The organism is Shimia sp., assembly GCF_022448905.1.
Taxonomy (GTDB): domain Bacteria; phylum Pseudomonadota; class Alphaproteobacteria; order Rhodobacterales; family Rhodobacteraceae; genus Shimia.
On record NZ_JAKVCW010000006.1, the window covers coordinates 113,046 to 169,317 of the forward strand.

The following is a 56,272-nucleotide window of genomic DNA, read 5'->3' on the forward strand; positions in this document are numbered from 1 at the left end:
GTCACGCCCTCAACTGCCATGGCGGCGGCTTCGGCGGCCATCGCATCCGCTTGCAGACTGGCTGCGGCAGGCTCATCCGTCGGATCGTTGAGTTCCAGCGCGGCGATGTCCAAATCCTGCGCCAGCTGGTCTGTATCGGCCAAACCCACATAGGGGTCTTCCGGCGCTTCCTTGGCCATCGCCACCGCACGTTCCGCCATGACGGCGATGCTTTCCGCACGAGTGTCGGAGATCGAGACATTGGCCTGTCGCTGACCAATCAGCACGCGCAACCCAAGGTCCACACCTTCGGAGCGTTCCGCCTGTTCCAACTTGCCTTCGCGCACATCAATCGACACAGACGTGCCGCGCATCACCATTGCATCTGCCGCTTCGGCCCCAGCCGCCTTGGCCGCGTCCAACATGATCTCTGCAAGCTGCTCGGGAGTCTGCGCCATAAAATGCCTCGTGTTTGGTTTCGTGACAGGTAGTCGGCCTACGCCAAAGGCGCAAGCCTGCTGACAAGTTAGCGCCGCTGCAACACCTGGAAGGCCGCCGAGGCCATCCAACCCGCCGCAATGGCAATAGCCAATGACATCAAACCGTAAAGCAGCGGTTGATTGCGGGACATGTCAAACAGCCAACGTTCCAACCCCACCTTGTTCACATTGATCACGGTCTCGTAGTTCGAAATCACTTTGCCGCCGCGCGTCAGGAAAATCCGCGTGGGATAGTCCCCTTCGGTCAGGTTTGCCGGCATTTTGATCGAGGTACGGAACAGGGTTTGCTCATCCACCGACACCGAGTTTTCGAGCACCTGATAAGCGCCTTCGTCAGTACGGATACGGATCACTGCCTCGCTGAAGCTCTGCGCATCCTCAATGCCCATTGGCGCGCCAACCGAGCGGATCGCACGCGGGATCGACACGCTGTGGCGTTGGTCCTCCACGTTTGACATCGCTTCGTTGAAGGGGGCAGACGTGGCAACGGCATAAAAACTTGGCGCGTGGTCAATCTCCACCGCGTCGGTGTTCACCCAAATACCAAACTTGCGTTCCTTGCGGCGCACGGTCAGCGGACCACTGGGGCCGGACACCGCAATCACCACCTCAAGCGGCGGGTCCTGCAAGATCGGGCTTTCGCGTTTCACCGCGCCAAACAACAGGATTTCGGAGCCATCAAAGTCGGCCGTGATGGCCACCTGATCTTGGCTCAAGCCCAGCACAACCTCTTCGGCCACAACCGGCGTTGCAACCAAGAGCAACAGGGACAATAGCAAGCGTTTCATGCTCAATGCCCTCCCGCCGCGCCGATGGAGAACAATTCGCTGGGCTCCAGCAACAGATCCAGCGCCAGTTTGGCGCACACCAAGATGACCAAAAGCGCCAGCAAAATCCGCAGTTGCTCCGCTTTCAGGTATGTCCCCAGTCGCGTGCCAATCTGCGCGCCAATCACGCCGCCAACCAGCAGCAGGACCGCAAGCGCGATGTCCACCGTGTAGTTGGTGGTTGCGTGCAGCAATGTGGTGAAGCCGGTCACAAAGATAATTTGGAACAGTGACGTGCCCACAACCACTTTGGTTGGCATGCCCAGCAGGTAGATCATTGCAGGCACCATGATGAAGCCGCCGCCGACACCCATGATGGCCGAGAGGATACCCACCAGAACTCCCACCATCAGCGGCGGGATCACCGAAATATACAGCCCGGACACACGGAACCGCATCTTGAGCGGCAGGCCATGCACCCAGTTGTGCTTTTTGCGTTTGGGAGGCCCGGCGTTTTTACGCGACTTGCGGATGGCGTTCAGGCTTTCAATGAACATCAAGGAGCCAATCACGCCCAAGAAAACAACGTAGCAAAGCCGCACCAACAGGTCGACCTGACCTTGAGATTTCAAATAGTTGAAGATCACCACACCCAGCGCCGCGCCTATGAGGCCGCCGGAAAGCAGCACCGTGCCCATCTTCAAATCTACGGTCTTGCGCCTGAGATGCGCCAACACGCCACTGAAGGACGAGGCCACAATCTGGTTGGCCTCGGTGGCGACGGCCACGGCGGGCGGGATGCCGATGAAAAACAGCAGGGGCGTCATCAAAAAACCGCCGCCAACCCCGAACATACCGGACAAAATCCCAACCATGCCGCCCAACCCGAGCAGCAAAAAGGCATTTACGGAGACTTCGGCGATGGGGAGGTAGATCTGCATATTTTTTGATAGCGCCAGTGGGGCCGCAAAAGCAACCTGTCTGGATCGCTAAATCACTGACAGGCCAGATCAATGCCCGCAAACTGGACTCAATCAGGTTTGATTTTTGGAAAGTGGTGCCGCTTTGGGACGCGTCAAAAAGAAAACCCCGCCAACATCGCTGCGGCGGGGCTTTGCGTGTGTATGCACTGTGTTTTAGCGCTCTTTGATGTACGGCTCCGCGCTAGCTTTTGGCGGGATCGCTTTGCCCACAAAACCTGCGAGGATCACCACTGTCAGGATGTAGGGCAGGGCGCCCAACAGCTGGACCTGTACCTTGATGCCAGAGACGTTCTCGATGATGTCGGGACGCAGTTCCAGTGCTTGGAACAGACCAAACAGCAAGCAGGCCCAGAGCGCATAAACCGGACGCCATTTTGCGAAGATCAGCGCGGCCAGCGCGATGAACCCACGGCCGGCAGTCATGTCTTTCACAAAGCCAGCTTGCAACGCGGACGACAGGTAAGCGCCGGCAACACCGCAGAGCACGCCACAAATCAGAACCGCCGCATAGCGCAGCCAGACCACGGATACGCCCGCTGTGTCCACCGCAGCCGGGTTTTCCCCAACGGCACGCAGACGCAGACCAAAGCGGGTGCGGAACAACAACCACCATGTGAGCGGAACGGTAAGCAGCGCCAGATACACCAGCGAGGAATGGCCAGAGATCAGTTCCGAATAGAACTGCTGCAATGGGCCTGCCTCAGAAATCATCTGGCTGAGTGGTTTGCCCGCCGCCTCGGCATCCTTTGGGCCAATCGCAAACGGCAGTTCAATTGGGTTGAAACGCGCGTCCCCTTCCAGTGGAGGCGTACGGCCCCCCTGCCGGAACCAGCTTTGCGCCACCAGAACGGTCATGCCCGCCGCGAGGAAGTTGATCGCCACACCGGAGATCAACTGGTTGCCGCGGAAAGTGACCGAGGCCAATCCGTGGATCACCGCCAGAGCCACAGAGGCACCCACACCGGCCAGCAAGCCAACCCAGGCACTGCCTGAGTAGAAGGCCACAGCAGCAGAGAAAAACGCCGCTGCCAGCATTTTGCCCTCAAGGCCAATGTCGACCACGCCGGAACGTTCCGAATACAAGCCTGCCAAACAGGCTAGCAGGAGCGGGGTCGCCAGACGCACAGAGGTGTCCAGCACCTGAAGTAGGGTCAGAAAATCCATCAGGCGTTCCTCCGGCGCATCGCAATGAAGAGTTTTTCAAGCGGCTCGCGCACCATGTTGTCCAGCGCCCCGGTGAACAGGATCACCAGCGCTTGAATAACCACAATCAGCTCGCGAGGAATGCTGGTCCACAGCGCCAGTTCTGCGCCGCCCTGATAGAGGAAACCAAATAGGATCGCGGCCAGCAGCACGCCAAACGGATGGTTGCGCCCCATCAGCGCCACGGCGATGCCGATAAAGCCTGCGCCCTCGGTGCTGTTCAGGATCAGGCGTTCGCTCTCGCCCATGGTGGTGTTGACCGACATCATGCCCGCCAGCGCACCCGAGATCAGCATCGCAATCACGGTGATGCGCACCGGGTTGATGCCTGCATATAGCGCGCCGGACTCGGAGTGCCCAAAGGCGCGGATTTGATACCCCAGCTTGGTGCGCCACATCAGCAGCCAGACAAACACACTCGCGGCCAGCGCCAGGAAGAAGGTCACGTTAGCAGGTGCGCCACGGAACATCTTGTTGCTCTCGGTGGAGAACATGTCTTGGAACGACGGCAGATGCGTCGCATCCGGGAATTTGGCAGACGCAGGATCCATTGCGCCCACAGGGCGCAGCAGTTCAACCAGCACATAGTTCAGGATCGCTGCCGCGATGAAGTTGAACATGATGGTGGTGATCACGATGTGGCTGCCGCGTTTGGCCTGCAGATACGCCGGGATCAAAGCCCAAAGCGCACCAAACAAGGCGGCGCCCACCGAAGCACCGAGGATCGCAAGCGACCAATGGGGCCACGGCACGTAGAGGCAGCACAGCGCCACGCCCAGACCGCCCAGCATTGCCTGACCTTCGCCACCGATGTTGAACAGACGTGCGTGGAAGGCGACCGACACCGCCAGACCGGTGAAGATGAAGTTGGTTGCGTAGTAAAGCGTGTAGCCCCAACCGGACGACCGCATCAGCGCGCCATCAACCATCAATTTCAGCGCTTCAATTGGATTTTCGCCAATGGCCAAAATCACAAGCGCAGAGAAAAACGCCGCCAAGAGCAGCGAAATCAAGGGGATCAGGACGATGTCAGCCCATTTAGGCATCTTATCCATCGGCGGGAACCTCCTGTTGTGTGGTGTCGTTGCCGCCATTGCCATTGGCCACGGCGGATGTGTCGGTGATCCCGGCCATCAACAGGCCCAGTTCTTTTTCGTTGGTCTGTGCCGCGTCGCGCTCACCGGTGATATGGCCGTCAAACATCACAACCACTCGGTCTGCCAAGGACAGGATCTCTTCCAGCTCCACAGACACAAGCAGGATCGCCTTGCCCTGATCGCGCAGGTTCACAACCTGCTGGTGGATGAATTCAATCGCGCCGATGTCCACGCCGCGCGTCGGTTGCCCGATCAACAGCAGGTCGGGGTTGCGCTCAATCTCACGGGCCAGAACGATCTTCTGCTGGTTACCGCCAGAGAAGTTTTTTGCAGCCAGTTTGGGATCGGGCGGACGCACATCAAAGCGCTGCATCTTGGCTTCGGCTTCGGTGTAGATGCCTTTGTTGTCCATCAGCAGGCCGTTCTGAATTTCCGGCGAATGATGATAGCCAAACACCGTGTTTTCCCAGGCGGCGAATTCCATGATCAGACCTTCGCGTTGCCGGTCTTCCGGCACGTGGCTGATACCCGCGGCACGACGGGCCTGCCCATCGGCACCATGGCCGCTGAGCGGGATTTCCGCGCCGTTCATGGTGATGGTGCCGGTGCCATCGGCAAAGCCACCGAGCACTTCGAGCAACTCAGACTGCCCGTTGCCAGCCACGCCTGCGATGCCAACAATCTCGCCCGCGCGCACTGTCAGGTCGATGCCCTTAACACGTTCCACGCCTGCTTCATCCACAACCCGCAGGCCTTTGATGTCCAGCACGGTCGCACCTGGCTCCGCAGGCTTTTTGTCCACGCGCAGCAGAACCTTCCGGCCCACCATCAGCTCTGCCAGATGCTCCGGCGAGGTCTCGGCGGTTTTCACCGTCGCAGTCATCTCACCACGGCGCATCACAGACACAGTGTCAGTATATTCCATGATCTCGCGCAGCTTGTGCGTGATCAGGATGATGGTTTTGCCCTCTTCGCGCAGACGATCCAGAATGCGGAACAGCTGATCCGCCTCCGCGGGCGTCAAAACGCCAGTGGGCTCGTCCAGAATGAGGATTTCCGCCTTGCGATACAGCGCCTTGAGGATTTCCACCCGTTGCTGGTGCCCAACGGAGAGGTTCTCGATCACCTCATCCGGGTCCACGTTCAGCCCGTATTCTTCGGCCAGATGTTTGAGCTCTTTGCGGGCGTTGCCCAGCGAGCTGTTCAGCATCGCGCCATCTTCGGCCCCCAAAATGATGTTCTCCAGCACGGTGAAGTTCTCCACCAGTTTGAAGTGCTGAAACACCATGCCGATGCCCGCGCGGATCGCGGCCTGGCTGTCCGGGATCAAGGTCTTCTGCCCCTTGATGAAAATCTCCCCGGCGTCGGCTTTATAGAAGCCATACAAAATCGACATCAGCGTGGATTTGCCCGCGCCGTTTTCGCCGATGATGCCGTGGATGGTGCCCGGTTGCACCGAAATCGAAATGTCCTTGTTTGCCTGGACAGGGCCAAAGGCTTTGGAAATGCCTTTGAGTTCAATGGCAGGCGCCGTCATTCAGGCTCTCCCAGTCCTGCGAAGCCAACCATCCGCGTTGCGCGGTTTTCGGCATCAAGTTCCACATAGTATTGGCCCAGCTGTTCCTTGCCGTCAGCCATGCGAAAGGCAACCGTCAGGCGGTAGTGGCCCTTAGTCTCGCTGGTGTTCACCACCGCCGCTGTCGCGCCAGGCGCGTATTGCGAATACATCCCGATATATCCGTTCAGCGCATCCAAATCGGAGATAGGCGCTTCGGATCGTGGGTCGATGTATGTGAAATTGTCCGCAAGCGCTCCTTTGAGAGCTTCTGCGCGTTTTGTGGCGTCGGTTTCCCCCCACGCGACAAAGAATGCGTTTAACGCATCTACCATCTACGGGTCCCCCTTTAAGGTTTGAGGGCCGCACCGCGATGGTACGGCCCTCATAAAGAGCTCCGGGTTCAAGCCCGGAATCTGCTTATTCTACTGGGCAGGTGTTGTCGCTCATGTAGTCGTGTACGGCCAGCTCACCGGACGCGATGGCGTCTTTTGCCATGTCCACTTTCGCTTTCATGTCCGCGGACACGAGGGAAGCGTTGTGCTCGTCCATGGCGTAGTCGATGCCGCCGTTGGCCACACCCATCACGTTGAAGCCGGTTTCTAGGTCAACGCCTGCCTTCATGGCTTCGTAAACCGCGTTGTCCACGCGCTTCATCATGGAGGTCAGAACTTTGCCGGAGTGCAGGTGGTTCTGGTTGCTGTCCACACCCACAGACAGGATGCCTTCATCCGCTGCGGTCTGCAGAACACCAACACCGGTGCCGCCAGCCGCTGCGTATACAACGTCCGCGCCCTGTGCGATCTGTGCTTTGGTCAGCTCAGAGCCTTTTACCGGGTCGTTCCATGCGGCAGGGGTGGTGCCGGTCATGTTCTGGATCACGGTGGCGTCTGGGTTCACAGCTTTTACGCCCTGAACGTAGCCACAGGCAAACTTACGGATCAGCGGGATGTCCATGCCGCCGATGAAGCCCACGGTGCCGGACTTGGACGCTTGCGCGGCCATCATGCCAACCAGGTAGGAGCCTTCGTGCTCGTTGAACACCACGGAACGCACGTTTGGCGCGTCCACAACCATGTCGATGATGGCGAATTTGGTGTCAGGGTAGTCAGGTGCCACTTCGCTCAGCACGTTGCCGAAAGCAAAGCCGGTCATCACGATTGGGTTTGCACCCGCTTCTGCAAAACGACGCAGAGCCTGCTCACGCTGAGCTTCGGACTGCAGTTCGATTTCGCGGAAGGTGCCGCCGGTTTCATCCGCCCAACGGGTCGCACCACCAAAGGCCGCTTCGTTGAAGGATTTGTCGAATTTGCCGCCGAGGTCAAAGATCAGCGCTGGCTCTGCCAGAGCTGCGCCTGCGGACAGGGCTGCGGCTGCGGCTGCGCCGAGGAATTTGTGCATGAGGCTCATAAATGTCTCCCATATATTGAGCGGGTCGGTCGTTGTTTTGGCGAGCTGCCGTCCCGTCTGTTGTTTAGATCCCGCCGGATCATCGTGTTACTAAGGCGATTGAGACCGTTAGCGTCAACGATTTTTTGACCGTTTGGGCAAAAATGACCGCTCTCGAATCACACCTACGACTACCTTAACGCCTTTTTCATAAGGCTGGCAGTGATTTGCTCTCCGTCCGGTCTGCTGTAGTAGCCAGGCCGCTCACCGCAGATTTCGTAGCCCGCCCGCTGATAGAGCGCAAGCGCCGCTGCGTTGTCCTGCGCGACCTCCAAAATCGCCCAACACGCTCCGCGTGTTTTTGATTCGGCTTCGAATTGATTCAATAAAATAAGGCCCAGGCCCTTGCGCTGGTGGTGCGGGTCCACCGCGATGGTCAGCAACTCCGCCTCATCCGCGATCACCCGACCCAAAGCGAACCCCACGTCACCTTCGATGGCAAAGGTCAGGCGTGAGGCCAACATGTCTGAAATTTCAGCAGCACTCCACACGCGGCTGTGGGGGAAAGCGGCAGCATAGATCGCCGCCATCGCCTCTGGCGTCATGGCAGGATCACCGGTGCCGGATCTTTGGGCGGGGCTGCGTCCGCTGGCTTGATGTAGAGCGGGGCAGGGCGCGCCGGGCTGTCTTGGTATCGTTGCATCGCCAAACGCGCGATCTGTTCCACCAAGCTGGCGGCTTCTGGTGTCACCAGAGGCGTTTCTTGGGCGACCTGCGCCAGCTCCTCTTCGGAGGCCAGATAGGGCGTGCCGCCTTTCAAGAACAAATACCCTTGGCCACGCGGCGCGCTCACCATGGCCACACCGTCGCCACTCAATCCGGCTTCAATTGCGTCAAAGCTGTTCACGCCAACGGCTGGAATGCCCAGCCCAAGCGCCAAGCCGCGCGCCGCAGACACTGAAATCCGAATGCCGGTAAAGTTGCCCGGCCCAACGCCGACGCCAATCGCATCCAAATCGGCAAAAGCCTTGCTGCCTTCAGCCAGAACCTCTTCCAGCAGCGGCACCAGCCGTTCTGCCTGTCCGCGTTTCATCTCTTCGACCTTACGCGCGATGATCTCATCTCCGCACAGCAAAGCGGCCGCGACATGCGCGGCCGATGTATCGAAACTCAAAACCAAAGGGTTGGTCATGCCCGTGGCTTACACCGCAACAGGGCGCACTTCGGTCACTTCAGGAATGTAGTGACGCAGCAGGTTCTCGATGCCCATTTTCAGGGTCAGCGTGGAGGAGGGGCAACCGGCGCAGGCACCTTGCATGTGCAGGTACACGACGCCGCGATCAAACCCGTGGAAAGTGATATCGCCACCGTCCTGTGCCACAGCCGGACGCACACGGGTGTCCAGAAGCTCTTTAATCTGACCCACAATCTCGCCGTCTTCGCCGGTGTGTTCTGCATGGCCGGAAGACGCCGCCGCATCGCCCGCCATCACAGGCTGACCGGACTGGAAGTGCTCCATGATCGCGCCCAGAATGGAGGGTTTGATGTGGTCCCATTCAATGCCGTCTGCCTTGGTTACGGTGACAAAGTCATTGCCAAAGAACACGCCAGACACGCCGTTCACTGCAAAAATCCGCGTGGCCAGCGGGGACGCTGCTGCGCCTTCGGCTGTTGGGAAGTCGGCGGTGCCCACCTCCAGCACAGTTTGGCCGGGCAGGAATTTCAGAGTGGCGGGGTTCGGTGTGGATTCCGTTTGAATAAACATTGGCAGACCTTTCCTATCGCATTTGATATGCGCCTGCCTTGGTCATTAGTCAAGGTTTAGATTCATTCTAAACTGAGGTTTGTAAAAGCGCGACGTCAGGTCACAGCTTCCAGCTGCTCCTTGGTCAAATCACCGGGCACGACCGTGATCGGCACCGGAAGGCTACCGGAGTTGCGCGAAAGCTGAGACACCAGTGGTCCAGGCCCCTTGCGGTCATTACCTGCGCCCAGCACCAAGACGCCGATCTCTTCGTCTTCTTTGATCTCTGCCAAGATCTCGTTCACCGCTTCGCCCTCACGGATTTTCAGCTCCGGATCAACCCCCTGCCGATCCCGCATCCACTTGGCAAAGACCTCGTAGTGCACCTCGATCCGCTCACGCGTTTCTTCGCGCATCAAGTCACTCACGCCAATCCAGTGGTTGAACTCTTCCGGCGGAATGATCGACAGGATTTTGACACCACCACCGGTCCGCGCGGCCCGCATCGCTGCAAACCGCATCGCATTCAGACATTCCCGGCTGTCATCCAGCACCACGAGAAACTTGCGCATAAGGCCCCTCCGTTTCCGCGATCATGACGTTTGCGACAGGAGCACGCAACAAGTCTTTGTCTTTGTGTGTAAAACTCAATCGCCATTTCTACGCATGAAAACACTCGGATCCACCATGCGGAACCCGTATTTCTCATAAAGCCCATGCGCATCGTTTGTCGCTAGCATCCAGCCTTTGACGTCTTTCAATTGCGGATGCTGCAACAACCCGTCGACCAACTGGTGGCTCAATCCTTGTCCCCGATGCGAGTGCAGTACAAAGAGGTCCATGATATAGCCGAAGTATACCTGATCCGACACCGCACGTGCAAAACCTACTTGCCGAGGTCCGTCGTGCACCGATACGCAATAACTGTGGGCAAGCGCTTTTCGTATGTCTTCCGGTCTTCGGTCCTTGCCCCAATAACTGCCCGAAATGAACCCGCACACCATTGGCAGGTCCAGATCATCTTGCGAACGGCTGAGCCGTATTTTGGTCATCAAATGTCCTTATGCGGTGGTCGCGGCCCAGTCCCAATACATCTCGCGCACGCGGCGTGTCATCGGGCCAATCTGATACTGGCGCTTCTCAAAAGCTTTCACCGGCGTGACCTTGTTCATATTGCCTGACAGGAACACCTCGTCCGCCTCTTCAAAGTCGCCATAGCCCAGAATGGTTTCATGTACCGTCACACCATCTGCGCGCAGGTTTTCGATGTGCCGCGCGCGGGTGATGCCCGCTAGGAAAGTTCCATTTGGAATTGGCGTAAACACTTCGCCATCGCGCACCATGAACACGTTGGCGGTGGCGGTTTCCGCCACATTGCCCATCGCGTCACAGGTCAGCGTGTTGTTGAACCCTTTGGCGCGGGCTTCGCGCAACATGCGTGCATTGTTGGGATAGAGGCAGCCTGCCTTGGCATTCACCACGGCGCTTTCCAGAACCGGGCGGCGGAACTGGGTTTTGCAAAGTGATACTGCCGCATCCGGAGACGCCATCGGAATTTCTTCAAGACAGACGGCAAAACCGGTGGTGTCCGCACTGGGAACAATAGCCGTCGCGTCGCCGTCCAGTCCCCAGTACATCGGGCGGATATAAACCGCCGCGCCCGGCGCGTAGGCTTTCAAACCCTCTTTTACAATCTCAACCATATCGTCGGTGGAAACTGTTGGTGTGAGCATCAGGGCCTCGGCAGAGCGATTGGTCCGCGCGCAATGCTTGTCCAAGTCTGGCGTCAGACCATTCACCAGCCGCGCCCCGTCAAACACATTGGAGCCCAGCCACGCGCCATGATCGGCGGCGCGGATGATCGACAGATCTCCGTCATGCCAAGAGCCGTTGTAATAGGTGCGGATGTTCGTGCCGGTCGCCATGGCGCAGGTCCTTTTGCTGATTTGAGCGCGAGACTAGGCCGCGCTTGCCGCAACGTCCAGTGGGTCGCGACAGGAAGGAACGCGACGTTTCGGCCCAAGCAAAAAGGCCGCAGGAAAATCCTGCGGCCTTGAATGCTTTGTGATGGTGAAGCGCTTACTTAAGGCGCTGCCCATTGGCCAGAACCTGACCTTTGTCGTTGACTTCAATCTTGGAGACCAGCGTGTCGTCACCGTCACCCGGCTGGGTGAACATGCCCATCATCATGCGCGCGCCCATCGCCTGATCTTCTGGCAGTAGGCCCATGGAGATCAGCTTGTCCATCAGGCCATTGATACCTGCAATCTTGATATCAACGCTGCCTTGAGGACGGGGCAGGCCGTCAAAGCTCTCCAGATCAGTGTTGTCGAAGGTGAAGCTGCCCGCGCCTTCCACAGCCGCACCGGCCAGGTTCAGCTGGATGTCGTTGATGCTCAGGGAGTTCAGCTCACCCGGGATTTCCGGGCTGTCTTCGTCCAGTGTCAGGATGTCCATCGCCACGGTGGCCAGACCGCTCACATCAACAATCAGGTTGGCCGGATCACGCGGCAGCACCTGTCCAGGGTCAAACATGCCCCAAAGCATCTCGGACACGCTCAGGTCCAACAGTTTAACGGTCAGGCCAAAGTCCTGCTGTTCTTCCGAGGCGGCCAGTGGCACGGAGAAACCATAGCCCATTTCGCCAAAGCTCACATCAATCGGCAGCGGGAACTCGCTGCTGGAGATGTTCACGGCCACATCGGAGATCGTGCCGTCATAAGACATGATGTCGCTGTTCATCTCGACACCTACGACACCGGCACCGCTGGTGTAGGACATCGCCACAGGGTCATCGCCGTCCATGGCGTTCATGCTGAAGGTCGAAGACTCCAGCGCGTAGCTGCCATCCACATCAAACCCATCCGCAAAGAACGCCGCAACATCCTCACCGTATTCGCCGGTTGGCACGCTGGCGGAACCGTCCAATTTCAGCCCCGCAACGGAGAGGTTCACGTCAAAGGCGTCACCGGAATCCGGGTCCGTACCTTTGGCCACAAGGCTCACGTTGCCAATGGTGCCGGTTTGGACGCTCTTGATCACGTCTCCAAACGTGGTCTGCGAGCGACCAGCCAGATCGGCCATGGTCAGCGCAATATCCATGTCCGGCACGGTCTCGCCGTCCACAACAATGCTGTCCACGGTCAGGTCCAGCTTGCTGGCGGCATAATCATAGACCATGGCGTCAACGGTACCGGACACGATGTTGTTCATGTCGGCAGAGCTCATGGTCAGGGTGATTTCGACGTTTTCATCGTCCTCAACCACATTCACCTTGATCGGCGCGTTTTCTGGTAGAAGCACGCGCACGGTGCCGTCGCCCACGTTCTCAAAGGACATGGTGCCCATGTCGATGGCCACGGTAACGTCCTCTTCAGGAACCGCCACGGTCATCACCAGATCATTCACGCTCAGCACGTCGCCACTGGTGCTTTCGTTTGCGGTGATCTCGTAGCCAAAACCGGTCATCGAGTCGCGCCAGCTGCCCCAGACTTCCTCTGCGGTGACATCTGCCCAGGCGGCCTGAGCGCAAAATACCGTGGCCAAAGCCGTGGTTGTGAAAATGCGGGGTGCTGAAATCTGCATCAACTTATCTACCTTTTCAAAGCCTTCCTCCTAAGACTGGGTCTTCGGTGGGGCAGGGTCAAGGGTCAAACCAGCGGGTTTTTTCGCTGGGGGTGGACGCCTTGCCTTGATCGCCTTACTTCAAGGGAAATCAAACATTCCAAAGGGTTGTTTACTGACACTTGTCGGCAAAAATCAGCCTCCCGCCGCCAAATCCGGGCCTTTGCCCAAAGTGAGACAGACATGATTGACCTGACCAAAGACAAAAACGGCCTCTGGGTGGTGACCATCAATCGGCCGGAAAAAGCCAATTCCCTGACCGAAGCCATGCTCACAGAGCTTGCCGAAATCGCTGAGTCGGCTCAGGACGCCCGCGCGCTGATCTTCACCGGCGCCGGCAAGGTCTTCTCTGCTGGCGCCGATCTGGACGAAGCCCGCGCTGGGCTGGCCACCAGCCCGGTTTGGGAGCGGTTGTCCTGCGCCGTTGCGGCGCTGCCCGGCCTGACCATCGCAGCCCTAAACGGCACTTTGGCAGGCGGTGCCAACGGTATGGCCTTGGCCTGTGACATCCGCATCGCGGCACCTCATGCCAAGTTTTTCTATCCGGTGATGAAACTTGGCTACCTGCCGCAGCCCTCTGATCCGGCCCGTCTCGCAGCATTGGTCGGCCCCGCCCGCGCCAAGCTCATGTTGATGGGTGGTCAGAAACTCTCCGCGGAGGAGGCGCTCACCTATGGTCTGATTGAGCGCATTGTGCCCGCAGAAGACGTGCTCACCGTAGCGCGCGACATTGCGGCGGACACTTTGGCGGCTAAGCCGGAGATCGCATCCGGCATCAAGCAGATGTGTCTCTAAAATACCCAGTTTCCCGCATGTATCATTTTGGTCATGTTTTTGGACCAATTCGCGTGTGTTCTTGACCCTACGGCACAGCTGTCGCAAACCGCACCCGCCGGTGCCATTGGCATGTTTCATCCACACCGGCAGATGTATTTAAGGTGTGAGGGTCTCATGAGCGAAGATCAGTTGATCGCGCAGCTGCGCAAAATTGTTGGCAAACGTCACGTCCTGACCGGCGCACGCCGCACGCAACGCTTCCGCAAAGGCTTCCGTTCCGGCGAAGGTGACGCCCTCGCTGTGGTGCAGCCAGCGAAGCTTCTGGAGCAATGGCAGGTGCTGCAAGCCTGTGTGGCGGCCGACAAAATTGTCATCATGCAGGCCGCCAACACCGGCCTGACCGAAGGCTCCACCCCCAAAGGCACCTATGACCGTGAGGTTGTGCTGATCAACACCCGTCGCATGGACGACATCCAGCTCATCAAAGACGGCAAACAGGTGATTTCCTTCCCCGGCTCAACACTGTTCAAGCTGGAAAAACTGCTCGCGCCCATTGGCCATCAGCCGCATTCGGTGATTGGCTCCTCCTGCATCGGCGCCTCTGTGGTGGGCGGTGTCTGCAACAACTCCGGCGGCTCGCTTGTGGAGCGTGGTCCCAGTTACACCGAGCTCTCCGTCTATGCCCAGATCACCGAGGCGGGCGAACTGCAGCTGGTCAACCATCTCGGCATCGACCTCGGCGCGACGCCAGAGGAAATCCTGACCAATCTGCAATCCGGCAACTTCACCGCCGAAGACATCCACGATGACAACCGTCGGGCTTCCGACACTGACTACGCCCGCCGCGTTCGGGATGTCGACGCCAACAGCCCGGCGCGCTTCAACGCTGACAAATCCCGCCTTTATGAGGCCGCAGGCTGTGCCGGGAAACTCGCCGTCTTTGCCGTGCGCCTGGACACCTATGCCAAGAACGATGCGGAAAAGACCTTCTACGTGGCTGCCTCGGATACGGCGGCACTTGGCACTCTGCGCCGTCGCATTCTGAAGGACTTCAAAACCCTGCCGGTCAGCGCCGAGTACCTGCATGAGGATGTGTTCGACCTCTCTGATTTCTATGGCAAAGACACGATGGTGATGATCGACAAGCTGGGCACCGATCGTTTGCCCACTTTCTTTGCCCTCAAAGGCACCGTGGACGCCCGCCTGCAAAACGTGCCGGGCCTGACGCATTTCACCGACAAGTTCATGCAGTTCGCCGCCAGCCTCTGGCCCAATGTGGTGCCCAAACGCATGCGCGCCTTCCGCAAGGCTTATCCGCACCATCTGATCCTGAAGATGCGGGATGGCGGCATCGACGAAGCCCGCGCGCTCCTGACGGAAATGACCTCCAACGGCGCGCTCGACTTCTTTGAATGTGACGACCGTGAAGCCAAAATGGCCGGTCTTCTCCGTTTTGCCGCCGCTGGTGCCGCCGTGCGTTACATGAATGTGCACAGCGCAGAGGTCGAAGACATCATCGCGCTCGACATTGCCCTGCGCCGCAACGATGAGGATTGGTTCGAAACCCTGCCCAAGGAAATCGACGAACAACTGGTCAGCAAGCTCTACTACGGCCACTTCATGTGCCACGTGCTGCATCAAGATTATATCGTGAAAAAGGGCTGCGATCCCAAAGCGCTCAAGGCGGCGATGCTTGATCTTTTGGACCAACGCGGGGCTGAGTATCCAGCCGAACACAATGTTGGCCATCTTTATCCAGCAAAGCCGGGCCTCGCGAAATTCTACAAATCTCTAGACCCGACCAACAGCCTGAACCCCGGCATCGGGAAGATGTCGCGCAACAAACACTACAGCTGAATTCAGCGCTTTCGTCGCCCGCCCGGCGTTTTGGAGTGAAACCCCGGCGGGCGCTTGCTGACCCAGGTGATAAACTTGGCCAGCCTTGGATGGGTTTGCAGTATCTCAATCGAGTTATAGACCTGCGCCAGCTCGGTTTCCGTCAGGGTCGCGTGGATTTCATTGTGACAGATCTGGTGCAACAAAGCGGTTGGCCCGCCTTTCCCGCCGCGCAATCGCGGGATCAGGTGGTGCTTGGACTGGCGCGCCTCCGGTGGAATAGGACGGCCACAGAGCGGGCAAATCGGGTCGCGCGTCGCGTCTGATGCCGCATCTGCCACGTTTTTCCCCCCGTTTTTGATTGAGTTACCAATGCCCGCAAGGCAAGAGGATACTCAAAGCGCCCATTTCAGCAAGTGGACCTCTCATGGACGGCACAGCCTTACTCAACTCAGCTCTCGAACATATCGACCGTCTGTGGGGCATTGCCCAAGGCTGGCTGCTCAGCCCCGCCGCTTGGTCGCAATTTGGCCTGCTGCTCGTGGCCTACCTTGCCGCGCTCTATGCCAGCCGCAAGCTGCACCCGCTGCTGGATCGCTGGCTCACCCCGCCAGAGGGGCAAGACAGCTACATCGCCCGCGCCCGCCGCTTTGTGTCGATGTTCCTGCCGCTATTGCTGCCGCTTCTGGCCTACGTCTTCATCGGCATAGGTGAAAACGTGACGCGCTCGCTGTTTGGTTCCGGCGCGGTGATCGCCTTTGGGAAACGGGTGTTCCTGTTCTTGGCTGTGCGTATTCTGGTCAAGGAAATCATCGCTGATCCAGTGATGAAAGTGCTGGGACGCTACCTGCTTGTGCCCGTCGCTGGCCTCTACGCGCTGGGCATTCTGGATGAGGTCATGGCCTATCTGGACGCCACGGTTGTGCCGCTGGGCAACCTCTCCTTCTCCGTGCTATTTGCCATCCGCTTTGTTGTTGTGGCGAGCGCGATCTTCTGGCTCGGCCGCTGGTCCAACGAGCAATCCAGCCAGTTCATCAAGAAACAGGACGAGATGCGCCCGGCCATGCGCGAGCTCATCGCCAAAACCTTGGAAATCGGCATCTTTGGGGTCGCCTTCCTGCTGGTGATGAACATCATGGGCATCAACCTCACCTCCCTCGCGGTGCTCACCGGTGTGATTGGTGTGGGCCTTGGTTTTGGCCTGCAAAAAATTGCCTCCAACTTCATCTCCGGCGTGATCCTCCTGCTGGAAGGCCAGGCCACGGTGGGCGACTATGTGGAGTTGGATGGCGGTGAGGCTGGCACCATCATCAAAATGACCGCCCGCGCCACCATTCTGGAAACCTATGATGGGCGCTGGATTGTGGTGCCCAACGAGGATTTCATCACCACCCGCGTGGTGAACTACTCCGACTCTGGCTCTGCCAATCGCTACGAGGCGCCTTTCTCGGTCAGCTACGACACCGATATCAACAAAGTGCCGGACATTATCGAGGCCGCCGTCGCCAAACACCCCGGCGTGTTGAACGACCCGTTCCCGCCAGATTGCGAGCTGCGCGGCTTTGGCGACAACGGTGTGGATTTCGCCGTGGAGTTCTGGGTCGAAGGTATTGATGATGGCCGCAACAAATTCACCTCTGATGTGCTCTTCCTGATCTGGAACGCGCTCAAGGACGAAGGCATCACCATACCGTATCCGCAGCGTGTGGTGGAACTCAAAACACCGCTGCCAACCGCGTGAGTGATGCGCTGATCATAGGCGCTGGCCCCGCGGGTCTCATGGCGGCTGACGTGATCTCCGCGGCGGGCCATACGGTTGTGGTGGCCGAGTCCAAGCCTTCGGTCGCGCGTAAGTTCCTGATGGCGGGCAAGTCCGGTCTCAATCTGACCAAAGACGAGCCGTTTGAGACCTTCCTGAGCCACTATCACGAGGCCGCCCCCACTCTGCGCCCGATGCTGGAGGCCTTTGGCCCCAAGGATGTCACCGTCTGGGCTGAAGCCCTGGGGCAGGAGATGTTCACGGGGTCATCTGGTCGTGTCTTTCCCAAAGTCATGAAAGCCTCGCCGCTCCTGCGGGCCTGGCTCAAACGGTTGTCAGACCAAAATGTCGACATCCGCACACGCTGGCGCTGGACCGGCGGAAGCTATCGTTTTGACACACCGACCGGCTCACAGGAGATCAGCCCCAAGGTCTGCGTTCTTGCCTGCGGCGGTGCCAGCTGGGCGCGTCTTGGCTCTGACGGCGCATGGGCTGACTGGCTCAAAGCGCCTGTCGCGCCCTTCCGGCCCGCCAACATGGGCTTTGAAGTCGACTGGTCCCCACATATGGAACGCCACTTCGGCACGCCGATCAAAAACGTAACCCTCTCTGCGGGCGATATCTCCCTACGCGCAGAGTTTGTCATCTCCGAGCGAGGCCTTGAAGGCGGCGGCATCTACGCCGTCTCCCGCCAAATGCGCGAAGGGGCGTCGCTCACGCTCGACCTTTTGCCGGACATGAGTGTGGACGACATCCAAGCCCGATTGTCCCGCCCCAAAGGCAAAATGAGCCGCGCCAACTTCCTGCGCAAAGCGCTGAAGCTCTCACCGGAGAAACAGGCCTTGCTGATGGAGTTTGGCCAGCCGCTGCCAGAGGACCTAGCCCCACTTATCAAGGCTCTGCCGGTCACCCACACAGGCCCACGTCCCATGGATGAAGCGATCAGCACCGCAGGCGGCCTGCGCTTCGATGCTGTAGATGCATCCCTCATGCTCAAGGATCATCCAGGCACCTTTGCGGCAGGTGAGATGCTGGATTGGGAAGCCCCCACTGGCGGCTACCTGCTGACCGCCTGCCTCGCCACTGGCCGCTGGGCTGGTTTAGGTGCCACAAACTGGCTGACACGCGCCGCCTAGCTTTCTCATTCGACAAATATCCCGGGGTGAATTGGCCGCAGGCCAAGAGGGGCTGGCCTCTCACTTTTTCTTCGGCAGCAGGCGCTGAAACGCCTCACGGCTCCGCGTAACCTTGATGTAGCCCAGCAGCTCCTCATTGTCGGTCGGGAACCCCTCAAACTTCGCCCAAGTGGCGCAGTGGGTCAGGATGATATCCGGCACGGTCATCTCTTCCCCCATCAGATAGGTGCCCTGCCGACGCCGCAGCACGTTCTTCAAGCCGCGACTGTACTCCCACATCAGTGTCTCTTTCACCGCAGGCACCTTGCGCTCGTCTGGCAGGATGAAGTTGTGACGGCTCGCGGTCCAAAGCGCCGCTTCAATTTCATCCAGGATCTGCTGTGTGAAACTGTCCTGATGCGCCCGCGCGATGCTGCCAGCCGGGTAGGTCAGTGCGTTATGTTTATCCGCCAAATAGGTCAGGATCGCGGTGCTGTCGATGATCGCCGCATCACCGTCTTTCAGGATGGGAATTTTGCCCGAAGGATTGAGCGCGCTCACCACCTCGGAATGCGGCTTTTCCGGAGACAGTTTGTAAGGCTGGCCCAGCTCTTCCAACATCCAAACCACCCGGAACGCGCGGCTGGTGGGGCTTCCGATCACTTCATACATGGCATCCTCCCTGCTCATTGAGGGGAGACTGCCCGCCGATTTCTCCTGAAACAAGCGTCCCGTGTTTTCGTGACGCCTCGTCGCGCGTTACCGCCCGCGCTGGCCCAGCATCGCCAGTCGCAGGAATAACCGCTCCACCAGCGCCATCTCCGGCGCCCGCTGTCCGGCGGACCGCAGCTGCAAATCGGTGTCGGTCAGGCCGGTCAACGCCTGCTCCAGCTTGGGTGCGCCCCAGCTCGACGCCTGTCGCACCATACGATCCCGACGCGGCCCAAAAATCGGTGGGCGCATCCGGGCAATGCCCGCCGCTGCCCCACCGGGGTCTGCCGCCGCACCATAGAGCGCCCGGAAATGCCGGGTGGCCGAGATGATCAGCAATACGGGGTTCACGCCTTGCGCTTCCAGCTTGCGCAGCACCGGGCCAATCTCCCGCGCACGGCCTTCCGCGACGATGTTCAAGATGTCATCCAACGCGGCTTCTGTGGACACGGGCGCGCAGGCCGCCACCTCTTCAGAGGTCACCGGCAAGTCGTCCTTGAACTTATAAAGCGCCAGTTTTTCACAGGTCTGCCGAAAATCGCCGGGGTCCAGCTCACGCGCCAGATTGAACAGGTCGGTCATCGCTTCCTGCTCAACATTGCCAAGACCGGCAGCCTTCAAGTCGGCCTCGATCTCCTCGCGGCTGGGCGGATCGTTGTAAATCCCCACCGCATAGGCATTGCGATGGGTCTCAAACGCCTTGCGCATCTTAGAACTGGCCTTGAGCTGCCCAGCGGTCACCACAATCTGTGCATCACCTTCGGCCCAATCCTCGAGCGCGCTCAGAATCGCCGGTGCCCCAGCATCTGTCGCGCCTTCGACAAACACCACGCGTGGTCCGGGAAAGAAGCTCACTTCCTTGATGGCATCCAGCACGGCGGCTTTGTCTTTGCGCAAATCCGCCCCGGGAATGCGCGTCAACCGCATTTCCTCTTCACCCTGCGGGCCAATCAAAGCGGCAATCACCTCTTGGCGCTTCAGCGCCACGCGCATCGCGTCGGGCCCGTAAATCAACAGGCCGGTGCGATCTGCCTCGGGGGTGCCAAAATACCGGTTGGCGTCGCGCGCAGAAAGCTTCATGCCGTCTCAGACGCCGCATAGGCCTGAAGATCGACCACAATCCGATCCGCCAGAATCACCATCAGCCGTTCATAAGCGTCGTCTTTTGCAGCCAGCTCCGAAACCGTGCTGCCGCTGGCCGAATAGCTTGTGAAGCTCGACACCTTGCCGGTGGTCAGCACCTCTTTGTTGTCCATCCCGCGCAAAGCGTAAGTCACGGAACCAATGACATCAAAGCGGTTGGTCACCTGGGCAGAGGTGCGGCCCACGCCACGTTCATCCAGATGCAACGCCAACGATAGCCCATACTCTGGTGCGCCACCCGGTTGCCCCAAACGATTTTCCAGCTCACGCACCAACACGTAACTTTCATTGGCCTTGGGCTCATCCACCAGCACATTGTTGAGCAGCATCGAGGCCGCCCCATCCGTGCCATAGACAGGCTCAAATCCACAGCCGCTCAGGGAGGTGCCCCCCAACGCGGCTGCAGACAACATAAAGAAGCGGCGGTTAAACGACGACATTCACAATCCGACCGGGGACAACAATCATCTTTTTGGGCTGGGCCCCATCCAGCGCTCGGACAACAGCTTCATGCGCCAGCGCCAGCTTTTCAACCTCTTCTTTTGGCAGGTCTTTGGCCACGGTGATCTCACCCCGGCGTTTGCCGTTGATCTGGATCGGAAGCGTCACATTGGCCTCAACCAGCATCGCCTCATCGGCTTTCGGCCATGGTGCGTTTACGATCAGGCCTTCGCCGCCCTGATGCGCCCAGATATCTTCCGCGAGGTGCGGCGTCATTGGCGACATCAGCTGTGCCAGGGTCATGATCGCTTCGCGTTTCGCCGCCTTACCCGCCTTGGATTTGGCAATGGTGTTGGTGAAGGCATAAAGCTTCGCAATCGAGGCGTTGAAACCAAAGCTTTCCACACCCAGCGTCACATCGCGGATTGCTTTATGCGTCTCACGCAGCAACTCGTCGTCACCTTGCCCCTTGGCACCGTCGTCCATCTCGCCAATCTTGTCGCAGAGGTTCCAGACGCGGGTCAGGTGCTTGTAGGCCGCTTCCGCGCCGGAAGCCGTCCACTCCACATCGCGCTCGGGTGGACTGTCAGACAGTACAAACCACCGCGCGGTGTCAGCGCCAAAGGCGGTGATGATGTCGACGGGGTCCACGACATTGTTCTTGGACTTGGACATCTTGGCAGAAGGAATGACCTCTACCTTCTCGCCGGTCTCTTTCACAAAGGTGCCACCGTCACGTTCTTCCACTTCCGCAGGATAGTGATAGATCGCGCGGCCGTTTTCGTCGGTGCGCTCTGCGTTCTTATAGATCGCGTGTGTCACCATGCCTTGGGTGAACAGCGCGTCAAACGGCTCTTTTGCGCTTTCTGGCAGGTGGCCACAGATGTGCATCGCCCGTGCAAAGAAACGCGAATAGAGCAGGTGCAAAATCGCGTGTTCAATGCCGCCGATGTACTGATCGACGTTCATCCAATACGCCGCATCTTCGGCCACGGTTGGCGTGTCTGCCTTAGGTGCAGTGAAGCGAGCAAAGTACCAGGAGCTGTCCACAAAGGTGTCCATAGTGTCGGTTTCACGCTTCGCAGGCGCACCGCAGTTAGGGCACTTACAATCGCGCCAGCTAGGATGACGGTCCAGCGGGTTGCCCGGCACAGAGAAATCAATCGCCTTGCCGTCTTCATCATAGGGCAGCGCAATTGGCAGGTTCTCTTTCTTCTCCGGCACCACGCCGCACTCATCACAATGCATAACCGGAATCGGGCAGCCCCAATAGCGCTGACGGCTCAGACCCCAGTCACGCAGGCGGAAGTTGGTCACACCTTTGCCCCAACCGGCATTCTCGGCAAAATCGATGGTCACATCGATGGCTTCCTGTCCGGTGGCCTCATCCAGACCGGCAAAATGGTTTTGCCATTTCACCTTCTCTTCTTTGCCGGGCACAAACGCGGTGTTCTCCACCGGTGTCTCGTCGCCAATCGCAAAGAAGGTGTCGACCACGGGCAGGTCATATTTGCGGCAGAAATCCAAATCGCGCTGATCATGCGCCGGGCAAGCAAAGATCGCGCCGGTACCGTAGTCCATCAAAATGAAGTTCGCGATCCAAACCGGCAGCTCCCACTCGGGGTTCAGCGGGTGCTTCACGCGAATGCCAGTGTCATAGCCCAGCTTCTCTGCAGTCTCGATGGCCTCTTCCGTGGTGCCGCCCTTGCGGCACTCCGCAACAAAGGCTGCCACGTCTGGGTTCGCCGCTTCCAATTCTTTGGCAATTGGGTGGTCTGGCGAAATCCCCACAAAGGAGGCGCCCATCAGCGTGTCGGGGCGAGTCGTATAAACAGTGATCGGCGCGCCACCATCCACACGCTCAAAGCCAAATTCCAGACCGCGCGACTTGCCGATCCAGTTCTCCTGCATCAGCCGCACTTTCGCAGGCCAATTGTCCAGCCCGTCCAGCGCGGTCAGCAACTCGTCGGAATAGTCGGAAATCTTGAAGAACCACTGCGTCAGCTCACGCCGCTCCACCAACGCACCTGAGCGCCAGCCACGGCCGTTCTCCACCTGCTCGTTGGCTAGCACGGTCATGTCGACCGGGTCCCAGTTCACCACCGCGTTTTTGCGGTAGACGAGACCTTTCTCAAGGAAATCAAGGAACAACGCCTGCTGCTGACCGTAATAATCCTCGTCGCAAGTGGCAAACATGCGCGACCAGTCCAGCGACAGGCCCAGCGGCTTCATCTGCTCAACCATCGTGTCGATGTTGGAGTAGGTCCAATCCTTCGGGTGGCCGCCAGAGGCCATCGCCGCGTTTTCCGCTGGCATACCAAACGCGTCAAACCCCATCGGGTGCAGCACATTGTGACCGGTGGAGATTTTGTAGCGCGCGATCACGTCGCCCATGGTGTAATTGCGCACGTGCCCCATGTGCAGCTTGCCCGACGGGTAGGGGAACATCTCCAGCACGTAATACTTGGGCTTGCTCTCATCCCGAACGGCCTTGAAGGTCTCGGTCTTGGCCCAGGCCTCTTGCCAGCGGGCTTCAATCTCTGCGGGGCTATAGCGCGACATGCGGTGGCACCTTTTCATCTATTCGTGTCAGCCACTTCAAAAGCGTGGCGCGGGTTGCGCAAGGTGATAGGCCGCCCGCGCGCCTTGGTCCAGTCACAAGCGCCGCAATTTGACCTATCACATGGCTTACCGTGGCCTATTTTCGCGCTATACACCTCTAACAAGAATATTTGAGACAGGTTGTTGGCGTGAAAATCCTCTTCATTCACCAGAATTTCCCGGGACAGTTCAAACATCTGGCACCGGAGTTGGTTGCGCGCGGCCATGACGTGCGCTCGATCACTTTGCGCGCGAAACAGCGCGGCACCTGGCAGGGGGTGGAACTCTACCCCTATCAAATCAAACGCAAACCGGCGCAGGGCTTGCACCCGTGGATGGTCGATTTTGAAACCAAAGTTCTGCGCGCCGAGGCTTGTTATGCCGCCGCGCGCAATATCCGCGATCAGGAAGGCTACACGCCGGATGTGATTGTCGCCCATCCGGGCTGGGGTGAGTCGATGTTTTTGCGCGATCTTTGGCCGACCGCGCGCATTGGTCTCTATTGCGAGCTTTATTATGCGCTCCATGACACCGACACGCATTTTGACTCGGAATTCCCCAAGCGCAATGCCGACACTGATTCCATCCGCCTGCGGCTGAAGAACCTCAACAATATGATGCATCATCAGTCTGCGGACCTTGGCATCAGTCCAACCCAGTTTCAGGCAAACACCTTCCCGCCGGAATACAAAGACATCATCAGTGTGATTCACGATGGCATCGATACAGATGTGGTGAAGCCGAATCCGGACGCCTCCCTAACGTTGCAGGATGGCACGGTTCTGACCCGCGAAGACGAGGTCATCACCTTTGTGAACCGCAACCTGGAGCCTTACCGCGGCTATCACGTCTTTATGCGCGCGCTGCCGGAGCTGCTCAAACAGCGCCCAAACGCCCGTGTGCTTATCGTGGGCGGCGATGAGGTGAGCTACGGCGCAGCCCCACCGAAAGGTCAAACCTGGAAGCAAATCTACATCGACGAAGTGCGCGGCAAAATTCCGACCCCCAACTGGGAGCGCGTACATTTCCTCGGCAAAGTGCCTTACGACCAATTCCTCTCCATGCTGCAAATCAGCAAGGCCCATGTCTACCTGACCTATCCCTTTGTGCTCAGTTGGTCTTTGATGGAGGCCATGGCCATCGGCGCGCCGATTGTCGCCAGCGACACTGCACCTGTGACCGAAGTCATCACTCATGGTGAAACCGGCCGCTTGTTCCCATTCTTTGATGGCGAGCGCATGATCGAAGAAATCTGCACCGTGCTGGATGACCCCGACATGTGCGCCGAGATGGCCAAAGCCTCCCGTGCCTATGCGGTAGAGAATTATGATTTGCAGAGCTGCTGTCTGCCCAAGCAACTGGAGTGGATTCAAAAGCTGCACGATATGCCTCCGGGCGCATTGCGTAGCTGAAACAAAAAAACCGCAGCCTCAAGACTGCGGTTTTTTGAGAATCACTGGAAGTCAGATCAAATCTTGCGATCGGCAATCCGAATCTGCCGCGCCCGCGTGAGAATCGCATCTTCCACCGCGCGCGCCGTGCTTTCCGGCACCGCCCGTCCGCCACTGGATTGCAACGCCACATTCAAAGACCGCGCGTCGAGCGAAGAATCACGGATGTAAATCGTGGCGCGGTAAGAGCGTCCACCACCAGGAGGGGTGCCATAGCCAGTAGAGATCACGCCGCTAAACGGGTCCACCGTCTGAATCGGCAAGAAGTCCAGAACTTCCATTGAGGCCGCCCAAAGGTATTTGTTCACCCGAACGGTCTCATCTGAGTTGTCCGGACCAAAGATGTCCCAGATGGTCTCACGTTCCTGACTGTATTCGGTGGTGCGGCCGTCGGCCAAAAGGCCAGTGGGGTTTTTGTCCCGGTTGCCACAGGCGCTGAGAGACAGCGCAGCAACAAGAGCGGCCAGCAGGACGGGGCGACGGGTAAGTTCCATAAAACTGCCTCAAGACGTGGTTTGTACCCGTCCTAGCCAACCCCCGCGCGTTGGGCAAGAGTCTTACGCCTTATATAAGGGCACGCCTCACGCAGCAGCGAAATCGCCCAAGCCTGCGTATTGGTTAATGTATCGGCGGTTTTTTGCTTGGGAAAATGGACTGTGACATGTCTGCACCACGTCTGGTCATCTTCTCTTAAACCTTCGCGCGGTGCTTGCCAAAACACCCTGAAAAGAGCGAGAGACTACGGCATACCCAATCAGGGATTCTCCGGGTTGGGCGCATGAATTGGAAATCCGAGGGAAAAATCATGAAAAAGATTCTCTTCGCTTCTACTGCACTGGTCGCCACCGCGGGCATGGCAGCAGCAGAACTGACCTGGTCCGGCTCCGGCCGCTTGGGTGTTGTATACACTGAAGACGCAGCAAACGACACCGTTCTGGATCACCGCTTCCGTCTGACCGTGAACGGCGTGACCGAAACTGACGGTGGCGTTAAGTTTGAAGGTCGTATTCGTTGGCAAGCTGACGACACCGCAACCAACGGTGGCGGCGCAACCGGCGGCGCAGGCGCAGCTGGCTTCGCGATCTCCACTGGTGGTCTCCGCGTTGACGTTGGTCACGTATCTGACGTGTTCGACTCTGGTGATGTGATCAACTGGGGTGGTTACGGCGTTGGCTACACTGGTTTCCTGGACCAGGCAGCGAACTTCTCTAACTTCGAAAAGCGTGGCTTCGGCAACGGTGCTCGTCAGGTTCAGACCATCAAAGCTCTGTACACTGTATCTGACTTCACAGTGTCCGCTTCCTACACTCTGAACGACACCTCCATCGCAGGTTCCGACGAAGCATGGCAGATCGGTGCTGGCTACAGCTTCGGTGCACACCGCATCGGCGCAATGTACGGTGACAACGCTGACTCCAACCCTCTGGCGGGCAAGCAGTGGGCAATCGGTGCTAACGGTTCCTTCGGTGACTTCGCATACGCGGTTCTGGTTGGTGATAACGACACCACCGATGACACCATGTACGGTCTGTCCGGTTCCTACGCCGTTTCCGCAGCTGGCTCCATCTCCGCATTCGTCTCCGGTGGCGGCGGCTCTGGTGTAGACACTTCCTACGGTATTGGCTACTCCCACTCCCTGGGTGGCGGTGTATCCCTGGCCGCAGGTGTTGGTTCCGGCACCGACGGCAAGACCAAAGCAGACGCAGGCGTGACCTTCAGCTTCTAATAGCTGAGAGACGTCAAGTCTTTGGGGCGGGCTCGCAAGAGCCTGCCCCTTTCTTTTTGTGCAAAACCATGGTTTTTGCAGAGCCGTATCAACAGAAGGCCTGCCCATGTCGCTCTCCGAAATTCAAAGCCGCATCGCCAAAGCTGAAACCGCCGCCGGACGTCCCGCTGGCGACACCAAGCTGATTGCAGTCAGCAAGCGCCAGCCTGATGACGTTGTTGAGGCGGTGCTGAAGCAGGGCCACCGGCTGTTTGGGGAAAACCAGGTGCAGGAAGCTGCGGGCAAATGGCCAACCTTCCGCGAAACCTATCCCGATGCCGAGGTGCACCTGCTGGGGCCGCTGCAAACCAACAAGGCCCGTCAGGCACTGGGTCTGTTCAGCGCCATCCACTCACTTGATCGTCCCAAACTGGCCAAAACCCTGGCTCGCCTCGCGCAGGAAGAAGGCACCTGTCCCGAGCTGTTCGTTCAGGTCAACACCGGCGAAGAAGAGCAGAAATCCGGCGTGCTGCTGGCGGAAGTGGACAGTTTTGTCGCCGACTGCCGTGCGATGGATTTGCCGGTTGTCGGCCTGATGTGCATCCCGCCTGTGGACGAGGAGCCGTCTTTGCATTTTGCGCTGCTCGCCAAACTGGCTGCCCGCAATGGTCTTGCTGGTTTGTCTATGGGCATGAGCGGCGACTATGAGCGCGCCGTGGCGCTTGGCGCCACCCATGTGCGGGTGGGCTCTGCAATCTTTGGCGCACGCGACTACTAGTTAGGTTTCACGATCACTCGCGTGCCCGGCGCTGCTCGGGCCGCGATCCAGTGTAAGTGTTTGCGCTCAAAAGCAATACAGCCTTCGGTTGGAAAACCCGGCCGCCGCCATTGGTGCAGGAAAATGGCCGATCCTTTGCCGGCCTGCGCCTGCGGCCAATTCCAATCGGTCAGCAGGATCACATCATACAGCGGATCTGCCCGCCGCAGTTTCTCATGACTTGGCGCATAAGGCGTACGCACCATCTGGTTGTAGTCCAGATCCTCACTGGCATCCGACCACAGGTCATCTTTGCCTATGGCGGTTGCCCATGGGGCGGGCTGCACAAGTCGGTCGGCGCGATAGAGAAGGCCCGTGATGTGATGCACGCCCACCGGCGTCGCGCCATCGCCCTCGAGTTTGTCCCGCCGAATACCCCCCTTGCCAATGCTGCAGGGGAAATACCGTCCCATAAACCGCACGCCGCGCGGGGTCAGAACCAGATCATGGGGGCTCACAGCATATGTCCCGACTTCTGCGCTTTGGTCGCCAAATATGCTTGGTTGTGCGCGTTCTCTCCCACCTTCAGCGCCACCCGTTCCGCCACAGCCACACCGGCGTTTTCCATCATGGCAATCTTGCGGGGGTTGTTGGTCAGCAAGCGCACAGAGGAGAACCCCATCTCCTGCAGGATCTTTGCGCCAATGCGGAAGTCTCGTTCATCATCCTCAAAGCCCAAACGGTGATTGGCCTCCACCGTGTCAAATCCTTGATCTTGCAGGAAATACGCCCGCATCTTGTTGGCTAGGCCAATGCCGCGGCCTTCCTGGTTGAGGTATAGTAGTACGCCGTTGCCCTCGGCCCCCATATGCCCAAGGGCTGCATGCAATTGCGGACCGCAATCACATTTCAAACTGCCCAGCACATCCCCAGTGAAACAGGCTGAATGCAGCCGCGCCAACACCGGCGCATCTCGGTCCGGGCGACCAATCTCAATCGCGTAGTGCTCCGCTCCGCCGTCTTCTGGCCGAAAAATATGCAACCGCCCGGCCTCGGCTGCCGCCATCGGCAGGCGCGCATGCACCACAGGATGAAGCGGGCTGGTGGCTGCCAAATGTGGGGCCGCCAAAGCGGACGGGATCACCGTCAACCCATGCTCCAATGCAAAATCGCCTGCTGCGCTCAGTTCCACGGTCAACGCCGCGGGCAACAGCTGCGCCGACTTCACCAGCTTCACGGCTGCGCGATGCAACGCCGCATCGCCTGTGCGCGCGGTGGCCAGCGGGCCCTTCATCGGTGTCTTCAGATCATCTTCCGGGCTGACAATGCCCTTGATCCAACGCAGATCTGCCTCCGTAGGCAGCGCCACCCGGGCAATATCGCCGTCATAGGCCCGTGCTTTGAGCGTCTCCGCCCGCCGCGCGGTCAGCGTCAAATCCGGCGCCGCACCCAGCGCCCGCACAGCCGCCAACCGTTCATCTGTGAGCGTTTCTGCCGCGAGCACCAACAAGGGCGTGCCTGCACCGGTCAGCACAATCGGCACACCCATGCGCAAATCTGCCCGCGCGCGGGCCAATCGCTCGATAATGTCAGGGGCAAAACTCATGCGAACCTCTGTCTTCAGCCAATCCCATGTAGCCTCTTCTGCAGCAATATGAAACATTTGGTGGTGCTGAAACACGAGGGCGTGAGCAGATTGCAGCAATTCTTGTTCTGATCGTGAAGCCTCCTCACATGGCTACCAAGCAACGCATTACGGAGAGACGCACATGGCACAGTTGAAAAAGATCCTGCTGGTAGATGACGACGAAGATCTGCGCGAGGCGCTTTCTGAGCAACTTGTGATGACCGAGGATTTTGACGTGTTTGAAGCCGGCAACGGTGCCGAGGCGATGGGCCGCGTCAAAGAAGGTCTTTATGACATCATCATTCTCGATGTGGGTCTGCCGGATACCGATGGCCGTGAGCTCTGCCGTCTGATGCGCAAGCAGGGCGTGAAAAGCCCGATCTTGATGCTGACTGGCCATGACAGCGACGCCGACACGATTCTGGGCCTCGATTCGGGTGCCAACGATTACGTGACCAAGCCCTTTAAGTTTCCCGTCCTGCTTGCGCGGATTCGTGCGCAGCTGCGTCAGCATGAACAGTCCGAGGACGCGGTGTTCCAGCTTGGGCCATACACGTTTAAGCCCTCTATGAAGCTGCTGATCCGCGAGGATGAGAGCAAGGTGCGCCTGACCGAAAAAGAGACAAACATCCTGAAGTTTCTCTATCGCGCCACCGAAGGTGTTGTGGCCCGTGATGTGCTGCTCCACGAGGTCTGGGGGTACAACGCCGGTGTCACCACCCACACGCTGGAGACTCATATTTACCGCCTGCGCCAGAAGATCGAGCCGGATCCCTCAAACGCGCGGCTTCTGATCACAGAGTCCGGTGGCTACCGCCTGGTGGCATAATCTTGCGCATTTCTCCGTGCCGCCCTTTGGAAACGGCGCGGAGATACTAAATATGTTACGTTGATGTGGATCAAAGCAATATCTGAGACACATCATTTACAAGTGACCTAAGAGTTCCCGCCCATGTCCGGGTAATGACATGAACCTCCCTGTTGGACTGGCCCGAGCTCCGGCTCGGGCGCTTTTTTCTCCCCCTTCTCACATTCCCCCAAATGCGCAGGATTTCGCATTGGCACTCTGCCCCCACATGGCTAGGGTCGCGAGGAGAACAAAACGGGAGCGCGCCACATGTCTTTCACCCTTGCCACCTGGAACATCAACTCGGTGCGCCTGCGCGAGCCAATTGTGCTCAAGCTCATGCAAGAGGAGGCGCCGGACGTTCTCTGCCTGCAGGAATGCAAAAGCCCGGTGGACAAAATCCCAACCGAGGCTTTCGCGGAATTGGGCTACACCCACATGGTGGCGCGTGGCCAAAAGGGCTACAACGGCGTAGCCATTTTCTCCAAGATCCCAATGGTCGAAGCGGGCAGCGAAGACTTTGCCGACCTTGGCCACGCGCGCCACATTGCAGGCACGCTGGAAAACGGCGTGACCGTGCACAACTTCTATGTGCCCGCAGGCGGCGACGTGCCGGACCGGGAAAAGAACGAAAAGTTTGGCCAAAAGCTCGACTACCTCGCGGACATGCGCGACTGGTTCCGCAAGGAACAGCTCAAGAAATCGATCATGGTGGGCGATCTGAACATCGCGCCGCGCGAGGATGACGTTTGGGATCACAAGAAACTTCTGAAGGTGGTCAGCCATACGCCCATCGAGGTGGAGAAGCTGGCCGAAACCCAGGACGCTGGCGGCTGGGTCGACATCACTCGTCAAGACATTCCTGAGGGCAACCTCTACAGCTGGTGGTCTTACCGCGCCCGCGATTGGGACGCGGCAGACAAAGGCCGTCGTCTCGATCACATCTGGGCCACTGATGATATCTCCAACGCGGGCCACTCCAGCCGCGTGCTGCGCGATGCCCGTGGATGGGAAAAGCCGTCCGACCACGCGCCGGTCTTTGCGACCTTTGATCTGTAAGACCGCTTATCGCGCCCACGCCGCATAATCGGGGTGGGCGTCCTTCATGTCTTGGTAGAGCCAGACCATACGGTCAACAAACCACAGCTTGCCGCCAATCATCAGGCTGAGCCCAAATAACGTCATGCCAAGATCAAGCTGCCAGAGCCCCCAGATCCACGGCACCATACCAACGCCGGACACCACGCCAAGCGCGATGGCCCATCGCGTATGATGACTGGGGATCGGTACTGTCTTTCGGTTGAGAAATACCCGCTCGCCAAAGGTGCCGTGTGCGGCCCAATTTTCGGTGGAGCTTGGGGGCGCAAAGGCACGAGGGTTCCACCAGGTCCATAAAACCACCAGCGCCACAGGCAGCAACGCACCCCGCCAAGCCAAACGCGGGAATAAATCGCCAACGTCATTAGTGGCAAAATCGACATACGCGAGTACACACTCCACGGATTGGCGTGCCGTGCCCAGGCCGCATCGTCCATCGCCATCATACGTTCAGAGAGTGCAAAGATGTCCCATTTTGAGGGCATATCCGGCCAACTCCTCTCTTGGTTTCTGCTGCGCTCCCCTCCATATAGGGAGCAAGTTCCAGACGGAGAACAAAGATGATGGATATTCTTGGCGGAGGCGCCCCAACCGCGCCCGCAGCAGGCGATTTGATCAAGGACGTGTCTGAGGCCACTTTCATGGCCGAGGTTGTGGATGCCTCCATGACCGTGCCGGTGATTGTGGATTTCTGGGCACCCTGGTGTGGCCCATGCAAAACCCTTGGCCCGGCCCTTGAGGCGGCCGTGACCGCGGCCGGTGGCGCAGTGAAAATGGCCAAGGTCAATGTCGACGAAAACCAGATGATCGCGGGCCAAATGCGCGTGCAATCGATCCCAACCGTCTATGCTTTCTGGCAAGGCCAGCCGGTGGACGGCTTTCAGGGCGCACTGCCCGGCAGCGAGATCGAGGCTTTTGTGGCACGTGTAATTGAAGCCGCAGGCGGCGAGTTGCCGGACGGCGGTCTGGCGGATGCGCTGGCCGCCGCCGAAGAAATGCTGACCGAAGGCGATGCGACTTCTGCGGCAGAGACCTTCGCAGCGATTGCCGAGCAAGACCCGGAAAATGCCGAAGCCTTTGCTGGCTTGGCGCGGTCCTATCTGGCGCTGGAGCAGGTGGATCAGGCTGAGGCTGTGATCAACGGCGTGCCGGAAGCCATCTCCGCCGCTGCCGAAATCGAAGCCGTACGCGCCCAGATCGAACTGGCCCGTCAGGCGGAAAACGCCGGTCCAGTGGCCGAACTGCGCGCCGCCGTGGACGCGGACCCGGACAATCACCAGGCCCGTCTGGATCTGGCACAGGCGCTGCACGGCGCGGATCAGGTCGAGGAAGCGGTGAACGAGCTTCTGGAACTCTTCCGCCGTGATCGCGAATGGAACGACGGCGCCGCCAAAGCGCAGCTTTTCACCATCTTTGAGGCGCTCAAGCCCAATGATCCGGTGGTGCTGAACGGTCGCCGCAAGCTCAGCTCGATGATCTTCGCCTGATCCCGCTTTGCGGATGAAAGAAACCGGAGTAGGCTGGCCGCCATGATCAAAGCCGCTGACCTGCCGGAGACACTGTCTGTGTTTCCCTTGCCCGGGGCGCTGTTGTTGCCCCGGTCGCGCCTGCCGCTACATATTTTTGAGCCGCGTTACCTCGCCATGATGGACGACGCGCTCAAGAATCGCGAGCGTCTGATTGGCATGGTGCAACCCAACGAGGTGCCCGGCCGGGACGACAACGGTCTGCACACCATCGGCTGTGTGGGCCGCATCACCCAGTTTTCTGAAACCGACGACAATCGTTATCTGATCACGCTCACCGGCGTGTCGCGCTTCCGTGTGTTGGAAGAAATCGACGGGTTCACTCCGTACCGTCGCTGCAAGGTGAGCTGGGACGGCTTTGCCCGTGACCTTGGCCCAACGGAGCACGACACCGGTTTTCAGCGCCCGGTCTTTATGGACCTTCTCAAACGCTATTTTGAGCAGCTTGACCTGTCGACTGATTGGGACACACTCAAAGACGCGGATGACGAGCTGCTGATCAACTCCCTGTCGATGCTGCTGGAATTTACCGCGGAGGACAAACAGGCCTTGCTGGAGGCGCCGTCTTTGTCCACACGTCGGGAAACCCTTGTGACCCTATTGGAATTTGCGCTACGTGGCGGCGCTGGAGAGGACTTGATGCAATGAACGCCCAAACACCCCCAGGTCCGGAATTTGACCGTCGTATGTTGGAGGCGCTGATCTGCCCCCAGACTCGCACCCGGCTGGAATATGATGCGGCGCGTCAGGAGTTGGTGTCTAAAGCTGCCAATCTAGCCTTTCCGATCCGTGAAGGCATTCCGGTCATGTTGATTGACGAAGCGCGCGTGCTGGACTGATCCCCAAAAGGGAGGGGGCCAGCCCCCTCTTGGCTGCGCCAAGTCACCCCCGGGATATTTTGAGAATGAGAAAACGCCTTAGCGCATCAGCTTGGGCAATTCGCCGTTTAATCCAGCCGCTTCACGCATAAAGGTCCGGCGCAGACCGGGCATTGCCCCCACCAGTCCCATGCCCACATCGCGCGCGGCGCGCAGCAGGGGATTGTCGTTGGAAAACAGCTTGTTGGTTAGGTCTGTCGCCGCCACCAATGTGGCCGTATCAAACCGCCGCCACTCCTGATACCGCGCCAGCACCAGCTCTGAGGCACAGTCCTCGCCGCGCTGCTGCGCCTCGGTCAGAGTCTGTGCCAGTGCCGCGACATCTCGTAGACCAGCGTTGAGACCCTGCCCGGCGATCGGGTGCATGCCATGGGCCGCGTCGCCCACCAGGGCCACACGTTCCGCGATGAACTCATTGGCCACCGACAGGCTCAAAGGGTAGGTGAAGCGGTTGCCGGTGAGTGTGATCTCGCCCAGAAAATCGCCAAAGCGCGGGCGCAGAACCGCCATGTAGTCTTCATCGGAAAGCGCATGGATCGCGGCGGCGTTTTCATCTGTTTCGGACCAGACAATCGAGCACGTGTTGCCCGGTAGTGGCAGGATCGCCAGCGGACCCGGCGGCATGAAAAACTGATGCGCAACGCCGTTGTGCGGCAATTCATGTTTGATGGCGCAGACCAAAGCCGTTTGGCCATAGCCCCAGCCGGTACGTTTGATCCCCGCGCGCTTGCCCACGCCGGTTTGTCGCCCGTCACAGCCGACAAGCAGCTTGGCGCGATGTGTACGGCCGTCATTGAAGGTCGCGGTGACGCCAGAGGTGTCCACGGCTTGATCCGTGACCGAGGTGCCAGAGATCAATGTGATGCGAGGCTCCGCTTCCATGGCCTCCAGAAAGGCGCGGTAGAGGAACCGATCTTCGAGCATAAAGCCCATTGGGCCTTCTTCGATCTCGGTGTGATCAAAATGCAGGAAAAACGGCGCCGGCCCTTCGCCCGCGCGGCCATCGCTGACTTTGATGTCGCGCATCGGCTCGGAGTGGTCCGCGACTTTGTCCCAGACGCCAATGGCCGTCAACAACCGCTTGGAGGCCAGCGCCAGCGCATAGCCGCGCCCGTCAAAGTTGCTGCCTGCGCGTTCGGGCGCGGGGCGCGCGTCTACCACGGTCACGTCAAAGCCGGCCTGCGCCAGCGCCAGAGCTAGGGCCGGGCCGTTCAGCCCGCCACCGGCAATCAGAATGTCGCTGTCAAATGTCATGGGGCCAATATGGGGCTCTCGCAGGGATTGTCCATGCGCGTTTGCGCCGCTACCGTCGCTCCAACCACAAATTCGGAGAGCAAAATGTTGGATTGGCTGGAGAAAAGCGCAGCGGACCTGGGGCGGGGCATTGAAAGCGGGGCGATTGACCCCGTGGCTCTAACCCAAGCCTTCTTGGGCGCGATTGACGGCCATGACGCGCGGGATCGGATTTATGCCCAAGTGACCGCCGAACGCGCCTTGGCCGAAGCTGAAGCCGCCGCCGAACGCGCCCGCGTGGGGCGGCGCCTGTCGCCCTTGGACGGTGTGCCGATCAGCTGGAAAGATCTGTTTGACACCGCCGGTGTGGCCACGGAGGCCGGGTCTGCTTTGCTCAAAGACCGCGTGCCGACCCGTGACGCTGAAGTCTTGCGCAATGCCACCGCCGCAGGCCTGATCTGTCTGGGCAAAACCCATATGAGCGAGCTGGCGTTTTCCGGCATTGGCCTCAACCCGATCACCGCCACACCGCCCTGCGTGAACGATCCCGGCGCGGTGCCGGGGGGGTCCTCCTCCGGCGCAGCGGCCTCGGTGGCCTTTGGTCTGGCGGCGGCAGGCATTGGCTCTGACACCGGCGGTTCCGTGCGCATACCGGCGGCGTGGAACGATCTGGTGGGCCTCAAAACCACCGCAGGGCGTGTGTCGTGCGACGGCACCGTGCCGCTTTGCCGTAAGTTTGACACCGTGGGTCCGTTGACCCGCACCGTGGAAGATGCGGCGCTGCTCTTGGGCATTCTGGAAGGTAAACCCGTGCCGGACCTGCGCGGCGTGTCGCTCGCAGGCACCCGCATGGCTGTGCTTGAAACCGTGGCGCTGGATCAGGTGCGCGAAGCGCCACTTGCGGGGTTTGAGCGCACTCTTCACCGCCTGCGCGAAGCGGGCGTAGAGCTCGAGTTTCTGAAGGCCGAGGAGATTGCTGAGGCAATGGCGCTCTCCGCGCCGCTGTTTACCGCAGAGGCCTATGGCGAGTGGAGAGAGGTGATCGAGGCTGCGCCGGACAAGATGTTCGCGCAGATTTTGGAACGGTTCCGCTCTGGCGCGGCGTTCAGTGGCCCGGACTATGTGGCCGCCTGGCACAAGCTTGATGCCCATCGCGCCACCTGGAATGCGCGGATTGCGGGCTATGACGCGGTGCTCTTGCCCACAGCACCAATCCTGCCGCCCAACATCGAGCGGTTGATGCATGACCAAGAGTATTATGTGACCGAAAACCTGCTGGCCCTGCGCAACACGCGCATTGGCAACCTGATGGGCTCTGCGGCGATCACCTTGCCAACCGGCGTGCCAAGCTGTGGCCTGATGATGCTGGGGCAGGGCGGCTCGGAAGAGCGTCTCTTGCGGTTGGCGGCGGCGGCAGAACCGCTGTTTGGGCATCCCTGACAGGGGCGAGGGGGCCAGCCCCCTCACTTGCGTCTTGCGCAAGTTCTCCCCCGGGATATTTAGGGACTGTGAAGCCTGAGGCGACAGATCGCTTTGGTATGGAGAGCGATATGCGCAAGTTTGAGATTTTTGTGGTCACCGCGCCGGGGTTGGAAAAGCCTTTGGCGGCAGAGATCGCCGAGGCCGGGTTTAAGAAGCCCAAGATGATGCCCGGCGGCGTACGCTTTCGCGGCAATTGGCAGGATGTCTGGCGCGCCAACCTGGCCCTGCGCGGCGCGGCACGCGTATTGGCGCGGGTCGATAATTTTCAATGTATGCACCTGAAGCAATTGGAGCGGCAGATCAGCGAGATGGCCTGGTCGCAGTATCTGCGCGCCGATGTGCCGGTGAAGGTCGAGGTGGCGACCCAGAAGTCGAAAATCTACCACGCTGGTGCCGCCAAGGAGCGCATTGAAAAAGGTCTGGTCACGGCGCTTGGCGTGCCATTGTCGGCGGAGGCCGAAGTCGTGCTGAAGGTGCGCATCGACAACAATATGGTGACACTGTCGCTGGATACCTCTGGTGAAAGCCTGCACAAACGCGGCCACAAGGCGGCGGTGGCGAAAGCCCCGATGCGGGAAAACATGGCCGAGATGTTCCTGCGTCAGATGGGGTTTGACGGCAGTCAGACGGTCTATGACCCGATGTGTGGCTCTGGCACCTTTGTGATCGAGGCGGCCGAGATCGCCGCTGGGCTTTTGCCGGGACGCTCCCGGCGGTTTGCCTTTGAACAGTTGGCTACTTTTGATGCTGAGGCCTATGAAGCCTTGAAGGCGGTGGCGCCACAGGGGGCGGCAAGCTGTTTCTTTGGCTCCGACAAGGACGCCGGAGCCATCCGCATGGCAACCGAGAACGCAGACCGGGCCGGCGTGGCGGAGCTTTGCAGTTTTGAACAAAAGAGTGCCGGCGACATCACCCCACCGGACGGACCGCCCGGCATTGTGATTGTGAACCCACCCTATGGCGCGCGCATTGGCGACAAAAAGGGGCTGTTTGCCCTGCACGCCAGCTTTGGCAAGGCGCTCTCCGCCCGCTTCTCCGGCTGGCAGGTGGGTATAATCACCACAGACGCCGGGCTGGCGAAAGCCACAGACTTGCCGCTTGAGACCCCATTTGCCACGGTGGCGCATGGTGGATTGAAAGTGCGCCTCTACACTTGTGAGGTGCCTTAACGCAAAAGGTGCGGGATGAGTGACGGGGTGTTTGATGCAAAAGTGGCCGCTACCTATGATGCGGACCATGGTGGCACGGATCCCGCGCACATTGCGCAAACCGTCGATGTTCTCGCAGATCTCGCCGACGGCGGCGGCGCGTTGGAGTTTGCCATCGGCACCGGCCGCATCGCGCTGCCATTGGCGGCCAAAGACGTGCCTGTGAGCGGCAATGAGCTTTCGGCAGCCATGGTCGCCGAGATGCGCAAGAAACCCGGCGGCGCGTATATCCCGGTTGTGATCGGCGACATGTGTGAGGTGCGCTCTGAGGGCACCTTCTCGTTGGTTTTTTGGGTGTTCAACACCATCGACAACCTGACCACGCAAGACGCGCAAGTGGCTTGTTTCCAAAACGCCGCCGCGCATCTCGATCCGGGTGGGCGGTTTGTGATCGAGACACAGTTGCCACCGCTGCAGCGCTTGCCGTTTGGCGAAACCCGCCTGCCGTTTGCCCATGAGCCGGACCACTGGGGCGTCGATGAATTTGACGTCACAACTCAATCCTACAGCTCGCATCACCTCTGGATAAAAGACGGCCAAGCGCAGCACCTCTCGGTGCCCTTCCGCTACGCCTGGCCATCCGAAATGGACCTCATGGCGCGGATAGCTGGCATGACTTTGGAGCATCGGTGGGCGGATTGGGATCGGTCGTTGTTTACCAAGGACAGCACCAAACACGTTTCGGTCTGGCGGAAGTTGTGAGCCAACCGCCCAGAGACCTTTGGAATTGCGCTGCATGCATTGAGCCGCTGGCGGGCGGGCACCGCAATCAAGCTTGGCGCACTCGCGGTTTGGCACAGGAGTTGGTGTTCAAATCCACCACCCGTGGCGAAGTGGCTCTAGAGTGGCTCGGCCCTGTTCAAGACGTGGCGCGGCGCTGTGGGTTTGTGGTGCCGCAGATGCTGCGGAGCGCAAGCGGTCGGTACGTTGACGCGGGCTGGACCTGTGAGACATTTGTTGAGGGGGAGGTCGTCCCACGCGAAGGTCTTGCAGACGTGGCGGTCCTGCTGACTTCCTTTCACGCGCAGACGCAAGGCTGGTTGCAACGGCCTGAGTTCCTTTCCTCAACCGGGTTGCTCTCTCAAGATCGCGGGGGCGATGTCGATCTGGCGCAGATGCCGCCGGAGGTGGTCACGCTATGTCGCGCTGCGTGGCGGGCGGTGGCTGACAGCGTGACCGGCGTTGTGCATGGCGACCTCGCTCCGGGCAATGTGTTGCAGCTACCCGACGGCCGCTTCGCATTGCTGGATTGGGATGAATGCCGGGTGGATCTGCCGCTGTTTGACACTGCGCCACATGCGCCCAAATCGGAGGCCGAGACACGGGCGCATCTCGCGTGGGAGGTGGCCTGTAGCTGGCGACGCGAGCCGGATTATGGCCGCGACTTGGTCCAACACCTGAGCAACACATAGGGCGTTGCGTTAACCCAATTCCGCCGCAAAACGCGCCTCCGCAAAACAGTCGTGATACCGACAAAATACCGACGTGGTTTTGAGGCCAATTTTAGTCCGTTAACGCCTGGTTCGGCTCCCCCGGGGTCAGGATGTGCCGCAAGAGCGCCATCGGGTGTTTGCGCAGGGTCAGACGCATCGCCACATAGTCCTCCACCACCTGCTCGCCCATCGACATCTCCGGCAGGATCGCCGCAGGCTCCAGAATGCCTTCGCCGTCCATATCCCCTGCAAACAAAGGCAATGGCTTGTCCGATTTGATCGCTTTGGCCTCCCACAACGCCTCCCGCCGCTTGAGCCCCAAGGAGGCAAAGGCATCCGCCTCCGCCAGCCGCGTCAGCACGTGCGGATCAATGCCCGCGCGGCGCCAGACATCCTCCACGGTTTGATACCCATTCCCCCGCGCCGCCGTGATCCAGCTGGCGTCCTCCTCCCGCAGCCGCCGCACCTGCCGGAAGCCCAAGCGCAGCGCCAATCCGCCGCGTCCGTCCGGCTCCATGACATTGTCCCAAAAGCTCTCGTTGATATCCACGGGGCGGACCTCAACGCCATGCTCGCGCGCGTCCCTAACGATTTGAGCTGGCGCATAAAATCCCATCGGCTGGCTGTTTAAGAGCGCGCAGGCAAAGATGCCGGGGTGGTGGCATTTGATCCAGGCCGAGGCATAAACCAAAAGCGCGAAAGAGGCCGCGTGGCTCTCGGGAAAACCATAAGAGCCAAAGCCCTCAATCTGCGAAAAACAGCGTGCGGCGAAGTCTTCCTCATAGCCGTTTTTCTTCATCCCGCGCATGAAACGCTCGCGGAATTCGCTGACATTGCCGTGCTTTTTGAAGGTCGCCAAAGAGCGCCGGAGCCGGTCGGCTTCTTCCGGTGTGAACCCGGCGCCAATGATGGCAATCTGCATCGCCTGTTCCTGAAACAACGGCACGCCCAAGGTCTTGCCCAGCACCTCGCCCAACGCGTCAGAAGGGAAGGTCACACTTTCCTCGCCATTGCGGCGCCGGATGTAGGGATGCACCATGTCGCCCTGAATGGGGCCGGGGCGGATGATGGCCACTTCGATCACCAGATCATAGAAATTGCGCGGTTTCATACGCGGCAGAAAATTCATCTGCGCCCGGCTTTCGACCTGAAATACCCCAATGCTGTCCGCCTTACACAGCATGTCATAAACCGCTGAATCCTCTGGTGGAATCGTCGACAGTGCCAAGTCCATGCCATGGTGACGCCTGAGCATGTCAAAGCCTTTGCGGATGCAGGTCAACATGCCAAGGCTCAGCACATCGACCTTCAAAATCCCAAGGCTCTCAATGTCATCCTTGTCCCAGCAAATGACCGTGCGGTCCTCCATGCTGGCGTTCTCAATTGGCACCAATTCATCCAGCCGCCCCTCGGTCATGATGAAGCCGCCCACATGCTGCGAAAGGTGACGCGGGAAGCCGATGATCTCCTGCACCAGCGCCATGGTCTGCGCCAACCTCCGGTCATTTGGGTCGAGGCCAATCTCGCGCATCCGCGCATCCTGCACCGCATCGGTGGAGAAGAACCCCCAAAGCTGCGACGACAGTGCAGAGATGGTGTCTTCCGTCAGCCCCATGGCCCGCCCGACCTCCCGGATCGCGCGTTTGCCGCGGTAATGCACCACGGTGGCACAGAGCCCTGCGCGGTGGCGTCCATAGCGTTCATAGATGTGCTGGATCACCTCTTCGCGGCGCTCATGTTCAAAGTCGACATCAATGTCAGGCGGCTCATCGCGGGCCTCGCTGACAAAGCGCTCAAACACCATGGTGCCAATTTCGGGCGACACAGACGTCACCCCAAGACAGAAACAAACCACTGAATTCGCGGCACTTCCCCGCCCTTGGCAGAGGATGTCTCGCGATCGGGCAAAATGCACCACATCGCGCACGGTCAGGAAATAAGGTTCGTATTTGAGCTTGCCGATCAGGGCGAGCTCATGCTCCAGCATGTCACGCACTTTGTCTGGCGCGCCATGTGGGTAGCGCCAGCGCAGGCCTTCGTAAGCCAGCCGATGCAGCCGGTCTGTGGGCGTTTCGCCTTGGGTCACCTCACTGGGGTATTCATAGCGCAGCTCATCCAGCGAGAAAGTACAGCGCTGCATCAGCCAGTCTGTGCGCTCTAATGCCGCCTCATGTCCCGCAAATAGGCGGCCCATTTCCTCCGCACTGCGCAACCGCCGTTCGCCATTGGTCTGCGCCTCTGCGCCGAGGCTATCGACGCGACAGCCCTGCCGAACGGCGGTCACCACATCGGCCAAGCGCCGCCGTCCCCCGTGATGCATCACCGGCAGCGTGGTGGCCACCAGTGGCAGGCCCAGCTGTGCAGCATGCTGTGCGCGGGTGGCAAAGCGGGTGGCATCCTCGCCGTCATATCCTGGCGCCAACGCCAGTTGCAGCCGCCCGGCAAAGCGGCGCGTCAGCTGTGGCACCAGTTTGGCCCAGTCACACGCGCCGTGCGGTTTGCGGTGCGTGTGCGGATAGGGGTGCAGGATCAGCTGCAATCCGGTGCCAAACTCCAGAAGATCGCCCAGATGTAGGATACAGCTGCCTTTTTCGGCCCGCAGCCGCCCTTTGGACAGCAGGCGACACAGGCTCGCCCAGCCCTGACGGTTTTCCGGTAGCGCCGTGATGGGCGGCGCATCGCTGAACTCCAGCCGGGTGGCAGGCATCAGGCGTGGGGTGGCATAGATCGGCGCGCTGGGCGGGGGGGCAATGTGCTCGGGGCAGGGGGGGCCAATCAGCCCTGTTGCATGATCAAAGTTGCGCCGTTCTCGCACTTTACGGGCAATTTCACGCGCTTCGGTATGACTGCGTACAATGCCCGCCACGCTGTTCACATCGGCAATGGCAATGGCGTCCAACCCAGCCATAGCGGCACGCCGCATATACTCCTCCGGATGGGATGCTCCGGTGAGAAACGTGAAGTTCGACGTGATGCAAAGCTCGGCAACCATGAGAATCACTATTATATTCACGCTTTGTTCTTTTTGGGAGTCTGCGAAAAAATCTGCATGCGTGAAAAAATGTTTTGAAATTTCACGAAACTGGTGCAGCGTGAAATTCGAGGGAAAAATTTCACGACCGGGATTCGCGCCATATGCTGCATAATGTGCCACAAGATGTGCAAACGCTGGGGGCGGATCTGCGCGCCCTGCGCAAGGCACGCGGCCTGACCCTGACCGAGATGGCAGAGGCGTTGGACCGCTCTGTCGGCTGGCTCAGTCAGGTGGAACGCGACAAATCCGAACCCACCATTTCCGACTTGCGCCAAATCGCCAAAGTGCTTGGCGTGCCGATGTCGATGCTGTTTGGTCAGTCTTCTGCCCCGGCACATGAGCAGGGCTACGTTGTGCGCTCTGGTGCCCGCCGTCCCATGGGGGGCAGCGAGGAAGGTCTGATCGAAGAGCTGCTCTCCCCCGATCTGACCGACGATTTTGAAATGGTACACTCCACCTTTGCGCCGCACTCTTCCATGCAAGAGCCGACCATGCGCCCAACGCAAGAGGTTGGCTATGTCATCTCTGGCCGGTTAGAGCTGCGCATAGGGGACCAGAGTTTCTCTGTTGGGCCGGGTGACAGCTTCCGCATTCGTGGGGAGGAATACCACTGGGCCAATCCCCATGACGAAGCTTGCGTGGCGATCTGGGTGATCGCGCCACCCGTGTACTAAGGACAATACGATGCTGAAGGGATCCTGCCTCTGTGGCGACATCACATTCGAAACCAAAGCGGCACCACAAGGCGCTTCCATGTGCCATTGCAGCCAATGCCGCAAACAATCGGGCGGCATCTGGTCGTCGGCCTATGTCGCAGAGACTGATCTCACCATCACCGGCGAGGTGCTCTGGTACGAGGCCAGCGCAAGCACCAAGCGTGGCAGCTGCCCGCGCTGTGGGTCGTTCCTGTTCTGGAAAGCTCATGATGAGGACACAACCAGCTTTGCCCTTGGCGCCGTGGATGGCCCAACCGGTCTGGAACTGACCAAACACATCTTTGTCCGCGACAAAGGCGATTACTACGCAATCGCTGATGACGTGCCACAACGAGACTGACCATGTTGGAAACCTTCGCAAACATGGACAGTGTCACGCTCTGGGCTTTCATGGCGGCGTCACTGGTGATGTATCTCACCCCCGGCGCAGACATGATGTTTACCATCGCCAGCGGCATTTCCGGCGGCCCCAAAGCGGGGCTGGCCGCAACAGTAGGAGTGACGCTGGGGCTTGTGGCCCACATCACCCTAGCGGCAGCGGGGTTGGCAGTGCTGATCGCGGCCTCTCCCACAGCCTTGTTGGCCATCCGCTATGCGGGGGCGGCCTATCTGGTGGTGCTGGCCTATCAGGCTTGGACGGCAAAACCTGTGTCTGACGAGGTCGAAGGCCGCGCCAACATCCTGCGCGCCGTGCGCCGCGGGTTTCTCACCAACATTCTGAATCCCAAGATCATCCTCTTCATTCTGGCGTTCTTGCCACAGTTCACCACGGCAGAAGCGGGTCCGATCTGGCAACAGATTGTGATCCTGGGCGTGATGTTTGCCACCGGCGGCTTTCTGGTGGTCTCGATGATCGGGCTGTCAGCTGGGATCGTTGGCGCAAAGCTCAAACAAGCCACGGGCATTCTAAACAAAATCGCCGCCGTCATCTTTGGCGGATTGGCAGCAAAACTAGTCTTTGACTGAGGGAGATGGTCATGTCTGATTTTCCAAGCAAGGCCCGTGTGGTCATCATTGGTGGCGGTGTTGTGGGCACCTCAAGCCTGTATCATTTGGCCAAGAAAGGCTGGACCGATTGTGTCTTGCTGGAAAAGAACGAACTGACTGCTGGCTCCACCTGGCATGCCGCGGGTAATGTGCCGACCTTCTCCAACAGTTGGGCGATCATGAACATGCAGCGCTACTCCACAGAGCTGTATGCCCGGCTTGGGGAAGAGGTGGACTATCCCATGAACTACCACCAGTCGGGGTCCATCCGGCTGGCACACACCAAAGAGCGCGTGCAGGAATTTGAGCGGGCCATGTCCATGGCCAAATACCAAGGCATTCCGATGGAGATGTGGACTCCGGAAGAGGCCAAGGAACGCTATCCTTTCCTGGAAACTCATGACCTCGAAGGCGTCCTCTATGACCCCACTGACGGTGACATTGACCCGGCGCAGCTGACCCAAGCGTTGGCCAAAGGCGCGCGCGACATGGGCCAGAAAATCCTGCGTTTCTGTCCGGCGACCGGCGTGACGCAGCAAGAAGACAAGAGCTGGATTGTCCATACGGACAAAGGTGACATCGCCTGTGATTATGTGGTCAACGCGGCTGGGTACTATGCGCAGCGTGTGGGTGAATGGTTTAAACCCTATGGCGGGCGCACTGTGCCAATGATGGTAATGAGCCACCAGTACCTGCTGACGGAAGAAATCCCAGAAGTCGAAGACTGGTCCAAAGCCAATGGAGGCAAAAAACTGCCGCTGCTGCGCGACGTGGACGTGTCCTACTACCTGCGGCAGGAAAAGCACGGCTACAACCTCGGCCCTTATGAACCGAACTGTAAGGCGCATTGGGACACAGAGGCCGACCCGATGCCCGATGACTTCTCCTTCCAACTCTGGTCTGACGATCTCGACCGGATTGAAGACATTGTCACCGACGCCATGGAGCGTGTGCCTTTGATGCAAACTTCCGGCGTGAGCCGCGTGATCAACGGCCCGATCCCATATGCGCCTGACGGCCTCCCGCTAATTGGTCCCATGCCGGGTGTGGAAAATGCCTTTGAAAACTGCGTGTTCACCTTCGGCATCGCCCAAGGCGGTGGCGCGGGCAAAGTGCTCGCCGAATGGATCGTGGATGGCCACACCGAGTGGGACATGTGGGCCGTCGATCCGCGCCGCTACACTGACTACACAGATCACGATTACTGCGTGAAGAAAGGCATGGAGGTCTACGGAAACGAATACGCCATGCACTTCCCGCATCACGAATGGCCCGCCGCCCGGGACAAGAAGCTCTCCCCCGTCCATGACCGGGTTGTCGCATCTGGCGGTGTTATGGGGGCCTATAACGGATGGGAGCGAGCGAATTGGTACGCCAAAGATGGCGATGACACGTCGCTCGCTGCCACCCACACCTGGGGCCGCTCCGGTCCTTGGGAACAACGTGTGAAAGAAGAATGTGAAGCCGTGCGCGACCATTGCGGAGTGCTCGACTTGCCGGGGTTCTCCCGCTTCGCGCTGAATGGTGAGGGGGCGGCAGAATGGCTGCGTGGTATGATCACTGGTGCCCTGCCTAAAGTCGGGCGCATCAACCTTGCTTATTTTTCGGACGATCGCGGACGTATCCTTACAGAGATGTCGGTGCTGCGCCACGCCGAAGACGCGTTTATCCTGATCACGGCGGCGACTGCGCAGTGGCATGATTTTGAGCTGCTCAAGCACAATCTGCCCGAGGGGCTGGAACTGATCGATTGCACCCGCGACATGAGTACGCTGATTGTGACCGGTCCGAAGTCGCGCGACATCCTGTCGGGGCTCAGCGACGCGGATCTGTCTCTGGGGTGGTTGACGCATCAAAAAGCAACAGTGGCTGGCGCGAAGGTAATTTTGGTCCGGGTGTCCTTTGCCGGAGAATTGGGCTGGGAAGTGCATGCACCGTTTGCGGATATGCCCGCAATCTACGACGCAATCCGCGATGCAGGGGCAACGCCTTTTGGCATGTATGCCCTGAACTCCCTGCGTTTGGAAAAAGGCTACCGCGCTTGGAAGGGCGACCTGTCCACCGATTACTCTCTGCTTGAAGGTGGACTGGGGCGGTTTGTGAAACTCGACAAGCCACAGGATTTCCCGGGCAAAGCCGCGATCCAGAACGAAAAACAGCAAGGCGTGCAAAAGTCCTTTGTCACCTTGAAGGTCGACGCTGGCGACGCAGACGCGCCTTACATGTCCTGTATCTACCACGGTGACCAAATTGTCGGGGAAACTACATCCGGCGGCTGGGGTTACCGCGTGAACGCGTCCATCGCGCTGGGCATGGTGAAGGCCGAACTCGCAGTGCCGGGCACCGAGCTATTGGTGGAAATCTACGGTGAGAAATGCCGTGCCGTGGTGCAGGAAGACCAACCTATGTGGGACCCAAAAAACGAAAGACTGCGGGCATGAGTGACATCATCCTGAAAGACGGCGGCACAGGGCAGGAGCTTTTGGCGCGCTCGTCCATGCCGCCGCATCCGCTCTGGTCGTGCAAGGTCATGATGGAAGAGCCGGAGATTGTGCAAAGCGTACACGCGGACTACATCCGGGCTGGCGCGCGTGTGATCACGCTGAATACCTATTCGGTCACACCGGAGCGGCTGAGCCGCGAAGGCGAGCCGGACATGTTTGCGCCGTTGCAGCGGAGAGCTTTAAATCTCGCTAATGCGGCGCGTGAAGAGGTCGGCATTGACGGTGTTAAACTGGCCGCCTGCCTGCCGCCGTTACATGGCTCCTATCGTCCCGATATGTCCAAGTCTCATGCGGACCTTTTGCCCTTCTATCAAGAAGTAGCCAACGCGCAAGCAGACGGTTGCGATCTGGTCGTTGCAGAAACTCTTTCGAGCGTTTCTGAAGTCACTGCAGCCGCACAAGCCGGTGTTGAAACCAGTCTGCCCACATGGGTGTTTATGACGCTCAATGACGACGACAGCGGCACTTTGCGCTCTGGCGAGCCTTTGTCGGAGGCGCTGTCGGCGCTGGACGACATCGCCGTTGCGGGTTTGGGGATCAACTGCTGCAAACCCGAAGTTCTAGAGGCCAACCTGCCCACCGTCTTGGCAACAGGCCGCCCGACGGGTGCCTATGCCAACGGTTTTACCGGAATTGACGCTTTGGAGATTGGCGGCACTGTTGATGGGCTCAAGGCCCGCAAAGACCTAACACCAGCGGCGCATGCAGATCTGGCGATGCCGTGGGTCGCACAGGGTCTGCACTTTATCGGCGGTTGCTGCGAAGTTGGCCCCGCCCATATTGCAGAACTGGCACAACGCCTAACGACGGCTGGTCACACAATCGTCGGCGAGTGACCACGCCTTATCGACAGTATCACGGGGGCACAGCCCCCGTCACATCACCAAAGGACTTAGCTTATGGTTGATCTCCCGAACAAAGCCCGCGTGGTCATCATCGGTGGCGGGGTTGTGGGCTGTTCTGTGGCCTATCACCTCGCCAAACTGGGCTGGAAAGACGTCGTTTTGCTGGAGCGCAAACAGCTCACCTCCGGCACAACATGGCACGCGGCTGGCCTCATCGCGCAACTGCGGGCCACAGCCAATATGACCAAGCTCGCGAAATATTCCCAAGAGCTCTACGGCAATCTTGAAGCCGAAACCGGCGTCGCCACAGGTTTCAAGCGCTGTGGCTCGATCACCGTCGCGCTCACCGATGAACGTAAAGAAGAGATCTTCCGCCAGGCCGCCATGGCCCGCGCGTTTGGGGTGGAGGTTGAGGAGATTTCTCCGACCGAAGTCAAAGCCCGTTATGAGCATCTCAACATCGACGATGTCACCGCGGGTGTGTACCTGCCGCTCGACGGTCAAGGCGATCCAGCCAACATCGCGCTGGCACTTGCCAAAGGTGCGCGTCAAATGGGCGCAATGGTCAAAGAACGGGTGAAAGTGACCAATATCGCCAAGTCGGGCCGCAAGGTGACGGGCGTCGATTGGGTGTCGGACAACGGCGAAGAGCAAGGCCATATCGCTTGCGACATGATTGTGAACTGTGCAGGCATGTGGGGACACGAGGTTGGCCGCATGGCAGGCGTGAATGTGCCCCTGCACGCCTGTGAGCATTTCTATATCGTCACTGAAAACATCCCACAGCTCACCCAAATGCCGGTCCTGCGTGTCCCGGATGAATGCGCCTACTATAAGGAAGACGCAGGGAAAATCTTGCTAGGGGCCTTTGAACCAAACGCCAAACCTTGGGCTATGAACGGTATCCCGGACAGTTTCGAGTTTGACCAGCTGCCAGAGGATTTCGACCACTTTGAGCCTATTCTCGAAGTGGCGGTGAACCGTATGCCAATGTTGGCCGAAGCGGGCATTCACACTTTCTTCAACGGCCCCGAAAGCTTCACACCGGATGATGCCTACCATCTCGGTCTTGCGCCAGAGATGGACAACCTTTGGGTGGCCGCTGGTTTCAACTCGATCGGCATCCAATCGGCGGGCGGCGCGGGCATGGCGCTGGCGCAATGGATGACGGACGGCGAGAAACCATTTGATCTGGGCGATGTGGATATCAGCCGCATGCAGCCGTTTCAGGGCAACAAAACCTATCTGTTTGAGCGCTCCAAGGAAACTTTGGGCCTGCTCTATGCGGATCACTTCCCTTATCGCCAGAAGGCCACCGCGCGCGGTGTGCGCCGGACACCGTTCCACCATCATCTGAAAGAACAGGGTGCGGTCTTTGGCGAGCTCGCCGGCTGGGAACGCGCCAACTGGTTTGCCAACGAAGGCCAGGAACGCGCATATCAATACACGTGGAAACGCCAGAACTGGTTTGAGAATTCCGCCGCCGAGCACCGTGCCATCCGTGAGAATGTTGGCATGTACGACATGTCCTCCTTTGGCAAAATCCGCGTCGAAGGCCCAGATGCCGAGGCCTTCATGAACTACGTGGGCGGAGGCGACTACTCGGTGCCCAACGGCAAGATTGTCTACACCCAGTTCCTCAACCGTCGCGGCGGGATTGAGGCTGACGTGACCGTGACCCGCCTGACCGAAATCGCCTATCTGGTGGTGACCCCGGCGGCGACACGACTGGCGGATCAAATCTGGATGGAGCGCCACAAAGGTGACTTCAACGTGGTGATCACCGACGTGACACCGGGCGAAGGTGTGCTGGCGATCATGGGGCCAAATTCCCGCAAGCTGCTGGAAAAAGTTTCCCCTGCCGATTTCTCCAACGCGACCAACCCCTTTGGCACCGCACAGGAAATCGAGCTGGGCATGGGTCTCGCCCGCGCGCACCGCGTGACCTATGTGGGCGAACTTGGTTGGGAGATCTACGTGTCCTCCGACATGGCGGGCCACGCCTTTGAAACGCTCTGGGAAGCAGGGCAAGACATGGGGCTGAAGCTCTGTGGCATGCACATGATGGACAGCTGCCGCATTGAAAAAGGCTTCCGCCATTTCGGCCACGACATCACCTGCGAAGACCACGTGGTGGACGCGGGTCTCGGCTTTGCGGTGAAAACCGACAAGCCGGACTTCATCGGCCGGGAGGCTGTGATTGCCCGCAAGGAAAGCGGCCCGCAAAACCGGATGCTGCAGTTCAAGCTGACCGATCCGGAGCCGCTGCTGTTCCACAACGAGCCAATCCTGCGGGACGGTGAATATGTCGGATACCTGACCTCCGGCAACTACGGCCACACTTTGGGTGGCGCGATGGGGCTAGGGTATGTGCCATGTGCCGGAGAGAAAGCCGTCGAAGTGCTCGCCTCGACCTATGAGATCGACGTCATGGGCACCAAGGTGAGGGCCGAAGCCTCGCTGAAGCCGATGTACGATGCAAAATCGGAACGCGTCAAAGTCTAAGCCACCTCCGCATTGCTGAGTTCTGAAAGGGCCATCACGTTTCGTGATGGCCTTTCGCACGAAAAGTGGCGTTTCCTTCTGCCTTGCTCAGCGCTACCAAAGAGCGTCGCGGCAGGAGGAACCGATCATGGCCACACGTGCAGAACAGCCGGAAAACGTCGATACCCCCCAAGGGTTGGCCTATGCGATGACCGCCTATCTCCTCTGGGGGTTCTTGCCGCTTTATATGAAGCTTGTAGCCCATATGCCCGCGCTTGAAGTGGTGGCGCATCGGGTGATCTGGTCCGTGCCCATCGCAGGGCTGGTTCTCATTGTTCTGCGCCGCACCTCAGATCTTGTCGCCGCCCTGCGCAACCCGCGCACGCTGGCGATGGGCTGCCTCACCGCTGCGCTGATCACGGTGAACTGGGGTGTCTATGTCTGGTCCATCGCCAATGACCGCGCGCTGGATGCGGCACTTGGCTACTACATCAACCCGCTGTTCAGCATCGCTTTGGCCGCCATCCTGCTCGGCGAACGCCTGACCCGTCTGCAGTGGGTCGCTGTCGCCTTGGCCGCCGCCGCCGTCGTCGTGCTCTGGGTCGATGCTGGCAGCCTGCCGTGGGCCGCTTTGGCGCTCACGGTCTCTTGGGGCTTCTACGCTTTCTTCAAAAAATCCCTGCCCATTGGCCCCAACCAAGGCTTTCTGCTCGAGGTGATCATCCTCACCATCCCTGCCACGGGCTACCTGCTTTGGCTCACCGCACAGGGGCAGGGGCACTTTGGTGGCAGCACCCGAGACACATTCTTGCTCTTGGGCTGCGGCGTGGTCACCGCTGTGCCGCTGTTGTTCTATGCCAACGGCGCCAAACTCATGCGGCTTTCCACCATCGGGATCATGCAATACATCGCGCCGACAATGATCTTCCTGATGGCAGTCTTCGTGTTCAACGAACCCTTCGGCCAAGCCCGCATGATTGCCTTCCCACTGATCTGGGCCGCTTTGGTGGTCTATTCCATCCCGATGATCCGCGACCTGCGCAACGCGCGGCGGTGATCAGACTTTGAAATGCTGGCGAATGTGGGCGGCAATCATCTGCCCCCACAACGCATAGGCCTCTTCCGAGGGATGATAGCCATCTGAGGCCTGAAACCGGCTTTCAAAGGGAATTTCTATCGGCAGATGTGTCATCACCTGATGGGTGTCACACAGCTCCGCCAAGGCCTGATCCAGCCGCTGCGCCTGCTGCCCCAGCACCCAGCGCAAAGGTTGCGGCAGCTCCGGATAGGCCCCCATAGGCGGCAATCCCGAGGCCACAATCAGCTTTGCCCCGAAGCGGTTCACCAATCGTTTTGCCAGTTGCTTTTGCCGCGCTTGCCAAAACCCTCGGCTGCTGCCCCGCGTCACGTCATTCACCCCAAGTGCTGAGACCACAACATCAAACGGCGCAGGCTCCACCTGTGCCAGCCGGTCCAAGACAATGCTTGTGGTCGCACTGGTTTCACCAATCAGTTTCCAGCTCACCGCAAAGTCTTTGGCCAAAGCCGCCACAAGCTGCCCGGACAGGGCCGCCTCCTGTGAGCGCGCACCGACACCCGCCGCAGAGCTGTCCCCAATGATCAGCAAGCGCAAAGCCACGCCAGATCCGGCACAGCCGTCCCGCGCCCCCGGCGGTTCCGACAGTGTGTTGGCGCGTCGCCGCACGCCAAGCCCCTGCACCACCAAAAGCGGCGCAAGCGGGAGGCGCAGGATCTGATCCAGAGCGACAGGCATCGAGGCTCAGCTCATGGCATCTTTGAACTTGAGAAACCGCACATCCGTCATCACCCGCTTGTTCATCGCTTCGCGCAGCGCGCCGATTGTTTTGTAGGGTCGCATGACCACCTCAAAATGCTGAATGTCACCGGCTTCGTTCAAGGTGATCAGGTCGACACCGACACAGTCCAAATCGCCAACTTTGCATTGAAACTCCAAGGCCCAGTCATTCCCATCCCCCATCACGCGGCGATAGCGGAACTCACTGAACACCTGTCCCACATGTCCCAACACAGCGGCAACGGCGTCCCGCCCAGTCCAAGTCGCCCAATAGGTCGGCGGTTGAAACGTGGCGTCCTCCGCCAGCAGGCCCTTGATGTCCTCCTCGTTGCCTTTGGCAACAACCTCCTGCATGCGCACGATTGTTGGGTGCATGGGGTCCTCTCCCTCAATTCTCGTTAAAGACAGCCTGCCCATCCCCGCGCGTAACTCAAGGTTGACGTCGGGTTGCCGCGCGCCTGCCAAAGCCCTATGTCGGGCGCCATGACAGAGATCACACCATATGACCCGCCGACGGACCCGCTTGTTGTCTTGCATGAGGACAGCGATATCGTGGTGGTAGACAAACCGTCCGGCCTGTTGTCGGTGCCGGGGCGGGGCGAGCATCTGGCGGATTGCCTTCTGACCCGCGTGCAGGCGGCGTTTCCCACGGCGCTTCTGGTGCATCGTCTGGACCGCGATACGTCTGGCGTGATGGTTTTTGGCCTCACACCCCATGCGCAGCGCAACCTGTCCAAACAGTTTGAAGAGCGCAAAACCAAGAAAACCTATGTGGCCCGCGTCTGGGGGAAGGTGGCTGAGAAAACCGGCACAGTGGATTTGCCGCTGATCGTCGATTGGCCCAACCGTCCACGTCAGATGGTGGACCATGAAAACGGCAAACCTGCGATCACCGATTGGCGGGTGTTGAAGGTCAAAGGCAATGAAACTCGGGTGCGGCTGACCCCCAAAACTGGGCGCAGCCACCAGCTACGTGTGCACATGCTCGCGCTGGGCCATGTGATCCTAGGGGACCCACTTTATGCCGAGGGGGAGGCACGCGATTTCGAGCGCTTGATGCTGCACTCAGAAGAGCTGCGCATCAATCACCCCGAAAGCGGCAAAGGCATGTCTTTCCGCGCCAAAGCGCCGTTTTAGGCCGCGTCTTTGAAAGTCGCGGCCAAGATCTCGGCCATCTGATCCGCGTCTTCCTGCGTAAACGCGTCGGGCTGATCGCTGTCGATGTCAAACACGCCCAGCAACTCACCAGCGCCGTTCCAGACCGGCAGCACCAGCTCAGACCGGGTTGAGGAAGCACAGGCAATGTGCCCCGGAAACGCGTCTACATCTGGCACCAGCTGCACCTCACCCGTCCGCGCCGCCGCGCCGCAAACGCCACGCGCAAAGGGGATCACCAAACAGCCGTGGCCACCTTGGTACGGCCCAATCTTAAGCAGTTCCGGCGCCACCACGCGGTAAAACCCGGTCCAATCAAAGCGATCATCCGCGTGATGCACTTCGCAGGCCACGGTCGCCATGAGCGCCACCGCATCGGTTTCGCCCTCCGTCAGCGAGGCAATGGTTTTGGACAGGGTGGTGTAGTCGATGCGCATGGCAAAACCTCAAAAGAAAAATCGCGCGCAAGGCAGGCCCCGCGCGCGACTGAATAGATGGGGCGCTTAAACGCCTGCGTCCACGATGGCTTTCGCCAGAACCGGCACGGTGTGGGCGTTCAGGCCCGCAATATTCATGCGGCTGTCGCCCACCATGTAGATCGCATTGTCCACGCGAATTTTTTCCACCAGATCCGGCGTGGTACCCAGACGAGAGAACATGCCCCGGTGCTGCGCCAGGAAGCCAAAACGGTCGGAGCCAGACAGGCGCTGCAATTCGCTCGCCAGTTGCTCACGCAGGGCCAGCATGCCCAAACGGGTCTCTTCCAACTCCGCCATCCAGTCCGCTTTCAGCTCAGGGTCGGTTAGGATCGTGGTCACAACCCGCGCGCCGTGATCCGGCGGGAAGGAGAAGTTCTGACGGTTCAGGTGGTTAAGGTTGCCCTGAGTCACCGCGGTGTTCTCCGCCTTCTCGCTCATCGCAATCAACAGACCGGTGCGCTCACGGTAGATGCCAAAGTTCTTGGAGCAAGACGCCGCGATCAGCAGCTCTGGCACAGATTTTGCCACCAACCGGGTTGCCGCCGCGTCCTCTTCAAGACCATCGCCAAAGCCTTGATAGGCAATATCGATCATCGGCGTGCAGCCCTTTTCGTTGATCAGGTCCACAACTTCCTGCCACTGTGTCAGGTTCAAGTTGGCGCCAGTTGGATTGTGGCAGCAGCCGTGCAGCAGCACAACGTCGTCGCTGGTCACATCTGCCAGATCTTCCATCATACCCGCGAAGTTCACGCCACGGGTCTCGTCGTCAAAATAGCGGTACTTCACCATTTCGATGCCCAGATAGCCCAGAATGCTGACGTGGTTTGGCCAGGTTGGATCAGACACAAACACACGCGCCTTCGGGTTGGCCATTTTGATCAACTCAAACGCCTGACGGATCGCGCCGGTGCCACCGGGCGTGGCCACAGCTGCCAAACGGTCGCGCTCTACGGCACCGGCCAGCAACATGTCGATCATCGCATCGGCATAGGCCGGATCCCCGGCCAGGCCTGTGTATGCTTTGGAGGTCTGCTCTTCGATGATCTTGCGCTCAGCGGCCTTCACGGCACGCATCACCGGGGTCACCCCTTCGGCGTTTTTGTACACGCCCACTCCCAGATCCACTTTGGTGGGACGTGGGTCGTCGCGGTACATGGCCATCAGGCCGAGAATTTTGTCTTTGGGCTGCTCTTTGAGGTTGGTGAGCATCACGCTTCTCCGGTTGCTACGGGCAGGGTGGGGAAGGCCCCCCATTCGGCCCATGATCCATCATAAAGGGAATGGTCGGTCTTGCCGAACCGCTCCATCGCAAGGCACAGGATCGCGGCTGTCACACCGGAGCCACAGGTTGTGATGGCGGGTTTGGAAAGGTCAATATCGGCGGCTTCAAACACCGCACGCAGCTCTTCGGGTGACTTCATCACCCCGTTGTCGAGCAGGGTGGCGTAGTGCACGTTTTTGCTGCCCGGGATATGCCCGGCGCGCAGACCCGCGCGCGGCTCCGGCTCCGCGCCAGCAAAGCGCGACGGCCCGCGGGCGTCGATGATCTCGTGATCGGCCAGTTTGGCCGCGTGGGACACCTGCGTCACGTCCCGCACCATGTGGTTTTGGCGGCGCACGGTCATGTGGCGGTCGCGGATCACCGGTGGCATGTCATCCGTTGGGCGCCCTTCGGCAATCCACTTCGGCAGTCCGCCATCGAGCACGGCCACGTCTTTCTGCCCCATCAGCTTGAATAGCCACCAGACACGCGCCGCAGAGAAAATGCCGTTTCCGTCGTAGACCACAATCTGATGTCCGTCACCCACACCCATAGCGCGCAGGCGGGACATGAATTTTTCAACCGGCGGCACCATATGCGGCAGGTCGCTGCGCCCGTCGGAAATATCGTCAATGTCAAAGAAGCGCGCGCCGGGAATATGCACGTCGGCAAACTCTTCGCGGCCATTCCGCCCCATGTCCGGAAGGTACCAAGAGGCATCCAAAATGCGCAAATCTGGGTCTTTGAGATGAGCGGCCAACCACTCGGTCGAAACAAGCGTTTTGGGATCGTCGGACATGTTATCCCTCTTCTGTCACGTCTGTGTCATTGCCTACAACCGGTGTGGTCGAGAGGCAAGAGTGGCCTCGCAACACACGACAAAGTAATGAGGCCCTTTGCGCAATTTCCTTGAACTGACACGCCGCTTGGTTCGTAAATAAGAAGAGCGAACAGGGAAGAATTGATGCAGGACGTGGTGGTGATTTTGGGCAGCGGTCCCAATGCAACGGAGGCGCAAAGCTGGTCTCGCGACATGTTTGACCACTTGGTGGTGCTTAACAACGCGTGGCGGGTGCGCGACGACTGGAGCCATTTTATTCATCCGGAAGACTTCCCTGAACAGCGCCATCCGCCCAGCAAAACCGAAGATCAGGTCGAAGTCACCTATCAAAGCTACGTCCCGCAGAACAACGTTTTTGGTGGGGTTTTGTTTGCCGGTGGGACCATGGCGTTCACCGCCGCCTATTGGGCACTTGGCGCTTTTCGCCCCAAGGTTTTGGCCTTTATCGGTTGCGACATGGTTTACCCCACGGTGGGCCACACGCATTTCTATGGAACCGGGACGGCCGATCCGCTGCGTGAAGACGTCTCGTTACAAAGTTTGGAGGCCAAAGCCGCGCGCTTGGGTCTCATTGCGGCCTATCACGGCTGCCAATGTGTGAACCTGTCCCGCTTGGACAGTGTGCTGCCGTATGAGCGGTTCCATGTGGCTCAACTGCGCGACATCGCGGCGCCAGTGGTGCGCCCCGTGTTTGCGGTTGATAAAATCCAGCGGGCCGAAGCGGCGCTGGACTACGATGCACCAAGCGGTCGGTATTGGAAAATCGCCCACAAGATCGATCCAAGCAAAATCGCTGAGATCGATCAGATGTGGCTGCAAGCTTACGAAGAGATCTATTCGCCGTGACGTAGCAGGCGCTGCTTCTGGCGACCCCAGTCGCGCTTGGCGTCTGCCGCTCGCTTGTCGTGGTTTTTCTTACCCTTGGCGATGCCAATCTTCATTTTCACAAAGCCTTTGTGATTGAAGTACATCACCATCGGCACCAGCGTCATACCTTTGCGTTGGGTGGCATTCCACAGATCAGACAGCTGTTTTTTGCTGACCAAAAGTTTGCGTTTGCGCCGCTCTAAATGCGGGAACATAGCCCGCTCATACGGCGCAATGTAGGAGTTCACCAACCACAGCTCGCCGTCTTCCACAGCCGCATAGCTCTCTGCGATGTTACCGGATTTCTCCCGCAAAGACTTCACCTCAGACCCTGACAAGACAATGCCCACCTCGATGTCGTCATCGATGGCATAGTCAAACCGTGCCCGCCGGTTTTCGGCGATCACTTTGTAATTCGGATCAGAGTTCTTTTGCTTCTTGGCCATAATGCACGTGGCATAGCGCGCCCGCGCAGCAGTGTCCATGGGCGGCAAAGCGGAGGGTGGCGCAGAGGACACAAGCCCAAAATTGGACGGCATTTTAGTAGACGCATCTCAAGCCTTTGGGTAACTTGGGACAAAACGGGGCGCAATGATCCCGATATTGAGGCAGTACGAATATGACTTTCCCCGAGCGGTTCTCGAACCTACCGGCTTATGCGTTTCCGCGCCTGCGGGCGCTCATTGACCATTTGGAGCCTGGCGGCCCGGTGGTGTATATGACCATTGGCGAGCCCAAACATCCGTTCCCTTCTTGGGTGACGGATGAAATTGTTGCGCATGCCGAGGGTTTTAACCGCTATCCCCCCAATGAT

The 56,272-nt window shown here is 59.3% G+C and carries 57 protein-coding genes and 1 pseudogene (2 of these 58 only partly in view); 26 read left to right on the forward strand and 32 right to left on the reverse strand.

Features of this window, described 5'->3' with window-relative positions; translation table 11 throughout:
* The 15 genes from MK208_RS08770 to MK208_RS08840 all read right to left on the reverse strand — a co-directional run.
* Positions 1–437, reverse strand: the start of a protein-coding gene (locus tag MK208_RS08770) for a TldD/PmbA family protein (protein WP_294115985.1). Its footprint begins 910 nt before the window's first position; the window shows 437 of its 1,347 coding nt (coding positions 1–437); it begins with the start codon at positions 435–437; its stop codon lies off the left edge, out of view.
* Between the two features lie 68 nt (positions 438–505).
* Entirely contained in the window at positions 506–1,267 is a 762-nt protein-coding gene (locus MK208_RS08775; protein ID WP_294115986.1) for a TIGR02186 family protein, read from the reverse strand.
* 2 nt (positions 1,268–1,269) lie between these two features.
* A complete protein-coding gene (locus tag MK208_RS08780) occupies positions 1,270–2,187 on the reverse strand; it encodes a sulfite exporter TauE/SafE family protein (protein WP_294115987.1) in 918 nt (305 codons plus the stop codon).
* Positions 2,188–2,382: 195 nt separating this feature from the next.
* Positions 2,383–3,393 (reverse strand): ABC transporter permease, encoded by a 1,011-nt coding sequence (locus tag MK208_RS08785; protein WP_294115988.1) that lies wholly within the window; start codon positions 3,391–3,393, stop codon positions 2,383–2,385.
* Positions 3,393–4,487: an ABC transporter permease gene (locus tag MK208_RS08790; RefSeq protein WP_294115989.1), complete on the reverse strand. Its 1,095-nt coding sequence runs from the start codon at positions 4,485–4,487 to the stop codon at positions 3,393–3,395. The genes MK208_RS08785 and MK208_RS08790 overlap by 1 nt, the downstream gene beginning before the upstream one ends.
* Complete coding sequence (locus tag MK208_RS08795; RefSeq protein WP_294115990.1) at positions 4,480–6,066, reverse strand: ABC transporter ATP-binding protein; 1,587 nt, start codon at positions 6,064–6,066, stop codon at positions 4,480–4,482. Before MK208_RS08795 ends, MK208_RS08790 begins: the two co-directional genes overlap by 8 nt.
* Positions 6,063–6,419, reverse strand: coding sequence for a molecular chaperone GroEL (locus MK208_RS08800; RefSeq protein WP_294115991.1), 357 nt, complete (start codon positions 6,417–6,419; stop codon positions 6,063–6,065). The genes MK208_RS08795 and MK208_RS08800 overlap by 4 nt, the downstream gene beginning before the upstream one ends.
* An 85-nt stretch (positions 6,420–6,504) precedes the next feature.
* Positions 6,505–7,494 carry a BMP family ABC transporter substrate-binding protein gene (locus tag MK208_RS08805; RefSeq protein ID WP_294115992.1) on the reverse strand — a complete coding sequence of 330 codons (990 nt, stop codon included), beginning with the start codon at positions 7,492–7,494 and terminating at the stop codon, positions 6,505–6,507.
* Between the two features lie 170 nt (positions 7,495–7,664).
* The gene (locus MK208_RS08810; protein WP_294115993.1) at positions 7,665–8,078 is read right to left on the reverse strand and encodes a GNAT family N-acetyltransferase; all 414 of its coding nucleotides are present in this window, start codon (positions 8,076–8,078) and stop codon (positions 7,665–7,667) included.
* Entirely contained in the window at positions 8,075–8,665 is a 591-nt protein-coding gene (gene tsaB, locus MK208_RS08815; RefSeq protein ID WP_294115995.1) for a tRNA (adenosine(37)-N6)-threonylcarbamoyltransferase complex dimerization subunit type 1 TsaB, read from the reverse strand. Before tsaB ends, MK208_RS08810 begins: the two co-directional genes overlap by 4 nt.
* Before the next feature lie 9 nt (positions 8,666–8,674).
* Positions 8,675–9,238 carry a NifU family protein gene (locus tag MK208_RS08820; protein ID WP_294115997.1) on the reverse strand — a complete coding sequence of 188 codons (564 nt, stop codon included), beginning with the start codon at positions 9,236–9,238 and terminating at the stop codon, positions 8,675–8,677.
* A gap of 95 nt (positions 9,239–9,333) precedes the next feature.
* Complete coding sequence (locus MK208_RS08825) at positions 9,334–9,789, reverse strand: universal stress protein (protein ID WP_294115998.1); 456 nt, start codon at positions 9,787–9,789, stop codon at positions 9,334–9,336.
* A 75-nt stretch (positions 9,790–9,864) separates the two neighbouring features.
* The gene (locus tag MK208_RS08830) at positions 9,865–10,269 is read right to left on the reverse strand and encodes a GNAT family N-acetyltransferase (RefSeq protein ID WP_294116000.1); all 405 of its coding nucleotides are present in this window, start codon (positions 10,267–10,269) and stop codon (positions 9,865–9,867) included.
* 9 nt (positions 10,270–10,278) lie between these two features.
* Positions 10,279–11,142, reverse strand: coding sequence for a branched-chain amino acid aminotransferase (locus MK208_RS08835; RefSeq protein WP_294116002.1), 864 nt, complete (start codon positions 11,140–11,142; stop codon positions 10,279–10,281).
* A 154-nt stretch (positions 11,143–11,296) separates the two neighbouring features.
* The gene (locus MK208_RS08840; protein ID WP_294116004.1) at positions 11,297–12,802 is read right to left on the reverse strand and encodes a DUF2125 domain-containing protein; all 1,506 of its coding nucleotides are present in this window, start codon (positions 12,800–12,802) and stop codon (positions 11,297–11,299) included.
* 222 nt (positions 12,803–13,024) lie between these two features.
* On the opposite strand from MK208_RS08840, the gene MK208_RS08845 reads away from it, so the two are divergent.
* Positions 13,025–13,636, forward strand: a complete 612-nt coding sequence (locus MK208_RS08845; RefSeq protein ID WP_294116005.1) for an enoyl-CoA hydratase/isomerase family protein — start codon at positions 13,025–13,027, stop codon at positions 13,634–13,636.
* 156 nt (positions 13,637–13,792) lie between these two features.
* A complete protein-coding gene (dld, locus tag MK208_RS08850) occupies positions 13,793–15,475 on the forward strand; it encodes a D-lactate dehydrogenase (protein WP_294116007.1) in 1,683 nt (560 codons plus the stop codon).
* A gap of 2 nt (positions 15,476–15,477) precedes the next feature.
* Here dld and MK208_RS08855 read toward each other — a convergent pair whose 3' ends face one another.
* A complete protein-coding gene (locus MK208_RS08855; protein ID WP_294116009.1) occupies positions 15,478–15,795 on the reverse strand; it encodes an HNH endonuclease in 318 nt (105 codons plus the stop codon).
* 86 nt (positions 15,796–15,881) lie between these two features.
* On the opposite strand from MK208_RS08855, the gene MK208_RS08860 reads away from it, so the two are divergent.
* Both MK208_RS08860 and MK208_RS08865 read left to right on the forward strand, forming a co-directional pair.
* Complete coding sequence (locus MK208_RS08860) at positions 15,882–17,195, forward strand: mechanosensitive ion channel domain-containing protein (RefSeq protein WP_294116010.1); 1,314 nt, start codon at positions 15,882–15,884, stop codon at positions 17,193–17,195.
* Positions 17,192–18,349, forward strand: a complete 1,158-nt coding sequence (locus MK208_RS08865; protein ID WP_294116012.1) for a TIGR03862 family flavoprotein — start codon at positions 17,192–17,194, stop codon at positions 18,347–18,349. The genes MK208_RS08860 and MK208_RS08865 overlap by 4 nt, the downstream gene beginning before the upstream one ends.
* A 60-nt stretch (positions 18,350–18,409) precedes the next feature.
* On the opposite strand, the gene MK208_RS08870 is transcribed toward MK208_RS08865, so the two are convergent.
* From MK208_RS08870 to leuS, 4 genes are all read right to left on the reverse strand, one after another.
* Positions 18,410–19,000, reverse strand: a complete 591-nt coding sequence (locus MK208_RS08870; protein ID WP_294116013.1) for a glutathione S-transferase family protein — start codon at positions 18,998–19,000, stop codon at positions 18,410–18,412.
* An 87-nt stretch (positions 19,001–19,087) separates the two neighbouring features.
* Positions 19,088–20,119 carry a DNA polymerase III subunit delta gene (holA, locus tag MK208_RS08875; protein ID WP_294116014.1) on the reverse strand — a complete coding sequence of 344 codons (1,032 nt, stop codon included), beginning with the start codon at positions 20,117–20,119 and terminating at the stop codon, positions 19,088–19,090.
* Positions 20,116–20,622 carry an LPS assembly lipoprotein LptE gene (lptE, locus tag MK208_RS08880; protein WP_294116015.1) on the reverse strand — a complete coding sequence of 169 codons (507 nt, stop codon included), beginning with the start codon at positions 20,620–20,622 and terminating at the stop codon, positions 20,116–20,118. Before lptE ends, holA begins: the two co-directional genes overlap by 4 nt.
* Complete coding sequence (gene leuS / locus MK208_RS08885; RefSeq protein ID WP_294116016.1) at positions 20,609–23,185, reverse strand: leucine--tRNA ligase; 2,577 nt, start codon at positions 23,183–23,185, stop codon at positions 20,609–20,611. Before leuS ends, lptE begins: the two co-directional genes overlap by 14 nt.
* Positions 23,186–23,373: 188 nt before the next feature.
* Here leuS and MK208_RS08890 point away from each other — a divergent pair, with 188 nt between their 5' ends.
* On the forward strand, positions 23,374–24,636 hold the full coding sequence (locus MK208_RS08890; RefSeq protein ID WP_294116256.1) for a glycosyltransferase family 4 protein: 1,263 nt from the start codon (positions 23,374–23,376) through the stop codon (positions 24,634–24,636).
* A gap of 56 nt (positions 24,637–24,692) precedes the next feature.
* On the opposite strand, the gene MK208_RS08895 is transcribed toward MK208_RS08890, so the two are convergent.
* Positions 24,693–25,169, reverse strand: coding sequence for a DUF3576 domain-containing protein (locus tag MK208_RS08895; protein ID WP_294116017.1), 477 nt, complete (start codon positions 25,167–25,169; stop codon positions 24,693–24,695).
* A 311-nt stretch (positions 25,170–25,480) separates the two neighbouring features.
* On the opposite strand from MK208_RS08895, the gene MK208_RS08900 reads away from it, so the two are divergent.
* Both MK208_RS08900 and MK208_RS08905 read left to right on the forward strand, forming a co-directional pair.
* Positions 25,481–26,401 (forward strand): porin, encoded by a 921-nt coding sequence (locus tag MK208_RS08900; protein WP_294116019.1) that lies wholly within the window; start codon positions 25,481–25,483, stop codon positions 26,399–26,401.
* A gap of 106 nt (positions 26,402–26,507) precedes the next feature.
* Positions 26,508–27,158, forward strand: a complete 651-nt coding sequence (locus MK208_RS08905; protein ID WP_294116021.1) for a YggS family pyridoxal phosphate-dependent enzyme — start codon at positions 26,508–26,510, stop codon at positions 27,156–27,158.
* Here the strand turns inward: MK208_RS08905 and MK208_RS08910 are convergent.
* Positions 27,155–27,655, reverse strand: coding sequence for a L,D-transpeptidase family protein (locus tag MK208_RS08910; RefSeq protein WP_294116023.1), 501 nt, complete (start codon positions 27,653–27,655; stop codon positions 27,155–27,157). The genes MK208_RS08905 and MK208_RS08910 overlap by 4 nt on opposite strands.
* Entirely contained in the window at positions 27,652–28,743 is a 1,092-nt protein-coding gene (gene ribA, locus MK208_RS08915) for a GTP cyclohydrolase II (protein WP_294116026.1), read from the reverse strand. Before ribA ends, MK208_RS08910 begins: the two co-directional genes overlap by 4 nt.
* Positions 28,744–28,906: 163 nt before the next feature.
* Between ribA and MK208_RS08920 the strand changes: the two genes are divergently transcribed.
* The gene (locus MK208_RS08920; RefSeq protein WP_294116027.1) at positions 28,907–29,593 is read left to right on the forward strand and encodes a response regulator transcription factor; all 687 of its coding nucleotides are present in this window, start codon (positions 28,907–28,909) and stop codon (positions 29,591–29,593) included.
* A 288-nt stretch (positions 29,594–29,881) separates the two neighbouring features.
* Positions 29,882–30,670, forward strand: a complete 789-nt coding sequence (gene xth / locus MK208_RS08925) for an exodeoxyribonuclease III (RefSeq protein WP_294116029.1) — start codon at positions 29,882–29,884, stop codon at positions 30,668–30,670.
* 6 nt (positions 30,671–30,676) lie between these two features.
* Here xth and MK208_RS08930 read toward each other — a convergent pair.
* A pseudogene (locus MK208_RS08930) lies at positions 30,677–31,194 on the reverse strand (DUF6653 family protein).
* Between the two features lie 75 nt (positions 31,195–31,269).
* Between MK208_RS08930 and MK208_RS08935 the strand changes: the two are divergent.
* The 3 genes from MK208_RS08935 to MK208_RS08945 are packed head-to-tail and all read left to right on the forward strand — an operon-like array spanning position 31,270 to position 33,074.
* Positions 31,270–32,196, forward strand: coding sequence for a co-chaperone YbbN (locus MK208_RS08935; protein ID WP_294116033.1), 927 nt, complete (start codon positions 31,270–31,272; stop codon positions 32,194–32,196).
* 42 nt (positions 32,197–32,238) lie between these two features.
* Positions 32,239–32,883 (forward strand): LON peptidase substrate-binding domain-containing protein, encoded by a 645-nt coding sequence (locus tag MK208_RS08940; RefSeq protein ID WP_294116035.1) that lies wholly within the window; start codon positions 32,239–32,241, stop codon positions 32,881–32,883.
* Entirely contained in the window at positions 32,880–33,074 is a 195-nt protein-coding gene (locus MK208_RS08945; protein WP_294116037.1) for a Trm112 family protein, read from the forward strand. Before MK208_RS08940 ends, MK208_RS08945 begins: the two co-directional genes overlap by 4 nt.
* 78 nt (positions 33,075–33,152) lie before the next feature.
* Here MK208_RS08945 and MK208_RS08950 read toward each other — a convergent pair whose 3' ends face one another.
* Complete coding sequence (locus MK208_RS08950) at positions 33,153–34,367, reverse strand: FAD-dependent monooxygenase (protein WP_294116039.1); 1,215 nt, start codon at positions 34,365–34,367, stop codon at positions 33,153–33,155.
* Between the two features lie 84 nt (positions 34,368–34,451).
* On the opposite strand from MK208_RS08950, the gene MK208_RS08955 reads away from it, so the two are divergent.
* From MK208_RS08955 to MK208_RS08970, 4 genes are all read left to right on the forward strand, one after another.
* Positions 34,452–35,786, forward strand: a complete 1,335-nt coding sequence (locus MK208_RS08955; RefSeq protein WP_294116041.1) for an amidase family protein — start codon at positions 34,452–34,454, stop codon at positions 35,784–35,786.
* 98 nt (positions 35,787–35,884) lie between these two features.
* A complete protein-coding gene (locus MK208_RS08960) occupies positions 35,885–36,997 on the forward strand; it encodes a class I SAM-dependent RNA methyltransferase (protein WP_294116258.1) in 1,113 nt (370 codons plus the stop codon).
* A 15-nt stretch (positions 36,998–37,012) separates the two neighbouring features.
* Positions 37,013–37,738, forward strand: coding sequence for a class I SAM-dependent methyltransferase (locus MK208_RS08965; protein ID WP_294116043.1), 726 nt, complete (start codon positions 37,013–37,015; stop codon positions 37,736–37,738).
* Positions 37,735–38,448, forward strand: a complete 714-nt coding sequence (locus MK208_RS08970; RefSeq protein ID WP_294116044.1) for a phosphotransferase — start codon at positions 37,735–37,737, stop codon at positions 38,446–38,448. The genes MK208_RS08965 and MK208_RS08970 overlap by 4 nt, the downstream gene beginning before the upstream one ends.
* A 91-nt stretch (positions 38,449–38,539) precedes the next feature.
* Here MK208_RS08970 and MK208_RS08975 read toward each other — a convergent pair whose 3' ends face one another.
* A complete protein-coding gene (locus MK208_RS08975; protein WP_294116260.1) occupies positions 38,540–41,461 on the reverse strand; it encodes an error-prone DNA polymerase in 2,922 nt (973 codons plus the stop codon).
* 143 nt (positions 41,462–41,604) lie between these two features.
* Here MK208_RS08975 and MK208_RS08980 point away from each other — a divergent pair, with 143 nt between their 5' ends.
* From MK208_RS08980 to rarD, 7 genes are all read left to right on the forward strand, one after another.
* Complete coding sequence (locus MK208_RS08980) at positions 41,605–42,177, forward strand: XRE family transcriptional regulator (RefSeq protein WP_294116045.1); 573 nt, start codon at positions 41,605–41,607, stop codon at positions 42,175–42,177.
* Positions 42,178–42,187: 10 nt separating this feature from the next.
* Positions 42,188–42,559: a GFA family protein gene (locus MK208_RS08985; RefSeq protein WP_294116046.1), complete on the forward strand. Its 372-nt coding sequence runs from the start codon at positions 42,188–42,190 to the stop codon at positions 42,557–42,559.
* A gap of 2 nt (positions 42,560–42,561) precedes the next feature.
* Positions 42,562–43,185: a LysE family translocator gene (locus tag MK208_RS08990; protein ID WP_294116047.1), complete on the forward strand. Its 624-nt coding sequence runs from the start codon at positions 42,562–42,564 to the stop codon at positions 43,183–43,185.
* An 11-nt stretch (positions 43,186–43,196) separates the two neighbouring features.
* Positions 43,197–45,647, forward strand: a complete 2,451-nt coding sequence (locus MK208_RS08995; RefSeq protein ID WP_294116048.1) for an FAD-dependent oxidoreductase — start codon at positions 43,197–43,199, stop codon at positions 45,645–45,647.
* A complete protein-coding gene (locus MK208_RS09000; RefSeq protein WP_294116049.1) occupies positions 45,644–46,546 on the forward strand; it encodes a homocysteine S-methyltransferase family protein in 903 nt (300 codons plus the stop codon). The genes MK208_RS08995 and MK208_RS09000 overlap by 4 nt, the downstream gene beginning before the upstream one ends.
* 63 nt (positions 46,547–46,609) lie before the next feature.
* Positions 46,610–49,060, forward strand: a complete 2,451-nt coding sequence (locus MK208_RS09005; protein WP_294116051.1) for an FAD-dependent oxidoreductase — start codon at positions 46,610–46,612, stop codon at positions 49,058–49,060.
* A gap of 127 nt (positions 49,061–49,187) precedes the next feature.
* Positions 49,188–50,096, forward strand: coding sequence for an EamA family transporter RarD (gene rarD / locus MK208_RS09010; RefSeq protein WP_294116053.1), 909 nt, complete (start codon positions 49,188–49,190; stop codon positions 50,094–50,096).
* Here rarD and MK208_RS09015 read toward each other — a convergent pair whose 3' ends face one another.
* Positions 50,097–50,813: an SGNH/GDSL hydrolase family protein gene (locus MK208_RS09015; RefSeq protein ID WP_294116055.1), complete on the reverse strand. Its 717-nt coding sequence runs from the start codon at positions 50,811–50,813 to the stop codon at positions 50,097–50,099.
* Between the two features lie 6 nt (positions 50,814–50,819).
* The gene (locus MK208_RS09020) at positions 50,820–51,230 is read right to left on the reverse strand and encodes a nuclear transport factor 2 family protein (RefSeq protein ID WP_294116056.1); all 411 of its coding nucleotides are present in this window, start codon (positions 51,228–51,230) and stop codon (positions 50,820–50,822) included.
* A 108-nt stretch (positions 51,231–51,338) separates the two neighbouring features.
* Here MK208_RS09020 and MK208_RS09025 point away from each other — a divergent pair, with 108 nt between their 5' ends.
* Entirely contained in the window at positions 51,339–51,992 is a 654-nt protein-coding gene (locus MK208_RS09025) for an RluA family pseudouridine synthase (protein WP_294116057.1), read from the forward strand.
* On the opposite strand, the gene MK208_RS09030 is transcribed toward MK208_RS09025, so the two are convergent.
* The 3 genes from MK208_RS09030 to sseA all read right to left on the reverse strand — a co-directional run bounded on the left by MK208_RS09030 (position 51,989) and on the right by sseA (position 54,549).
* Entirely contained in the window at positions 51,989–52,447 is a 459-nt protein-coding gene (locus MK208_RS09030; RefSeq protein WP_294116058.1) for a GAF domain-containing protein, read from the reverse strand. The genes MK208_RS09025 and MK208_RS09030 overlap by 4 nt on opposite strands.
* A gap of 66 nt (positions 52,448–52,513) precedes the next feature.
* Positions 52,514–53,698, reverse strand: coding sequence for an amino acid aminotransferase (locus tag MK208_RS09035; RefSeq protein ID WP_294116059.1), 1,185 nt, complete (start codon positions 53,696–53,698; stop codon positions 52,514–52,516).
* Positions 53,698–54,549 carry a 3-mercaptopyruvate sulfurtransferase gene (sseA, locus tag MK208_RS09040; protein WP_294116060.1) on the reverse strand — a complete coding sequence of 284 codons (852 nt, stop codon included), beginning with the start codon at positions 54,547–54,549 and terminating at the stop codon, positions 53,698–53,700. The genes MK208_RS09035 and sseA overlap by 1 nt, the downstream gene beginning before the upstream one ends.
* 165 nt (positions 54,550–54,714) lie before the next feature.
* Here sseA and MK208_RS09045 point away from each other — a divergent pair, with 165 nt between their 5' ends.
* Positions 54,715–55,437, forward strand: a complete 723-nt coding sequence (locus tag MK208_RS09045) for a hypothetical protein (protein WP_294116061.1) — start codon at positions 54,715–54,717, stop codon at positions 55,435–55,437.
* Here the strand turns inward: MK208_RS09045 and smpB are convergent.
* The gene (gene smpB, locus MK208_RS09050; protein ID WP_294116263.1) at positions 55,425–55,904 is read right to left on the reverse strand and encodes an SsrA-binding protein SmpB; all 480 of its coding nucleotides are present in this window, start codon (positions 55,902–55,904) and stop codon (positions 55,425–55,427) included. The two genes, MK208_RS09045 and smpB, sit on opposite strands and share 13 nt — an antisense overlap.
* A 173-nt stretch (positions 55,905–56,077) precedes the next feature.
* Here smpB and MK208_RS09055 point away from each other — a divergent pair, with 173 nt between their 5' ends.
* Positions 56,078–56,272 carry the 5' end (the start) of an aminotransferase class I/II-fold pyridoxal phosphate-dependent enzyme gene (locus tag MK208_RS09055; RefSeq protein ID WP_294116063.1) on the forward strand. It continues 987 nt past the right edge of the window, so 195 of the gene's 1,182 nt are visible here — the first part of the coding sequence; it begins with the start codon at positions 56,078–56,080; the stop codon falls past the right edge of the window.

Bases quoted from the DNA above. Each gene is read 5' to 3' on its own strand.
- MK208_RS08775 (WP_294115986.1), bottom strand. From the start codon at position 1,267: ATGAAACGCTTGCTATTGTCCCTGTTGCTCTTGGTTGCAACGCCGGTT.
- MK208_RS08780 (WP_294115987.1), bottom strand. From the start codon at position 2,187: ATGCAGATCTACCTCCCCATCGCCGAAGTCTCCGTAAATGCCTTTTTG.
- MK208_RS08785 (WP_294115988.1), bottom strand. From the start codon at position 3,393: ATGGATTTTCTGACCCTACTTCAGGTGCTGGACACCTCTGTGCGTCTG.
- MK208_RS08790 (WP_294115989.1), bottom strand. From the start codon at position 4,487: ATGGATAAGATGCCTAAATGGGCTGACATCGTCCTGATCCCCTTGATT.
- MK208_RS08795 (WP_294115990.1), bottom strand. From the start codon at position 6,066: ATGACGGCGCCTGCCATTGAACTCAAAGGCATTTCCAAAGCCTTTGGC.
- MK208_RS08800 (WP_294115991.1), bottom strand. From the start codon at position 6,419: ATGGTAGATGCGTTAAACGCATTCTTTGTCGCGTGGGGGGAAACCGAC.
- MK208_RS08805 (WP_294115992.1), bottom strand. From the start codon at position 7,494: ATGAGCCTCATGCACAAATTCCTCGGCGCAGCCGCAGCCGCAGCCCTG.
- MK208_RS08810 (WP_294115993.1), bottom strand. From the start codon at position 8,078: ATGACGCCAGAGGCGATGGCGGCGATCTATGCTGCCGCTTTCCCCCAC.
- tsaB (WP_294115995.1), bottom strand. From the start codon at position 8,665: ATGACCAACCCTTTGGTTTTGAGTTTCGATACATCGGCCGCGCATGTC.
- MK208_RS08820 (WP_294115997.1), bottom strand. From the start codon at position 9,238: ATGTTTATTCAAACGGAATCCACACCGAACCCCGCCACTCTGAAATTC.
- MK208_RS08825 (WP_294115998.1), bottom strand. From the start codon at position 9,789: ATGCGCAAGTTTCTCGTGGTGCTGGATGACAGCCGGGAATGTCTGAAT.
- MK208_RS08830 (WP_294116000.1), bottom strand. From the start codon at position 10,269: ATGACCAAAATACGGCTCAGCCGTTCGCAAGATGATCTGGACCTGCCA.
- MK208_RS08835 (WP_294116002.1), bottom strand. From the start codon at position 11,142: ATGGCGACCGGCACGAACATCCGCACCTATTACAACGGCTCTTGGCAT.
- MK208_RS08840 (WP_294116004.1), bottom strand. From the start codon at position 12,802: ATGCAGATTTCAGCACCCCGCATTTTCACAACCACGGCTTTGGCCACG.
- MK208_RS08845 (WP_294116005.1), top strand. From the start codon at position 13,025: ATGATTGACCTGACCAAAGACAAAAACGGCCTCTGGGTGGTGACCATC.
- dld (WP_294116007.1), top strand. From the start codon at position 13,793: ATGAGCGAAGATCAGTTGATCGCGCAGCTGCGCAAAATTGTTGGCAAA.
- MK208_RS08860 (WP_294116010.1), top strand. From the start codon at position 15,882: ATGGACGGCACAGCCTTACTCAACTCAGCTCTCGAACATATCGACCGT.
- MK208_RS08870 (WP_294116013.1), bottom strand. From the start codon at position 19,000: ATGTATGAAGTGATCGGAAGCCCCACCAGCCGCGCGTTCCGGGTGGTT.
- holA (WP_294116014.1), bottom strand. From the start codon at position 20,119: ATGAAGCTTTCTGCGCGCGACGCCAACCGGTATTTTGGCACCCCCGAG.
- lptE (WP_294116015.1), bottom strand. From the start codon at position 20,622: ATGTCGTCGTTTAACCGCCGCTTCTTTATGTTGTCTGCAGCCGCGTTG.
- leuS (WP_294116016.1), bottom strand. From the start codon at position 23,185: ATGTCGCGCTATAGCCCCGCAGAGATTGAAGCCCGCTGGCAAGAGGCC.
- MK208_RS08895 (WP_294116017.1), bottom strand. From the start codon at position 25,169: ATGGAACTTACCCGTCGCCCCGTCCTGCTGGCCGCTCTTGTTGCTGCG.
- MK208_RS08900 (WP_294116019.1), top strand. From the start codon at position 25,481: ATGAAAAAGATTCTCTTCGCTTCTACTGCACTGGTCGCCACCGCGGGC.
- MK208_RS08905 (WP_294116021.1), top strand. From the start codon at position 26,508: ATGTCGCTCTCCGAAATTCAAAGCCGCATCGCCAAAGCTGAAACCGCC.
- ribA (WP_294116026.1), bottom strand. From the start codon at position 28,743: ATGAGTTTTGCCCCTGACATTATCGAGCGATTGGCCCGCGCGCGGGCA.
- MK208_RS08920 (WP_294116027.1), top strand. From the start codon at position 28,907: ATGGCACAGTTGAAAAAGATCCTGCTGGTAGATGACGACGAAGATCTG.
- xth (WP_294116029.1), top strand. From the start codon at position 29,882: ATGTCTTTCACCCTTGCCACCTGGAACATCAACTCGGTGCGCCTGCGC.
- MK208_RS08935 (WP_294116033.1), top strand. From the start codon at position 31,270: ATGATGGATATTCTTGGCGGAGGCGCCCCAACCGCGCCCGCAGCAGGC.
- MK208_RS08940 (WP_294116035.1), top strand. From the start codon at position 32,239: ATGATCAAAGCCGCTGACCTGCCGGAGACACTGTCTGTGTTTCCCTTG.
- MK208_RS08945 (WP_294116037.1), top strand. From the start codon at position 32,880: ATGAACGCCCAAACACCCCCAGGTCCGGAATTTGACCGTCGTATGTTG.
- MK208_RS08950 (WP_294116039.1), bottom strand. From the start codon at position 34,367: ATGACATTTGACAGCGACATTCTGATTGCCGGTGGCGGGCTGAACGGC.
- MK208_RS08955 (WP_294116041.1), top strand. From the start codon at position 34,452: ATGTTGGATTGGCTGGAGAAAAGCGCAGCGGACCTGGGGCGGGGCATT.
- MK208_RS08960 (WP_294116258.1), top strand. From the start codon at position 35,885: ATGGAGAGCGATATGCGCAAGTTTGAGATTTTTGTGGTCACCGCGCCG.
- MK208_RS08965 (WP_294116043.1), top strand. From the start codon at position 37,013: ATGAGTGACGGGGTGTTTGATGCAAAAGTGGCCGCTACCTATGATGCG.
- MK208_RS08975 (WP_294116260.1), bottom strand. From the start codon at position 41,461: ATGGTTGCCGAGCTTTGCATCACGTCGAACTTCACGTTTCTCACCGGA.
- MK208_RS08980 (WP_294116045.1), top strand. From the start codon at position 41,605: ATGCTGCATAATGTGCCACAAGATGTGCAAACGCTGGGGGCGGATCTG.
- MK208_RS08985 (WP_294116046.1), top strand. From the start codon at position 42,188: ATGCTGAAGGGATCCTGCCTCTGTGGCGACATCACATTCGAAACCAAA.
- MK208_RS08990 (WP_294116047.1), top strand. From the start codon at position 42,562: ATGTTGGAAACCTTCGCAAACATGGACAGTGTCACGCTCTGGGCTTTC.
- MK208_RS08995 (WP_294116048.1), top strand. From the start codon at position 43,197: ATGTCTGATTTTCCAAGCAAGGCCCGTGTGGTCATCATTGGTGGCGGT.
- MK208_RS09000 (WP_294116049.1), top strand. From the start codon at position 45,644: ATGAGTGACATCATCCTGAAAGACGGCGGCACAGGGCAGGAGCTTTTG.
- MK208_RS09005 (WP_294116051.1), top strand. From the start codon at position 46,610: ATGGTTGATCTCCCGAACAAAGCCCGCGTGGTCATCATCGGTGGCGGG.
- rarD (WP_294116053.1), top strand. From the start codon at position 49,188: ATGGCCACACGTGCAGAACAGCCGGAAAACGTCGATACCCCCCAAGGG.
- MK208_RS09015 (WP_294116055.1), bottom strand. From the start codon at position 50,813: ATGCCTGTCGCTCTGGATCAGATCCTGCGCCTCCCGCTTGCGCCGCTT.
- MK208_RS09020 (WP_294116056.1), bottom strand. From the start codon at position 51,230: ATGCACCCAACAATCGTGCGCATGCAGGAGGTTGTTGCCAAAGGCAAC.
- MK208_RS09025 (WP_294116057.1), top strand. From the start codon at position 51,339: ATGACAGAGATCACACCATATGACCCGCCGACGGACCCGCTTGTTGTC.
- MK208_RS09030 (WP_294116058.1), bottom strand. From the start codon at position 52,447: ATGCGCATCGACTACACCACCCTGTCCAAAACCATTGCCTCGCTGACG.
- MK208_RS09035 (WP_294116059.1), bottom strand. From the start codon at position 53,698: ATGCTCACCAACCTCAAAGAGCAGCCCAAAGACAAAATTCTCGGCCTG.
- sseA (WP_294116060.1), bottom strand. From the start codon at position 54,549: ATGTCCGACGATCCCAAAACGCTTGTTTCGACCGAGTGGTTGGCCGCT.
- MK208_RS09045 (WP_294116061.1), top strand. From the start codon at position 54,715: ATGCAGGACGTGGTGGTGATTTTGGGCAGCGGTCCCAATGCAACGGAG.
- smpB (WP_294116263.1), bottom strand. From the start codon at position 55,904: ATGGCCAAGAAGCAAAAGAACTCTGATCCGAATTACAAAGTGATCGCC.